Genomic DNA, 55,166 nt, shown 5'->3' with positions numbered 1-55,166 from the left:
CAAGGTGAACTGCTGACGCCGTCGACGGGCGAACCGGTGCGGTTCATGGAGACGCTGCGGCCATAGTGGCGCTGCGCGTTAATTTGCTCCGTCATTGGGAGCGCGCGCTCTGACGCAGAGCGGGCGTCACGCTTCCCATGACCAGCGTCTGATCGTTGGCTGCGCTAATAGGGGCAGTTCACCCGAACAGCTTGTCGATGTCGTCCTGGGAGATCGCCACGCCCGGTCGCTTCGGGCCTTCCAGCAAGTCCGGCGTCGTGCTCTTTGGGGCAGCAAGCTCGGCGGCCACCCGCGCCAGTTCCTCTTTGCCCCAGATGCGGACCAGCTTGTTGATGTGGTCCTCCATGAACTTCAGCGACTTGACCACGCGCGTGATCCGCTGCCCGGTGAGGTCCTGAAACGCGCAAGCCTCGAACACCTTGTTGGTGCTGTCGACGATCTCGTCGCAGACCGCTGCGGTCTTCGGGTCCTTGACGTCCTGCAGCTTCCCGACGCTGGCGCTGATCGCCTCCATGCTCTCGAGGATCGCGTTGCCGGCGACTTCCGTATTTTCCACGATCGCGTCGAGGGTGTCGGTCATCGACGCGAAGCTGCCCTTGCCGTCGCCTTGAAGAGCCGCGAGTTCGCGCCGCATGCTGCTAATCTGGCCGAACATCTCGACCAGGTAAGTTTTCAGCAACCTTTCTTCTTCCGGCGCAATCATCAGAAATCCCCGACTATTCTTTCAACGTTTCCTTGATGGAGGCTTCACGAGACAGTTGCAAACTCCGGCCTGCTCGTCTGCGATGGATATTCCGATTTCGATGCGGCGGTGACCAGGTCGCAGCACGGTGATCGAGATCGAGCGGGACCTCGAAACAGTGCTTCGTCATCGTAGCTGAACATTACCTAATTATTTGTCTGTGACGGTGCCCGTTCCGGGCAATTGTCGTTAGCTCGATGGTTCCGCCTTCGAAGGGGACGTGAAGGCCGTTCCTATATTTTGCGCCGCGAAATGAGTTGATCGGCTCCGCCCAGCCCGTCGGACGAATCAGCGTGCGATTTGTTTGTCAGGCGGACGCTCTCGGCCGCGGCAACGCCAGAAGGCGAAGCCGGCCTGGATCAGCGCGTTTGAGACGTGGGGTGGGCAAGGCAGCCGCCCGCAGGGCGGTCGCGGGCCCACCGTCGAGAGGCAGGCTCGGAGCACGATGGTGGGCACGGCGCGCGCGACAGCGTCGCATCAAACCATCAACATGGGCGCGCCTTTGCCCAGCCGACGCATCGCGACTCATGATGAGCGCTGAGGCCGGGGCTCGCAGATGTTGCCTCAGCCACTGCTGTTATCACCGCGAAAGCAGGGATCCCGTACTCACAGGCAGTCGTGATGAACCGAGAGGTCACGGCGTACCGGATGCCGGCTTTCGCTGGCATGACGGCTGTTTTGGAGCCGTCTTACTGCGTTGCCCGCGACAGCGAGAATTCGCCGTTGCGGACGCGCTCCGGCATGCCTTCGACGAAGGTCGCCACGGCGTCCTCGCCATAGGTGCTGACGAGCTCGGCGAGCGCGGCAAACAGGCTGGCCTGCGCCAGGCAGTCGCCATCGACGCCGTCATGGCGCGCTTCCGCCCAGGCTTCGTTGAGGTAGCTGAGCGCGGCCTGCTTCTGCTCATGGTCGGGCAAGGCGGCGGGAAGGACGCTGAAGGTGACGGGATAGCTCATTGAATTCAGTCTGGCGGGGCCGCAAGGCGCGTGGAATTCCGAGCGCGGGCGCGCCGGACGAATGAGGTTTACCACGCAGGGCGCGGACGCCTAGGCCAGTTCTTTAGGAAAGGTTAACAAGGTTAACACAATCGTGGATAACGCGATCGGCTCAGTTGGCGTAGCGCGCCGTGAGATCGCGCGAAATCTTCGAGCCTTCGTCGATATAGCGCCGGATCGCGACCATCGCCGCCGGCGTGCAGGTCCGGTAGGTCTGCTGGAAGCCGTTATAGCCGCGGTTGAAGCCGGCGATCATGCGGGCGCGGCGGTCCCCCGCCGGCGTCTCCGCGTCGATCAGCGCCTGCATCTGGTTGCGCCATTTGGCGCCTTCATTGCTGCCGCAGATGCCGCGAAGGTAATGCAGGGTGCCGAGGATCTCGGCCAGACGCTGCAGATCGCCATCGAACGGCGCAGCCGCGTCCTGTGCGCGCGCCGGGACGGCGGCGCAAGCCGCGGCGAGCATCAGGAGGGCGAACAGGCGCTTGGCGAAGATCGGAAACACCGGGGTCATATGCCTCTGTGCGATGGCGGACGCAAGGCGGGCCTGGAGCATGATCCGGAGACGGGGAAACCGGTTTTCCGAAACGACCATGCTCCGACAAAGAGGAAAGATCATGATGCGTTTCCGTCGAAACGCATCATGATCTAGAGCAGCGCCCGGGCGGCGGCAATGACCTCGGGCAGTCCGTCGGTGAGCTGCAGGCCGTCCAGGGCCGTGGGAACGCGCCACTGGGCGTCGTCCAGCTCATGGTTGAGCCGGGGCTCGCCTTCCTCCCAGTGCGCGGCGAATGGCAGGATGACGTAATGGCCGCCGCTCCCCGCAGGCGGCAACACCTCGCGCCAGCCGGCGAGGCCGATGACGGCGATCCTGAGCCCTGTCTCCTCCAGGACCTCGCGCGCGACAGCCTCGTGCAGGCTTTCGCCGAATTCCACCCGGCCCCCCGGCAAGGTATAGACGCCCCGGGCGGGGGACCGTGCCCGGCGCACCAGCAGGATCTTGCCCTGCCGGAAGATTGCGGCGCTGACGGCGAGCTGGGGATGGCGCGGAGGTGCTGGGTCGTTCATCGCAAGGCGGCTCCAGGAGGGGGCACCGTAACGTGAAGACCGTCGCTCCGCAGCTCCGTTCTGCGGATCAGAAGCTCGCCATGATGGCGTCGACGGCGTCGACCTCATCGACTTCCGCCACCGGTTCCGGATCGAACTCGATGTCGCCATTGATGATGCCGCCGGCCTGCGACACCAACGGCTTGACCCAGCCTGCGGCCTGCTCGGCAAGCTTGGCCTTGGTGGCGTCCTGCTTGGCCTCGCGCATGGCGCTGCCGACCGCCAGCAGGATGTCGGTCATGGTCTTCGTGATATGGTCGAATTTGTCGCGAATTGACGGATCGGCCTGCTCATAGGCCTCGATGACGAGATCTCGGGCCTTGAAATTGGTGTGCGTGAAGTGTTCTGGATAGGTCAGCGGCGACCACGCCAGAAAATCCTCGGCGCATTCCGGAATGTCGGGAATCATTTCGAGCAGCATCACGGCTTCGTTGAAATGATTCAGATAGTCGGTGGCGAGGCCGGTGCGTGGGTTGATGTTGGCAGCACGCAGGATCGCGGCGCGCGCCGGATCAATGGCGCTGCCCGCCGGTCGTTGGGTCGTGCGATCGGAAGGCACGGATTGGGTCGCCGCTGCAGTCATCGGCTGCAGTGTTCGCAACCGGAGTTAAAAGGTGCTGAACACACGACGATTTGAGTGAGATTATGTGTGGACGTTTCGTGATCACTTCACCTCCGGCAGCGCTCCGGCAAATCTTCGGCTACGAGGAGCAACCGAACTTTCCGCCGCGCCACAACATCGCGCCAACGCAGCCGATTCCCGTAATTTTGCTGGATCAGGACATCAGGCATTTTCGCCTGATGCGCTGGGGCTTCATGCCGGCGTGGGTCAAGGATCCCCGTAGTTTCACGCTCCTGATCAATGCGCGTTCGGAGACCGTACGCGAGAAGCCCGCGTTCAAGAATGCGATACGGCGGCGGCGCGTTCTTGTGCCCGCCGATGGATATTACGAGTGGCAACTGATCGATGGTCGCAAGCGGCCATTCTTCATTCATCGTCGTGATCGCGCGCCGCTGGGGTTTGCGGCGCTCGCGGAAACCTGGATGGGACCCAATGGCGAGGAGGTCGATACGGTCGCGATCGTCACCGCGGCGGCAAGTTCCGATCTCGCGGCGTTGCATCACCGTGTTCCCGTGACGATCAGGCCGAACGATTTCTCGCTCTGGCTCGACTGCCGCGCGGATGATGCCGACGACGTGATGCATCTGATGGTCGCGCCCGAATTGGGCGAGTTCGCCTGGTACGAGGTGTCGACGCGCGTCAACGCGGTCGCCAACGACGATGAGCAATTATTGCTGCCGATGACCGACGAGATGCGCGCCGCTGAAGACGCGCAGCGCAAACCGGCAAAGAAGGTTGTGTCTAGAAAAAATACAACCTCTGCCGCCGATGATGGGCAGGGGAGCCTGTTCTGAGGCGGATGCATTGTGGACCACTGGGTCCTCCGCTGTCGCGGAGGAGCAGAGCGTAGACCATCACGTCCAGACCGGGATGCGGCCTATGTGAAGATCCTCAGCGCCGCGTGCTGCAGCAGCATGATCGTCTTGGCGTCCTGGATGCGGCCATCGGTGATCATCGCCAGCGCGTCGTCGAGGGCAAGCTCCAGCACCTCGATCTCCTCGCCCTCATGCGCCAGCCCGCCGCCGGCGCTCACGCGCATCTGCGGCTCGTAGGCGGCGACGAAGAAGTGGATCTTCTCGGTGACGACGCCCGGACTCATGAACGCCTCGAACACGAATTGCACGTCGTGCAGCCGGAACCCGGTTTCCTCCTCGGCCTCGAGGCGGATGCGCTCCTCCGGCGAGGCATCATCGAGCAGCCCCGCGGCGGCCTCGATGAGGAGATCGTCGTAGCCGTTGACGAAGGCGGGGTAGCGGAACTGCTTGACCAGGATCACGCTGCGCTGGGCGAGATTGTAGGGCAGGATCGCCGCCGCATTGCCGCGGTCGAACACGTCGCGGCTCTGCATCTGCCAGCTGCCGTCGTCGCGTCGCCATTCGAACTTGGTTGAAGTCAGCGTACCATAGTGATCGGAGAGCACGCGCGTCTCGTGCACGCGGATGCGGTTCGAGATGCTCATGCTGAACCTCTATTTCATTCCGGGAGTCGGCGGGCGGCCGTCGAGCCATTTCGAGAACACCACGCTGTCCTGCACCGCATAATCGAGCGTCTGGTAGAACGCCTGCACCTTCGTATTGTCGCCGCGCACCATCAGCATCAGCTTGGCGATGCCGCGGGCGCGCAGCCAGTCCTCAGCGGCAGCCATGATGGCGCGGCCCAGGTCGCGGCCGCGATGATCGGGATCGACGCTGACGTAATAGACCCAGCCGCGATGGCCGTCATGGCCGACCATCGCGGACGCCGCGATGGCGCCGCCGACGCGGCCGACCAGGACGGTGGCATTGTCGCCGCGGCGGGCGAGCGCGATGTCGGCAGCCGGATCGTTCCACGGCCGCGTCAGCCCGCAGCGCTGCCACAGCGCGATGATGGCGGGCACGTCGGCATCGGTGATGTCGGAGATCACGAGAAGAGGGGCGGTGTCCATGAGTGCGCTGAGACCCTAGAGAACCTTGCCGGGGTTCATGATCCCCAGCGGATCGAACTGCGCCTTGATGGCGCGCATCAGCGCGATCGCAGTCGGATCCTTGACGTCCGGCAACTCGTCGCGCTTGAGCACGCCGATGCCGTGCTCGGCGGAGATCGAGCCGCCCATCCGCAGCACGATTTCGAACACGACCGCATTCACCTCGTGCCAGCGCGCGAGATAATCGGCGGTGTCGGCGCCGATCGGCTGGCTGACATTGTAGTGGATGTTGCCGTCGCCGAGATGGCCGAACGGCACCGGACGCGCGCCGGGCACCGTCTTGACGACAGCCTCATTAGCCTCGGCGATGAAGGCCGGCACCGCCGCGACGGGGACCGAGATGTCGTGCTTGATCGAGCCGCCCTCCGGCTTCTGCGCCCAGGAGATGTCCTCGCGCAGCTTCCAGAACGCCATGCGTTGGGCGAGGTTGTCGGCGATGACGGCGTCGTCGACGATGCCGGATTCGAAGCCCTGCTCGAGGATGCTCTCGAGCGTCGCGCGGGCATCGTCACGCGACGACGATAGTTCCATCAGGACGAACCATGGATGCGGGCTGGACAGCGGCGCACGGTTGCCCGCGACATGGCGAATCGAGAAGTCGAGCGCGATCTGGGCGATCAGCTCGAAGCTGGTCAGGCTGCCCGCGGCCTCGGCTTGCGCGATCGCAAGCAGCTTGAGCGCATCCTCCGGCGATTTCAGCCCGACAAACGCGGTCTCGATCGCGCGCGGCTTCGGAAACAGCTTCAGGCTCGCCGCGGTGATGATGCCGAGCGTGCCCTCGGCGCCGATGAAGAGGTTGCGCAGGTCGTAGCCGGTGTTGTCCTTCTTGAGCTTGGAGAGCGCGTTGAGCACGCGCCCGTCCGCCAGCACGACCTCCAGCCCGAGCGCCATCTCGCGCGCCACGCCATAGGCGAGCGCGGCGGTGCCGCCGGCATTGGTGGAGAGATTGCCGCCGATGGTGCAGCTGCCCTCGGCGCCGAGCGACAGCGGGAACAGCCGGTCCACCTCCGCGGCCTTCTGCTGCGCCACCTGCAGCACGACGCCGGCCTCGGCGATCATCGTGTTCGACGCGGTGTCGACATCGCGAATCTTGTCCATGCGCTTCAAGGACACCACGACCTCGCCATTGTGTGGCGTCTGGCCGCCGACCAGACCGGTGTTGCCGCCCTGCGGCACCAGCGCGATGCGATGTTCGCTGGCGAGCCGGCAGATCGCCGCGACCTCGGCGGTCGAGCCCGGGCGCAGCACCAACGGCGAGCGGCCGTGGAACAGGTTGCGCTCCTCGGTGACGTAAGGCGCGACGTCGGTCTCCGTTGTCAGCGCCTGGCGCTCGCCGACGATGGCGGCGAATTGCGCGATCAGTTCGGGGGACAGCGGCGGCAAAGCTGGCTGGCTGATGTTCATCGTGGGTCGTTTCCAGTGTTATCGCGGCGCGGCGGCGCGGCGCAGCCGGTCGTTGATGGCCTCGCCCAGCCCGTCATCCGGGATCGGCATCACGGCGATGCTGCGCGCCCCCTTGGCGTCGAGGCTGCGAAGATAGCCGAAAAGATGCGTCGCCGCCTCCGCCGGATCGCCGGACGGCGACAGGTTCAGCATGGCCGCGGCGTCGGCCGCCCCGGGGATCGCCACCGGGCCGAACGCGAGCAGCGCTTCGTCCGGCGCGACCTCCGTCGCGGCGAGGCGCACCGCAGCGCGCGGGGCGTAATGCGAGGCGAGCATGCCCGGCGCCAGCGGCTGCTCGGAGGCCTGCGCCTCGGCGGCGGCAGCTCGGGCCAAAGGGCGGCCGAGCACCGCCTCGATCGCCTCGCGCGGGACGCCGCCCGGGCGCAGCAAAGTGGGTTCGTCAAAGCAGCCGATGATGGTCGATTCGACGCCGACCTCGACCGCGCCGCCATCCAGGATCAGGTCGATCCGGCCGTCCAGGTCCGCCGCGACATGCGCCGCCATGGTCGGTGACACATGTCCGGAGATGTTGGCCGAGGGCGCCACCACGGCGCCGCCGAAGGCCGCGAGCAGCGCGCGCGCAACCGGATGCGCGGGCACGCGAATCGCAACTGTATCGAGCCCGGCCGTGGCGAGATCGGCCACCGGACACCCCTCCGCCTGCGGCAGCACCAGGGTCAGCGGTCCGGGCCAGAACGCCTGGGCGAGGCGTTCCGCAACGGCATCGAAGCGGCCGATCCGGCGCGCCGCGGCGACGTCGGCCACATGGGCGATCAAAGGATTGAAGGCCGGCCGGCCCTTGGCCTGGTAGAGCCGGGTGACCGCCGCGGCGTTGCTCGCATCGGCGCCGAGCCCATAGACGGTCTCGGTCGGGAACGCCACCAGCCCGCCACGCGCGAACACGGCCGCGGCGGCGGCGATTCCGGTCGCGTCGGCGGGCAGGATCCTGGTCTCGATCGCGATGGTCTCGGGCGCGGGCATCAAGGGAGCTGGATGATGGTGATTTTGCTGTCCGGCTATAGCGGGCGGAGCGGTTCGAATGAAGCGCGCAAATGCGGCGCTGGGCTGCGCCCGCGCCAGGTCCTTCCCTCAAAGTCTCGACGCCTCAAGCAGTTAACCCATCGTCCTGACATCGGCAATTTCGATGCGATTTCCTGCCTCGTGTGCCTTGCGGAGATGGAAACCCGAGGCTATAAGCCGGCTTCCCAAGTCGGAGCGTGGCTCAGCCCGGTAGAGCACTGCGTTCGGGACGCAGGGGTCGCAGGTTCGAATCCTGCCGCTCCGACCATTCTTTCAGGCACAAGCGTTTTGCTATCCCGGTGCCTCGATCTTTCCCGCGATCAGATCGGTTCTCGTCCAGCGCCGCGGCGACGTGCCTGTGCGCGCGGATTGCGGAATTTGCCAAGTCCTGGTCCGAGCTTGATGTGCGAGGCCGGTCCGGCGCGGCCGTATGATTCTCGCGGATTTTCCGACCGTATGATCTTTCGCTGCTACGCTGAACCCGCGCGGCGATGAAACAAGGTGATCCCGAGATGACGGCGCGACATTCACCGAAGGCACGTCCGGCCAAGCCGACGGCGGCCGCATGGCGTCACGCCAATGTCGGCCGGCTGCTCAACAATGCGGTGCGCCGGTTCGAGTCGCGGGTTCTCGAACTCATGGCGGCCAGCGGTCACGGCGCGACGCGCATCGCCCATGTCAGCCTCACCCGCAATCTCGACGTCGACGGCACGCGGCTGACCGAGCTTGCGCGCCGCGCCTCGATGAGCAAGCAGGCGATGGGCGAGCTGGTCGACCAATGCGCGGAGCTCGGGCTGGTCGCGCGCGAGGTCGATCCGCAGGACGGGCGTGCGCGCATCGTGCGCTTCACGCCGGCCGGCATGAAATGGCTTCAGGCATTCGGCGATGCCGTCGACGTGGCCGAGGCGGAGATGCGCAAGGAGCTCGGCAAGGCAGCGATGGAAGCGATCGTCGAGGGCCTGTCGGCCTATGGTGCGCGCTTCGATACGCTGGGTCCGTCAGATAGTCAGGTTACTTGACTATTTGACCGGACGCTGTAGCGTCCCTTGAACACCAGGGGAACAGCGCCGTGGCGCCACGATCGACCACCTCCGTCCTGATCGTGGGCGGCGGGCCCTGCGGGTTGATGCTCGCCAACGAGCTCGGCCGCCGCGGCGTGTCCACCATTCTGATCGATGAGAAGCCGGGCACGGCTTTCAACCCCCAGGCCAATGCGACCCAGGCGCGAACGATGGAGCACTACCGCCGGCTCGGTTTCGCCGACGAGATCCGACGCGCCGGCCTGCCGTCCGGCTATCCGACCGACGTTGCCTATTTCACCCGCTACGCGACCTATGAGCTCGCGCGATTCCAGCTGCCGTCGGCCGCGCGCGCCACCAAGTTGGTCAAGGAGCTGTCCGGGTCGTGGAGCGCGGCCGAGTTGCCACATCGCGTGTCGCAGAAATTTGTCGAGGCGATCCTGCGCAGGCACGCGGCGCAGCTCCCGGGCGTTCAGCTGCATTACGGTCATCGATTGATCGGCTATCGGGCCGACGAGGACGGCATCGTAGCGGAGGTCGAACGCCTCGGTGACCGCGCGCGCTTCGAGATCTGCGCATCCTTCGTGGTGGGAGCCGACGGTCCGCGTTCGACGGTCCGTCAATCCCTGGGCATCTCCTATGGCGGCACCACCGGCGTGTAACGTGATTTCATGGGCGGCCGCATGCTCGCGGTCTATGTCCGCTCGCCCGAATTCTACGCAAGCGTTCCGCATGCCCGCGCCTGGATGTATGTCTGCTTCAACGGCGATCGCCGGGCGTTCATGGCTGCCGTGAACGGGCACGACGAGTTCGCCTTCCATACCCAGTTGCGGCCGGGCGAGGATGAGAGCGCAATCACTTCGGCCGATGCGCGAGCGGCGTTTCAGCGCGCATGCGGCGCGGCCATTCCGTGCGAGGTGCTCTCGCATCTGACCTGGACCGCAGGCCACGCGCTCGTTGCCGAGAGCATGCAGCGCGGCCGGGTGTTTCTCGGTGGCGACGCCGCGCACCTGTTCACGCCGACCGGCGGGCTCGGCTACAACACTGCGATCGAGGACGCGGTCAATCTCGGCTGGAAGCTCGCCAGCGTCGTCAAGGGCGTCAGTCCGCTGCGGCTGCTCGACAGCTACCAAGCCGAGCGCCGTCCGCTGGCGTTGCGGAACACTGACTACGCGCGACGCTTCGCCGACTCGCTCGGCCTGTTCGCGGCCGCGCCCGAGATCGAAGACGCGACGGATGCGGGAGCCGAGGCGCGCCGCAGCGCCGGCGTCTATCTTGATCAGCATGCGCGCGCCGAGTTCAACATCCCCGGTATCACCTTCGGCGGCCGCTACGATGGCTCGCCGATCATTGTCTCCGACGGCTCTGTGCCGCCCCCCGATGCAGCCAATGTCTATGTGCCGAGCGCCTGTCCAGGGGGCCGCGCACCGCACGTCTGGCTGCAGCACGACGTGTCGCTGTACGATCGCTTCGGCTTTGAATGGACGCTGCTGAGGTTCGAAGGCTGCGACGTCGACGAGGATCGGCTGCATGACGACGCGAGGTCGCTTCGCGCTGAGTTGACGATCGTGACCTTGCCGCGCGCCTTGCGCGAGCTCTATGAAGCCGATCTCGCCTTGATCCGTCCCGATCAGGTCGTGGCTTGGCGTGGCAGCGCGGCGCAGGCCGATCAGTTCGGGCGCGTGCTGGCGCTGGCCCTCGGGCAAGATGTGACCGCTCGCTGAAGCGCCCGCGGTCGCCGCGCGCTGCCCGCCGACGCGAGCAAGGCAGAACGTCCCAGCCACGCTGTTCGGCGGGAACCCGAGTGCCGCCGGGCTCGCCGACCCCCCTGGAGAGCGGCGGCCGACACGATCCTAGGAACCATCGCAGGCTCCGACTCTTGCCGTGGCGACGATACGGCTCTCAACCCTCGGAGATCGACGATGACCAGACTGATCGGCGCTCATCAGAAGCGAATCATCCAGACCGCACTGGCCGCCTGCGCCACGACCCTGCTCGTGGCTTCGGGCGCGACCGCTGCGCCGAAAGGACAATCGGCCGCCAAGGACCAGCACTTCATGACCGAAGCGATCGAAGGCGATCTCGCCGAGGTGAACATGGGCAAGCTGGCGCAGCAGAAGGGCCAGAGCGACCAGGTCAAGCAGTTCGGGCAGGCGCTGCAGCAGGACCATGGGGATCATCTGCAGAAGGCGCAGCAATTGGCGCAACAGAACGGCATCACGGTGCCGTCGGAACCGAACAAGCAGCAATTGGCGATCTATAACCGGCTGGACGCGCTCCAGGGCAACCGTTTCGACCAGGCCTTTGCCAAGGCCATGGTTCGCGATCACGAGAAGGACATCGCGAAATACAAGAAGGAAGCTGCAGCGAAATCGCCGCTGTCGGATTTCGCCCAGCAGACCGTGCCGGTTCTGCAGAAGCATCTGGACATGGCGAGATCGCTGGCCTCCGGCAAGAGCAGCGGCAGCTGACGCCGCGTTGTCGCGAGAGCCCAATTGTCGCTGCTCGGCGGAAGCTGCGGACGCCAGCCGAGCAGCATGAAGCTGCGCGTCTGGCTGCCGGAGCCGTCGTAGACGGTATGGCCCGTCGCTGTTGAAGATGCGGGCGACCATGATGTCGAGGTGATACCCGCCAAGGGAGTCGACCATCCGCGTCTCTGCAGGCGCGCTGGCCCGCGTCATAGCAGGCGCGTGGGCGATCGTGTCAACATGGCCGCTTGCTGCAACTCGAGCGGGGGATCGGACGCCTGCCGCGGAGCCGAATGCGTCTCCAGCACCGGCAGCCGGCGGAGCATGAGATAATCGGCGTTGAAGTCCGCCAGCCGCACGAGGCCCGCCCAGTCGGTCACCGCGATCGTGCGTGAATGCCAATGCAGCAGCGCGCGGCGCCGCAGCTCCTGAATGGTGCGATTGGCATGAACCGGTGAGATGCCGCAGATTGCGGCCAGATCGGGTTGGGTGAAGGGAGATGGAAAGCGCAGATCGCGGCCGAGGCCGACGGCGCGCAGCCGCACTGTGATCTCGCAGATCAGATGTGCGACGCGGCTCAGGGAATCCCGGCTGCCGAGGTTGGTGAGCCATGTTCGCAGCGTCGCGGTCTCCGCAAGCGACGTCAGCGTCAAGGCATGGGCGAGGCGCGCCGACTGTGCCTTCGCTTCGCGAAAGAACGCATGCGGCACGAACGCGGCCACGACCGGGCTCAGCGTGCACAGCGTGGCCGTCACGGCAGGCGAGACCATGGTGTACAGGTTCGGCACATCGCCGGGAACGTAGATGGAGGTGATCTGGCCGGCCCCGGCGTCGGTGTCCTTCCAGCACACATAGCCCTGCAGGAGAACACAGCAGACGGAGGGTTCGTCGTTCTTGCGCCAAATGTCATGATGCGAGGCGAAGCTCCGGATCGAGCTGGGCATTCGCGCCAGCAATTCCAGATCGTCGCCCGACAGTTCTATCAGGCTCGTCAGCCGGTCGGCCAACTTGGTCAACGCAAAACCTGCCTGCATCCCGCGCCCATCCTCGGTCCATCGGTTGCGGAGAATCTTGCGCCCGGAATTGATCTCAACATTCGCAAGTTCATATTGTTCCTCTGCGCGGGACGGGCAGGACGTTCCTTCACCGGAAACCTTCGCGGCCGCGCGCGCGTCGGACGCTGCTGTATTCCAGGCCACGCGAGATCAAGCCGGATCAGGTTCACGACCCATCATGGGATCGCGGCCGCTGTGTCTGGTGGAAGCATTGGGAGGTTGCGACAAGAGTCATGTCAGGTCCCATCTAAGCAGGTCGTGACCCAGCTTGCCGAGCGCCGCCACCACCACGAGGCCGCCGAGGAGGACATGCCGGTGCCGGGCCGGGCTGACCGCGTTGCGGAGCGGTCTTCAGCTTGCTAACGTCGCGTGGTTTGGGCCGAATGAGAGGCGCTGGTGACGGAGACGGAAAAGGCCGAGCAGGTGGTGGCGGCGCTGAGGTCGGCGCAGGCTGCGGCTCCGGATGCTGCATTGCAGATGTTGAATGGGTTGATGGGGCTGGTGCGGAGCCCCAGCGACGCGCAGCCGTTCGAGACCGAAGAGGCCCGGTCGTCGGCCTTCCTGTCGATCTGCGAGGTCGGCAAGGCGCTGCACCGGGGATTGCCGACCGATGCGCTTTGGCCGGCGGCGGTGTCGGCCAGCGAGCGATGGCTGTCGCTCGCCAGATGAGCGCACGTCAAGCCAACGTGGCTGGCTCGAACTGGCGTGCCATGACTGTCGACGACCTCGCCAGTGTCGATGTGATTGCAGCCCGGGTGCATCCCTCTTATCCCGAAGACCACGCCGTGTTTGCTGAGCGTTTGCGTCTGCATGCTACGGGATGCCGCGTGCTGATGACGGGCGGCGAGATCGCCGGCTATGTGATCAGCCATCCGTGGCATCTGGGCGAGCCACCGGCATTGAACGCCTTGCTCGGCGGTCTCCCCGAAGCGGCTGCGACCTATTACGTCCACGATCTGGCGCTGCTGCCGGATGCCCGCGGCAGCGGTGCCGCGTCCTGGATCGTTGCGCAGCTGGTTCGGCATGCACGCGATCTCAACCTGCCGTCGCTCTCGCTGGTCGCGGTCAACGGCTCGACGCCGTTCTGGACGAAGCAGGGGTTTGCGGCGATGGCAGCCGAGAACTGCGACAGCAAGCTCGCGAGCTATGGCGCGGATGCGCATCTGATGCGACGTCTGCTCAGTTGAGCAGCTCGCCCTCCATGCGCGAATAACGGCCCGGTCATCGACCGGGCCGTTATCGTCGAGGCTTATTCCGGCATCGACGCCGGGCGACGCCACATGTCGCGCCGCCGGCTGAAGCGGTTGGCGTGCAGCATCCAGCCGGTGACCGGCTTGCCGTCGCGATGCCGCCCGCCGCTTTCCGCGCCCATCCATGCCGCCACCACGCCCAGCAGCAGCGCGGTTGCCACGGAGAAGGCGAGGATGGTCGTGCTCGCGCGTGAACGTGACAGCGCCGATTTCGCGTTCGCGATCGTCGTGTCGACGCGACGATCGGCGTCAGGACCGGCAAGCCCGGTCGTCGCGCCGACGAGTTGGACCAGATAGTTGCGATCGTCGGCGCTGACGCCGCTGTGGCTCGACGCCGTCAACAGGATCCGGCCGGCTTCGCTGCGCGCCAGCGCGAGGTCAGGGCTCGGTGCTCGCCGTGCGGCCCGGAACAGATGGTCGATCTCGTAGCTCAGCACCGACGGCTCATTGACCGTCTGCGGCGAGCTCAACGGATTCGGCCTGCTGGCCGCCGAGGCAACCATGGCCGCCAGCACGGTGCCGAGCACGACCGCCAGCGCCCAGGACGCGACGCCATGCAGTCCGTCACGCTTCTCGGTCTCGTCGCTCTCGGCGAGATCATAGGGCGCGCGCACGCGTCCGGCGACGTAGCCGCCACAGCCGAAGCTGACGAGGGCCTGCAGCACGAGGTAGAGGCCGGAGAGCAGCCACAGCGCCACGGAGGCGTCGCGCCAGGTCGGCGCCGTGGAGCTGACCCCGAGCCCCACCGTCATCGCGAAGCTGACCAGGATCGACGAGACGGCACCGGCGGTGAGAGCGCCTGCAATGACCGGGGTCCATTGCAGCGTCCAGCGGTCGGCAGCCGCGCGCCCGATGGGTGCCGCGGCGATCGGCGTGGTTTCCATGCTCATGGCCTTGGTCTCAGCGCAGGCCGAAGAACGACAGAATGGCCATGATGACCACGATCAAGCCGACGAGGTAAATCAGTCCGTCCATGGTGTCCTCCTCCGTTTGGATCCGTTGCCCTATAAGCTGTGGCGACGGGCAATGTTCCGATTGCGATGGCCGGCGAACGGAGGAGGGGATGCGGCCATGCAGCATCGACCTGCGCCTGAGCAGAGAGCCTTTGTCCGAACGTCGAGGAGGTCGGTGGTCCTGCCGCAATGCGGCGGACGGAGCTTCACGATCGCTTCAGTCGGTGCGATCAAAGGGGCATCCGAGGAGCGGCGACCCAGCCGCCGCACCCCTACACATCAAGCGAGTCCTAGAAGCGGTGCCGGAGGCCGGGGAGCCGCGTTCAATAGCGGGGATAGTAGCCGCCACGCTGGCGGGCGTAGGCATAGGCCGGGTTGATCCCGCAGCCGGCACTGGTGCCGGACGCGGCCGCCTGGCACTGCTGATAGGTGGCGAACTGACAATTGCCGGGATAGCCCCAGCTTCGACCCTGCAGACAATAGCGGTCCTGCGCGGCGGACGCGGGCGAGATCGCGGCGAAACCCGCCAGGACGGCGGCGGACAGCGAAGCAAATAGCAGGCGGCGCATCGAATTATCCTTGCGTTGAAAGGTGCATTTGCAACGCGGGGCTGTGCAAGCGCGTTCCTCACGCACAACATTAACTGTTATCGCCAGCTCACGTCCACACTTAACGCATCAAGCGTGCGGGCGCTCCGGCTCCGCTCCGGAACAATCGCGGACTCGCTCGGTTGCTTCCCGGCAACAGCGGATGCTCTCCCATGTTCGGTCGATCGAAGAAGTCTAAGGACGCACATCAGGAGACGCCGAATGTGCTCGGCATGCGCAGCATGCGCGGACCGAGCACCGGGGGCATGCTGGCGCTGCTCGGCCTGGCGTTTCTGATCCAGTATTTCGAGCAGCGTTCCGAAGAGATGCGTGGCCAGAGATCAAGCACCGCATTGGGGGATGACCGAGGCCGGCTCGCCAACGCGCCGTCCGAGATTCCGGCGCGAGGGTGGAAGGACGTCCTGTATCGGGTCTATCAGAACATCACCGAGCACAGGATCGTGGCGCTGGCGGCGGGGATGACGTTCTATACGCTGCTGGCCATCTTTCCGGCGCTGGCGGCGCTGGTCGCGATCTATGGCCTGTTTTCCGATCCGGCCAGGATCACCGGGCATCTGGAGCAGCTGCAGGGGCTGCTGCCGGGCGGCGCCATCGATATTGCGCGCGATCAGCTCACGCGGGTCTCCGCCAAAGGCAGCCAGGCCCTCGGTCTGACATTCGGGATCAGCCTGGCGATTTCATTGTGGAGCGCCAATGCCGCCATGAAGTCGCTGTTCGACACGCTCAACGTGGTCTATCGCGAGCCGGAGACGCGCGGCTTCTTCAAGCTCAACGCGATCTCGCTGCTGTTCACCGGCGGCGCGATCCTGTTCGCGCTGGTGGCGATCGGCGCCATCGTCGTGGTCCCGGTGGTGCTGCATTCTATGGGCCTGTCGGATGCCGCCGATCTCCTGCTGCGCATCGGCCGCTGGCCCGCGATCTTCGTCTGCGTGTCGCTCGGGCTCGCGCTGATCTACCGCTACGGGCCGGATCGCGAGGAGCCGAAATGGCGCTGGATCAGCTGGGGCAGTGCGCTGGCGGCGGCGCTGTGGCTCGGAGGATCGGCGCTGTTCTCCTGGTATGCGGCGAATTTCGGCAGCTTCAACGCCACCTACGGCTCGCTCGGCGCGGCGATCGGCTTCATGACCTGGATCTGGATCTCGGCCATCGTGATCCTGATCGGCGGTGAGCTCGACGCCGAACTGGAGCATCAGACCCTGCGCGACACCACCACCGGCCCGGAGAAGCCGCTCGGCGCGCGCGGCGCCACCATGGCCGACACGGTCGGCCATTCCACCTGATCTATCCGAGCCCCCCACATGCGACCCGGCTGCTCCCGCCGACGGTCGTGGATGCGCGACGGCCGTGTCAGCGGGACGCGGTTCCTTCGGAACCTGACACGGATCGGCCGTGTTCCTTGTGCGGAGGAGCCGCGGGCGTCGCGTGGGGCGATCTCCGCAGCGGCGACCGATGGCGCGTCTCGCGCTGACGACGGAGTGTTCGAATGACGAAGGAGCTGCCAGGCAGCCAACAGAGCGGCGAGGCCAAGATGAGCGCGCGCGTCTCGACCGGGAGTGAGGGTCTGGACGACATTCTCGGCGGCGGCTTGGACGCCAATCGGCTCTATCTCTACGAGGGGCGGCCGGGCACCGGCAAGACCACCATCGCTTTGCAATTCCTGCTCAAGGGCCAGAGCCTGGGCGAACGCGTGCTGTACATCACCCTGTCCGAGACCAAGCGTGAGCTGGAGGTCGTGGCCCAGCGTCACGGCTGGTCGCTCGACGGCGTCGACATGTTCGAGCTGGTGCCGCCGGAGACCACGCTCGATCCGGAGCGGGAGCTCACCGTGTTCCATCCCGCCGAGGTCGAGCTCAGCGAAACTACCGGCCTGATGTTCAGAGAGGTCGAGCGCATCAACCCCGCCCGCATCGTGATCGACAGCCTGTCCGAGCTCCGCCTCCTGGCGCAGAGCCCGCTGCGCTACCGTCGCCAGGTGCTGGCGCTGAAACACTTCTTCGCCAAGCGCAACTGCACGGTCATCCTGCTCGACGATCTGTCGTCGTCGCAGGACGATCTGCAGCTGCATTCGGTGGCGCATGGTGTCGTCATCCTGGAGCAGCTTGCGATCGAATATGGCTCCGAACGCCGCCGCCTGCGCGTGATCAAGATGCGCGGCATCTCGTTCCGTGGCGGCTTCCACGATTTCACGATCAGCCAAGGCGGCCTGCGGATCTTTCCGCGCCTCGTCGCCTCGGAGCATCACCGCTCGTTCGAGGGCGAATTCACCTCCAGCGGCAATGCAGAGCTCGATCAGCTGCTGGGCGGAGGGCTGGAACGCGGCACCAATGCGTTGCTGATCGGCGCGGCCGGTGTCGGCAAATCGTCGGTCGCGCTGAGCTATGCGATCGCGGCGGCCGAGCGTGGCGAGCATGCGGTGTTCTTCGCGTTCGACGAGGGCCGCGGCACCGTGGAAGCGCGCGCGCGCACGCTCGGCCTGCCGCTGCAGCGGCACCTGGATTCGGGCCTGATCCGTTTCCAGCAGGTCGATCCGGCCGAGCTGTCGCCGGGCGAGTTCGGCGCGATCGTCCGGCGCAGCGTCGAGCACGACAATGCGCGTATCATCATCATCGACAGCCTCAACGGCTATCTCAACGCGATGCCGGATGAGCGCTTCCTGATCCTGCAGATGCACGAGCTGCTGAGCTATCTCGCCCAGCAGGGCGTGTTGACCATCCTCGTGCTCGCGCAACACGGCCTGGTCGGGCCGATGGATACACCGCTGGACATCAGCTATCTCAGCGACGCCGTGCTGATGCTGCGCTATTTCGAGGTGGCGGGGACGGTCCGCCGCGCGTTGTCCGTCGTCAAGAAGCGGAGCGGGCATCACGAGCATACGATCCGCGAGTTCCGCTTGAGCGGCGCGGGCCTCTCGCTCGGGCCGCCGCTCACCGAGTTCAGCGGGATCTTCACGGGCAACCCGCATTATGCGGGCAGCGTCCTCCCTGAGCGGGGCACGCCAGATGAGCACTGAGCTGGATCAGCGTGTGCTCGTCTTCGCTCCGATCGGACGCGACGGTCCGGCGTCCGCGGAGCTGCTTCGGAGCACGAAGCTCGCAACCCGGGTCTGCGCCTCGCTCGCCGAGCTGGTCGATGAATTGAGCGCCGGGGTCGGCGCGGTCGTGGTGGCGGAAGAGGGACTGTTTGCCAAGGACACGGCCGGGCTCACGCAATGGGTCGCGCGGCAGGCGGCCTGGTCGGACCTGCCCTTCATCGTGCTGACGAGCCACCGCGAGCAACCCGCGGTCGCCGCGTGGCGGCGCAACCTGGTGGCCGCGCTGCGCAACGTTTCGCTGCTCGAGCGGCCGATCCAGCCGATCACGCTGATGAGCGCCGTGCAGTCGGCATTGCGGGCGCGGCGCCGCCAATACGAGATCCGCACGCTGATCGAGGCGCGCGAGCAGACGGCGCAGCAGCTCGAACGGCTGGTGGTGGAGCGGACCCGCGCGCTGGCCGAATCCAACGAGCAGCTCCGCGTCGAGATGGCGGAACGGGCGCGCGTCGAGGAGACGCTGCGCCAGGCGCAGAAGATCGAGGCGATCGGCCGGCTGACGGGCGGCGTGGCGCATGATTTCAACAATCTTCTGATGGTGATCTCCGGCGGGCTCGACATGCTGGACCGCCAGGCCGATCCCGCGCGGCGTCGGCGTCTGATGGACGGCATGATCCAGGCGGCGCAGCGCGGCGCCAGCCTGACCCGGCAATTGCTGGCGTTCTCGCGCCGGCAGGAGCTGCGGCCCGAACCGGTCGACATCGCCCGCCAGATCGGCGGCATGCGCGAACTGCTCGATCGCAGCCTGCGCGGTGACGTCCATGTGATGTTCGATTTTCCCGACACGCTCTGGCCGGTCGAGGTCGATCCCGGCGAGCTCGAGCTGGTGGTGCTCAATCTCGCCGTCAACGCGCGCGATGCGATGCCGACCGGCGGCACGATCGTGGTCCGCGGCGAGAACCTGCCGAATTGGAAGGATGACGAGGTCGCGGGCGACTATGTCCGCCTGTCGGTGGTCGACACCGGCACCGGCATGACCGACGATGTCCGCCTTCGCGTCTTCGAGCCGTTCTTCACGACCAAGGATATTGGCAAGGGCAGCGGGCTGGGGCTGGCCCAGGTCTATGGCTTTGCCAAGCAGTCGCGAGGCTCGGTGTGCATCGACTCGGAGGTCGGCCGGGGGACCGCGATCGCCCTGTACCTTCCGCGCTCCGAGCACGCCGCATCCGGCCGTCAGCACCATCTCGTCGACCTGCACCGGCCGCGACTCCGGCATCGCGATGAGGGCCGGATCCTGCTGGTCGAGGACGATGACGAGGTCGCCGCGCTGGTCAGCGAGATGCTGCGCCAGCTGGGCTATGAGGTGACCCGCGCAGCCAGCGCGGCCGCCGCGCTCGGCGCGCTCGCCGATGGACGCGCGGTCGATCTGGTGTTCTCCGACGTCATGATGCCCGGCGGCATGAATGGCGTCGAGCTCGCCCGCGAGATCCAGAAGCGGCGCAGCGATGTGCCGATCCTGCTGACCAGCGGCTATTCGGGGGCCGCCGTGCACGCCGCCAAGGAGGCGGGCGTCAGGATCCTGTCGAAGCCCTACCGGATCGACGAGCTGGCTGCGGCCCTCGATGCCGCCAAGGCCGAGACCGTCTGGTCCGGCACGGGCAGCTGAGCCTGCGGCTCACGACGACAGCAGGGGCGGCGCCTCGGCGGCGGCGTGTTCGACCGCGGCGGCGGCATCCAGCACGAGGTCCTCGCGGAAGCGCGGACCGACGATCTGGACTCCGATCGGAATGCCCTCATGCACGCCGGTCGGCACGCTGATCGAGGGCAGCCCGAGATAGGCGGTCGCGAACAGGAAGACATGCGAGCGATACAGCCGGTCGACGCTGGCCTCGCTTTCGATGTCGACTCCGTAGGGCAGGGCGGTCTCCATCGCCACCGGACACAGCACCAGCGGATGCTCCTGCATGAACGCCTGCCAGCGCCGCAGATAGGTCGCGCGCGCCGCTGACAGCTGCATCAGTGAGGGGACGTCGAGCTCCGGCGTGCGAGCCATCATCAATGCGAAGGCGCGCCGCGCCAGTGCGTCGCCATGCTGCTCGATCTGCGCCGACAGCGTCAGGCGCGCCTCGCCTTGGGCGAAATCATTCCACGCCTTGGCGGCCGCGGCGACGTCCGGCGGATCGCGCCAGCTGACCTCGTAACCGGCGCGATGCAGGATCGCCGCCGCCTTGCGCACGGCGGCCTCCACCTCCGGGGCGATGCCGACCCCGGCCGGATCGAGACAGACGGCGACCCCGGGATGATCGCGGCGCGGCCCTTCCAGCGGCATCGCCACGTGCCAGGGATCGCGCGGATCGGGGGCAGCCATCGCCGCGAGCGCGAGCCGCGCGTCAGCGACGTTGCGCGTGATCGCGCCCTGCACCGAGATCAGCTGCAGCGACAATTGCCGCTCGCTCGGCGCGGTGCCGTTGAAGGCGGGCACGCGGCCGAAGGACGGGCGCAGGCCGACGGTGCCGGTGCAGTAGGCCGGATAGCGGATCGAGCCGCCGCCGTCATTGCCATGGGCGATGGCGCACATGCCGGTGGCCGCAGCTACCGCCGCGCCGCCGCTCGAGCCGCCCGGGGTGCGGTCGGGCCGCCATGGATTGAGCGTGCGCCCATGCAGCTCATTGTCGGTGAACCAGCGCATCGAGAACGCCGGCGTGTTGGTGCGCCCGATGATGACCGCGCCGGCGCGGCGCAGATTGGCCACCACGGGCGCGTCGTCCTTGGCGATATTGTCCTTGAACGCGACGATGCCATTGGTGGTCGGCAGCCCCGCTTGGTCGACATTGATCTTGGTCGTCACCGGCACGCCGTGCAGCGGGCCGAGCGTGGTCCCCGCCGCCACCATGTGGTCGGCGAGGTCGGCGGCCGCGAGCGCATCGTCGGCCTGCACCGACACCACGGCATTCAGTTCGGGGTTGATCGAAGCGATCCGGTCGAGACACGCCGTCACCGCCTCGCGGCTCGTGATCTCCTTGTTGCGGATGGCGGAAGCGAGTTGCGTGGCCGACCAGCGCCACAGCGGCATATCCATGTGAAAACGAACCTCTGCAATCAGACGAAGCGATGTCCTGCGGCATCAGCCGCGGAGCGTCTCACATTAAGTCCGAGTCGCCGTCATGAATAGGGAATCTGCTCTCCGCGGCGGCGTGTCGCTGACCGCTTGGGTCTGCTTTGCGGCTGCTCGCGCGCTTCGCCTCGCGTGCTGCAAATCAGTCCTGCATGAAACGCGGAGCGATTTTGATATGCCGCAACAACAGCAGCTCTCCGTTCTGGAACATTGCCTTCATCAGAAAGGAGATGAGTCATGTGGCTCACCAAGGACGACTTCCGTATCAAGGCGGATAATTTTGATTTAACGAATGGCATGAACATTCTTCGCATTATGTGCGGGCTGTTTTTGTTTCCGCATGTTGCCGGGAAATTCGCCGGCGGTGCGGTGTCGGCGGCGACCGCCGGCTTCTTTGCCAAGGCTGGTTTTCATCCGCCGGAAGTCTGGGTGGTGCTCGCCGCAGCCTCCGAATGCGCCGCGGGGGTGGCATTGGTGCTCGGGATCTGCACGCGCTTTGCTGCGCTGGGGGCCACTGTGCTGCTGTTGTTCGCGGTCTATGCGTTGCAGGTGGTCAAGGGCTTCGGCTGGACCTGGAACACCGGCGGCTACGAATATCCTGTGTTCTGGGCGATCACCTCGTTCGTGGTCGCGATCGAAGCCTGGAAGGTGCATCTGGCACAGGCCAAGCCCCGCGTGCCCGCAATCCAGGCCAGCGCTGCGGCGTGACGCTGCGCTTCGCGATGACGAACTGACGTGGACAACATCGGGCAGAACGGCCGCCTCACGGGCGGCCGTTTCGTTTGTCATCGCCACTCGAGATCGGAGGTCTGCCGACGCTGTCGATCGAGCGGCACGCGACCATCACGGCACGCCGCACCGGCAACAGCAGCGGTCACGATGGTCCGCGAGCACGTGGTCCGGAATAATTGACAGCTTGAACTCGGACACACTTGCTCGCATTGTCTCCGCCGTCACCGCGGAGGAAACCCGCATGGAACGCTATATCCGCGACGAGAATATTCGTCGTTTCCGTCAGCTGCTCGAGGCTGAAACGGATCAGCAGAAGCGCAGAATCCTACAAGAGTTACTCGCGGCCGAGGAGGACCGGCAGGTTCCCTCGGTTCCAGGCGGTCCGATCGACTGAGACGATCAGCGACCGGGTGCCAGCCAGTTGAGAGTTCCGCACGCGGAACATTCGAACATGCGCTCGGCCTCCCCGGTACGGGGATTGAGGATGCTGCGGATGGACCCCGCAGGGTGACCGCAACTGCGGCAAGGCGGCAGATCAGTCTGATTGCCGCGTGAAGTACTGTGGTTGGTGCTCGACGCGTCTGACATCACGATCCCAAAACTGTCGAGATCAATCGACGGATCAGTCCGACAATACAATTCGGGACAATACGGAGCTCATTCGGCCAAACCGTGCCGACACGACGGCGGTCCTTGGCCTCGTCATTGGCATCGCTGCCAGACCAACGTTATCACGGCGACATCTGTTGCTGCCATGGTCGGGGACATGACAAGCTGTCGTATTCACATCACGGGGGCGTCGGGCTCGGGCACGACCACTCTTGGCCGGGCCGTGGCTTCGGCGCTGGCCGTCCCGCATCATGACACGGACGACTACATCTGGGTGCCGACCGAACCACCTTACGCCGAATTGCGTCCCGCCGCCGAGCGGTTGCGTCTGATGATGGCGATGTTCCTGCCGCGGGGGCGCTGGGTGCTGAGCGGATCCTTGCAGGGCTGGGGCGATCCGCTGATCGCGCATTTCGATCTCGTCGTCTTCATCACCATCGCGAAAGAGCTTCGGCTGCAGCGTTTGCGGGTCCGCGAGGTCACCCGCTACGGCGCGGAAGCGGTGGCGCCGGGCGGTGCGCGTCATCGCGAAACCGAAGAGTTCGTCGCCTGGGCAGCGGCCTATGACGAGGCCGACATTGGCACGAGCCGCACCCTGGCGAAACATGAGACGTGGCTAAGCGATCTTCCTTGTCCTGTGCTGCGCCTGGACGGGGCCAAGCCGCTGGAGGAACTGACGGCGCAGGTCTTGTCCTCGACGTCACGCGCGCCCCGTGTCGATGGCTGACGGCCTGTGCGTCAGCGCAGTCTCATGATGTCGCGTCGAGCGGCGTTGCTCCGGACGACATCGGCTTGTGCGGACAATTCGTCAGCCGGGCCGGCGCGCCCACCGCGGTGCAGCCGGCCGGAACATCGGCGGTGACGAGGGCGCCAGCGCCGATCTTGGCAAAGTCGCCGATCGCGACGTTGCCGAGGATCGTCGCGCCCGACGAGATCAGCACGCCATGGCCGACCCGCGGGCTGCGGCCGGGCAGCGCATCCTGGCGTCCGATCGTGACGTTCTGCAGGATCGTCACGTCGTCGCCGATGGCAGCGAAGGCGCCGATGACGATGCCGGTGGCATGATCGAGAAACACCGACGTCCCGATCGTCGCCGAGGGATGGATGCTCACCTGCAACGACGTCGAGGACTCGGCCTGGAGCAGCAGCGCGAGGTCGAACCGTTCGTGGCGCCAGAGCCAGTGCGCGACACGAAACGCCTGCAACGCGACGTAGCCCTTGTAGTTCAGCAGCGGCGGCAGCAGCGCCGTGGTCGCCGGATCATGGGCCGCGATCGCGCCGAGATCACGGCTCGCGGCCTCGACAAGCGCTGGCGCCGCGGCATGGGCCTCGCGTGCGACTGCCGCAAACCGGGCGCGCTCGGATGCCGTCTTGCCCAGGCGAACCCCGATCTGATGCGCCACCACGCTGCCGAGATCGGGATGATCGAGGATCGCAGCCGCCAAGGCCTGGCCGAAGACCGGATCGCGCGCCGCCGCCAGCTGAGCCTCGTGACGGAGCGATGACCAGAGTTCGGTGAGGATTGCGCGCGTGTCGGCCATGGTCCCGGTGCCTCGTTGCGGAGCGGCCGGCAGCCTAGCAGATCGGGCCGCGGTTCGCGCCCCGGCTCACGACCAGCCCTCGCTGAAATATGTGCCACGCGACGGCCCGATCCCGATCAGGCACTGGATGGCAACGCCGATGTACCCCGCCAATCCCTGCGGAAGGCAATCGAGCGGAAAGAACTGCAGGCCGTCGCTCTTGTCGGGCTCGCAGATGCGCGGCTCGCCGCTGAATCCATCCGTGGTGAAGAAGAGGTCGACAATGCTGCGGTCGGTCCGCCGGTGCATGGCGCAGACGAATCGCCAGGCGTCCTCGGCGACGATCAGGCCGGTCTCCTCGAACAGCTCACGTGATGCCGCCGCAACGGCGTCTTCGCCCTCATTGACGTGCCCGGAGGGCAGGGCCCATTGGCCATCCAAATAGCCGGTGTTGAAGCGCCGCTGCAGCAGGATTGCGTCGTCGGCGCGCACCAGGCAATAGGATGCGAGATACGGGCGCTGATGTTGAACGATCATATGCAAATGTCCTGATGCGCGGGATTTCGGTGCAAGCTGAGATCTCGGTGACAGCACATTCACGTCTGCTGGTCCCGACATGCTGCTGATCGCCAGTGGTCGCATCCCGCAACAACGTTCCGTCGGATGGAGACATCTCCTGGAATTCAGTGTTCGGCCCCTTGCGCCCAGTCTGGCCTTCGCCAGGGACAACAGCGCCAGCACGCGAAGGTCAGACATCGGCCGCTTCCCTTGCGCTGCAGCGCATGCGACATCTCGGCCGACTCTTGGCATTCGTCATCGCCGTTCGCAAGCCTTAGCCTTCGGGCTCTTCCACGAGTTGTGGTGACGGGGGTGAATGGAGATGCCTGGTTGTAAGATGTCGCCATCCACCGACGGAGCACCGACCGATGGGCCATCGCATCGAGATCATGAGCGGCGAGCACGGCAGGCAGCGCGCGCGCCACCTGTTGGATACTGTCTGGTCTGCGGAGGTGCTGGCTGCTCTGCCATGGAAGGAAGTGGTCTGGGCCAATGCGCATAGCCGCATCCTCGTCTTCGACGGCCGTGATGACGTCATCGCCCATGCAGCACTGCATCTGCGCGATGCAACGCTCGACGCCGGCCCCGTCAGGATCTGCGGCGTCGGCGACGTGGCGACACATCCGGACTGTCGGGGGCAGGGCCTCGCGGGTGAACTGATGCGCCGTGCCGTGACCGAGATGCGGGACACGCATGGCGTCGATTTCGGCCTGCTGTTCTGCGAGCCACGCTATGCGCCTCTCTACAAAAAGCTCGGCTGGCGCGCGTTCGACGGCGAGGTGCATGCCGAGCAGCCGCGGCAGGGACGCATCCGGTTCGGTGTCATCGACCCCTTCGTGTTCGACCTCATGATGGCGCCGCGCGTCGGCATGCTCGATCTGTGCGGGTTGCCGTGGTGATCGCGCCGCCGGTTCGTCTCGATACGAGCCGCAAGTCCCGATCATCCGCCGGGCAATGGGCCAAGTCGAATGGAGTGCTGTCAGCGTATCTCTCGTCTGCTAGCAATGCGTCTGCTATCAATGCAGCATTGTTCGGGTCATGCGGGATCTTCCGATCGTGCCAAATCGTCGTCAGCTTCTGTCAGGATTGGGAGCCATGGCCGTCTCGTCGCAGATGTTGCCCGTCGCGGGACAGCAGCCGTGGGACTTTGCTTCGGCCGCGGATGGCGATGCCTTCGCCGCAGGCGTTGCCCGGCGGCTCGATCAGGCGCTTGCTGAGCGGCGCCTTTGGAATATCCATGGGCTGATCGTGCTCCGGGACGGCAAGCGCGTCATCGAGCGCTATTTCGAAGGCCCGGATCGTGCGCGCGGCGTCGGCGACATCGGCACGGTGACGTTCACGGCGGAGACGCCGCACGATCTGCGCTCCTGCTCGAAGAGCATCGTGGCTCTGCTCTATGGGATTGCGCACGCGCAAGGCAAGGTGCCGGCGCCCGAGGCGCCGCTGCTGGCGGCCTTTCCGGAGTATGCCGATCTCGCCAGTCCGGAGCGCGCGCGGCTCACCGTTGCCCATGCGCTGACGATGACGATGGGCACCGACTGGGACGAGAGCAGCCTGCCTTACAGTGATCCGCGCAACAGCGAGATCGCCATGGACGAGGCGGCCGATCGCTATCGTTATATCCTGGCGCGCCCGGTCGTCGAGACGCCGGGGGCGCACTGGACCTATTGCGGCGGAGCAACGGCTGTGCTCGCCCGTCTGATCGCGAAAGGATCAGGCCAGTCGCTGCACGATTTCGCCCGCGCGCATCTGTTCGATCCGCTCGGCCTCGGACCGACGCAATGGGCCGCCGGCGCCGACGGCGAGCCGTTCGCCGCGTCGGGCGCCCGCATGACGCTGCGCGACTTCGCCCGGATCGGCGCGCTGATGCTGTCCGGCGGCCGATGGGATGGCAGGGAGCTCATTCCGGCCGATTGGATCCGCCGCTGCACGACGCCGGCCGTCAGCGCCGACGAGCTTCGCCGCTACGGCTATCAATGGTTTCTCCTCGATGTCGCCTTCGGCAAGCCCAAGGGATGGGCCGCCGGCCGGCTGGAACGGATGTGGATGGCGCAAGGCGAAGGCGGCCAGCGCCTGTACATCATTCCCGCCCTGCAGCTGGTCATCGCCGTGACCGCCGGCAACTACGAGCGCGACGATCAGAGCATTCCGCCGACGCGCATCCTGCGCGAGATCGTGCTGGCGAGCGTGGAGTAGGGATGGAGCCTTGTTGATCGTCCGCCAATGTTGTTGGACACGACGTGGAGGAGAATTGCCCGTAGTCCTTGATCGTCATATGCGAGTCGCCGGCCGTGGCCGATGAGCCCCGATCCAATCGGCTTCCCTGCTCAAGATTGTTCTTTCGTTTTTCCAGAAATTATGCTCTACTCCGTCCATCCTGCTTCGCCACGAGGGGCGTATCGCGATCGTCACGACACGTGAGGCGGGAAGGCGATGGTCGCCTGTTGCCGCAGCGTGCTTGCACGCGGACGAACGGCAATCGGCGGACAGGAAGCCGTGTGGTCCTGGCGCCGCGATGCTGGCGTCAAGTCCAGGTGGATGATGATCTCCTGGACGACGGTGGCTAGACAGCCGTACACCGGGGAGAGCACGTTATAACTGTGAAAACCATCGCGCAGGGAATGCCGGAGTTCGGCTGAACCTGTGGTGACTGCCGCCTGCTTTTTTTGCTGCAGGCGGGCCATGGGTTGCGGCCAGCGCCCGGCATTCCCTGCGCCCTCGTCATCCTGCGAGGGACCATCGACCTCTCCAGCCCGGACGCATCGGCGTCGCGGGACTGCTCCGATGCGCGCCAGAACAGCACCCGCGGAACAGCACGCTGAGTGAAGCTGGGCCGCAAGGCAAACCGCAGCAGCTTTTCGCGACAGGCCCGACCGGACGCCAGGACACCGCCCGCGGAGATGGCCGAGTGGCCGATTCGCCAGCTGCCTTGTGCTCGCGCCGCAGCCGAATTTGATCTACAGGGGTGGCGATCCCGACGGACCATGACTAATCCTTACGCGCACCGGCGCGGCAGGCAAATTCGGAGTTGTAAATGTCCACCAGTCCAGCATCCTCCCTCTCGCTCGCTGTGGAAACCGCCGACATCCTGAGCGCGCTCGGCGTGGCGCCGGAGCGGCTGCGCGGCGGAGCGCGCGCGGCGCGCTCGCCGATCACCGGCGAGGTGCTGGCGCAGGTGCATGACGAGACCCAGGCCGGTGCGACCGAGGTCATCGCGCAGGCGCATGCCGCGTTCTTGCAGTGGCGGCTGGTGCCCGCGCCGAAGCGCGGCGAACTGGTGCGCCTGCTCGGCGAGGAGCTCCGCGCCAACAAGGCGGCGCTCGGTCGCCTGGTCTCGATCGAGGCCGGCAAGATCGTCTCCGAGGGCCTCGGCGAGGTCCAGGAGATGATCGACATCTGCGACTTCGCGGTCGGGCTGTCGCGCCAGCTCTATGGCCTGACGATTGCGACCGAGCGGGCCGAGCACCGCATGATGGAAACGTGGCATCCCCTGGGCGTCACCGGCATCATTTCGGCCTTCAACTTCCCCGTGGCGGTATGGGCGTGGAACGCGGCGATTGCGCTGGTGTGCGGCAACAGCGTGGTCTGGAAGCCCTCCGAGAAGACGCCGCTGACGGCGCTGGCGACCGACGCCCTGCTGGCGCGCGCGCTGGCCCGTTTCCGGCGCGAGGGCGGGGAGGCTCCGGAGGGGCTTGCTGGCCTGCTGATCGGCGGCCGTGCGGTCGGCGAGATGCTGGTCGACGATGTCAGGGTGCCGCTGGTGTCGGCAACCGGCTCGACGGCGATGGGCCGCGTCGTCGGGGCCTGCCTCGCCAGCCGCTTTGCGCGGGCCATTCTTGAACTCGGCGGCAACAATGCTGCGATCGTCGCTCCCTCGGCCGATCTCGATCTCACGCTCCGCGCGGTGGCCTTCGCGGCGATGGGCACCGCCGGCCAGCGCTGCACCAGCCTGCGCCGGCTGTTCGTGCATGCCGATATCTATGAGCAGCTGGTGCCGCGGCTGAAGCAGGCCTATGCCTCGGTTGCGATCGGCAATCCGCTGCAGCCGGGCACGTTGATCGGTCCGCTGATCGACCGTGGCGCCTATGACGCCATGCAGGATGCCCTGAGCGCGGCCCGGGATCAAAGCGGGCGCGTGTTCGGCGGCGAGCGCGTCGCGGTCGGGGGCTGCGAGGGCGCCTATTACGTGCGGCCCGCGCTGGTCGAAATCAGCTCGCAGGCCGGTCCGGTCGAGCGTGAGACCTTCGCGCCGATCCTCTACGTCATGCCGTATCGCGATCTCGACGCCGCGATCGCGTTGCATAATGCTGTGCCGCAAGGGCTGTCGTCATCGATCTTCACCAATGACCTGCGCGAGGCCGAATTGTTCGTGTCGTCGCGAGGCTCTGATTGCGGCATCGCCAACGTCAATATCGGTCCGTCCGGCGCCGAGATCGGCGGCGCGTTTGGCGGCGAGAAGGAGACTGGCGGCGGCCGCGAATCCGGCTCGGATTCCTGGAAGGCCTATATGCGCCGCACCACCAACACCGTGAACTATGGACGCAGCCTGCCGCTCGCCCAAGGCGTCAAGTTCGACATCGGGTGATCGGCATGACGCTTCTCTTCGGCCACGCGAGACCCTGATGGTGAGGAGCCCGCCGCTGCCGCTCCGCGGAACTGCCCTGCGGGGTCGTGCGTTGCGCGCTGGCAAGGAGATGCATCATGGCAGCCAAGAAGAAGACCTCGACGGCAACATCCAGCCGCGGACGCAAGCAGGACCGTGCCCGCGTTGCGGGCGGCCAGGACCACGAAGTGCGCTACGAAGCCAAGAAGAGCGGACGTTCGGCCTCCGCCGTGAAGAAGGCGGTCAAGAAGGTGGGCAACAGTCGCAAAAAGGTCGAGCGCAAGCTCGCGCGCTAGGTCTCCTGCGGCCGCTTCGGCGGCCGCAGCGATCCCTTGGCCCAGCCGAGCGCCTTCGGCGAATGCAGCGGGTCGGGGCCGTCGCACGCGGGACAGATCAGCTTGCAGCGCTCGCCGCTGCCCTCCCGCACGGCCAACGGGCGCCCGCAGGTCGGGCACGGCTTGCGCAGCGGGGGAGCGGGACGCCTCGACACGGTGATGTCTCCCGGTGGAGGCGTCAGGCTAGAGCAGGCGCGTGTGCAGGGAAATCACTTATTTTATTTGCGGCAAGTCCTGTCGCGGCAATTCTTCCAGTTCGCCTGGCTGCGAACAATCAGGGCAGGTATCGCCGATCCCGCCGAGGACATCCTCGATCGCCGCCACGGCTTCCGAGCTGCCAACGCCGCGGGGCGGATCGTCGCGGGCCGCGCCGAGCGCGCGCGCCAGCGCATGCGGGTCGCCGCGCTCGCGGATCCAGCCATGCGCCTCGCATGCGACGATTGCTCCGGCCTCGCGCAGGGTGGCGATGGCCCAGCGCGCGAGGCTGTCGCTGGCGGCGCGGCGTGTCATGGTCGTGGGCATCGGGAAAACCCTCCAGCCGGGAGAATCCACGATTGGCCCGACGTTTCCAGCGCCGCCCTGCAGGGCAGGGATTCCGAAATGGTGGGGCTGCCCCTCGGCGGGCGCCGCAGAATCTTGGGCCGGTCGGCTTGAGATCGCCGCGGGCCGAGGCCATCCTCGTGAAAGTCTGGTGAAACGGGTGCAGGATGCAGATCAAGACCAATGAGGATTTGCTGCTCATCATCGATGTGCAGAACGATTTTTGTCCCGGCGGCGCGCTCGCCGTGAGCGATGGCGACGCTGTCGTCCCGGTGATCAACCGGCTCAGCGGGCTGTTCGATCACGTCGTTCTCACCCAGGATTGGCACCCCGCCCGACACAGCTCCTTCGCTTCCAGCCATCCGGGCAAGGCGCCGTTCGAGAGCGTGCCGATGGCCTACGGTCCGCAGACGCTGTGGCCGGATCACTGCATCCAGGGCACGCCGGGCGCGGCCTTTCATGCCGATCTGGCGACCGACAAGGCGCAATTGATCATCCGCAAGGGCTTTCGTCCGGCGATCGACTCCTATTCGGCGTTTTTCGAGAACGACAAGACGACGCCGACCGGCCTTGCCGGCTATCTGCGCGAACGCGGCTTGCGCCGGGCGTTTCTGGTCGGGCTCGCGACCGATTTCTGCGTGCATTATTCGGCGGTCGATGCACGCCGGCTCGGCTTCGAGGCCGTCGTGATCGAGAGCGCCTGCCGCGGGATCGATCTCGGCGGATCGATGGCGGCCGCGAAGGCGCAGGGCGCCGAGGCGGGCGTGACCAGGATCGCCGAACTGGCTTGAGACGAGGCTACGCCGCCGCGCCGATGTTCGGCTCGGCAATGGCGCCGGCAACGCGGACGCGCACACGCAGCGCGTTGCCGGGGAGATAGGCGATCGGCATGTCCTCGACGTCGACCATTTTGAGCGCGTCGCGGTCGGCCCCGGCCTGGACGGCGCGCGCTTCGGCGATGCCGCGCGCCGCCGCGATGGCCTCGTCGCGGGTCATGTCGCGGAACACCTGGTCGGCCTCGCCGGAGACCTGGGCGATGGCCGCGCCGACGGCGTTGGCGCAGTCGCCATGGTCGACGCGGACGATCTCCGAGATGCCGGAGAGGCGCTCCGGCACCAGGAAGGCGCCGCCGCCGACCGCGAGCAGCGGTACGTCGCCGGCCTCGGTCTTCATCCGGTCGATGTCGCTTTCGAGCTTGCGATGGGCATCCGCGAGCGCAGCCTCGATCAGGCGCCGCGGCAGATGCGCGACACGGGCGCGGTCGCCGAGATCGATCAGTCCGGCCGCGACCGCGATGTCGGTCGCCGTCAGGCGGTCGCCGCCGAACACCAGGGCCTCGGATGTCAGCCGGTATCCGACGCTGAGCGGGCCGACGCGGACGGGATCCTGTTCGACATGGCTGCCGCCGCCCAGTCCGATCGAGAGCAGATCGGGCATGCGAAAGAGGGTGCGGACGCCGCCGACTTCGACGACCGCGTTGGCCTCGCGCGGAAAGCCGTGGCGCAGCTGGCCGATGTCGCTGGTGGTGCCGCCGACATCGACGACCATCGCGTCGTCGAGGCCGGACAGATAGGCGGCGCCGCGCATGGAATTGGTGGCGCCGGAGGCGAAGCTCATGACCGGGAAAGCGGTCGCGGTCTCCGCCTGCATCACGGTGCCGTCGTTCTGGGTCAGGAACAGCGGCGCATCCAGACCGGCCTCGGCGATCGCCTTGCGGAAGGCGGTGACGGTGGTGACGGCAAGGTCGTGGAGCGCAGCGTTGAGAAGGGCGGCGTTCTCGCGCTCCAACAGGCCGATGCGGCCGAGGTCGTGCGACAGCGTGACCGCGACGTCGGGGCAGATCTCGGCGAAGATCTCCCGCGCGGTGATCTCGCAACTCGGGTCGAGCGGCGAGAACGACGAGGCGATCGCGACCGCGCGCAGGCCCTTGGCCTTGATGGCGCGCGCGGCGGCCTTCAGGCCGTCGGTGTCGAGCGGCATGAACGGGCGGCCATCATAGTCATGGCCGCCCTCGAGCATGAAGATCTCGTCGTTGACCAGCGCGGCGAGATCGGCGGGCCAGTCGCAGAACGGCGGCAGCGAGGCGGAGGCCGGCATGCCGATCCTGACCGCACCGATCCGCTGCAGGTGCCGCCGCTGCACCACCGCATTGATGAAATGCGTGGTGCCGATGACGACCGCATCGACCGGCACGGCTGCTGCGGGATTGGCCCGCAGCGCTTTCAGCGCGGCGAGAATGCCGGAGGTGACGTCGGCGGTGGTGGCGCTTTTGACGGAGTGGATGACCCTGTCGTCGGCAATCAGAACCGCGTCGGTATTGGTGCCGCCGACGTCAATGCCAATGCGCTTCATTCATGGAGCTCCAGCGGTCGCGAACAGCGACCGGAAATCGAGGTCGTAGCCGAAGGCGCGGGGGCCGACGAAGGCGAGGCCGCGCGGGCTGGTCAGCACGGCGGGCGCGGGCAGCGCGATCACGGTCACGCGCTGGCCGTAGCGCACCGTCTCGGTGCCGATGCCATGGCCGTTGACGCTGTCGAGCACGCAGATCAGGTCGGGCGACATCGCGATCGCCTCGCCATCGCGCCAGGCGACGATCCATTCGTTCTGGAACGACAGCTTGAGCCGCGTGCCGCGATCATCATCGCTGCCCTCCACGACGGCAGAGCCGCGCAGAAAACCTTCGGTGGTGCGGCGTTCGACATCGACGATCTTGCCGGTAAACAGGCGCAGTCCGCCCTCGCAGGCGAGGATCGCCGCGATCGGGTCCTGGTGGCTCCTGTTGGCGGCCTCGACCGCACGGCCGATCGCAATCGCCTTGGTGGTGGTGAAATGGATGCCCCAGTCCTTGACCTCGCGTCCTGTACGCGGCGCCTTGCTGGTCGAGGCGATCGAGCCCATCTCGACGCAGATCTTGCGGCTGGCGCGCTCCATCCACTTCCAGGAGGGCACCTTGGTCACGACAGCCTCGATGCCGCGCGGATCGTACAGCGTGCAGGGATAGGGCTTGAGGTCGCCGATCGCCACCGACGTCATCTGCGCCTCCGGGAAGGCGCGGCCCATGCAGTCGGCGTCGACGACGGGAATGCCGAGATGCGCCGCCGCCATCAGCGCCTGCATGCCATTGCCGCCGCCGATCTCGACCGACATCACGGCGTGGAAGGTGATGCCGTTGATCTCCTCCTGCATCCGCACCGCGCGCGCGATGCTGCGGCTGTCGGCGAGGCGCTCCTGGCCCACCAAGGGAGCGCCCATGTTGGACACGACGGCCACCCAGTCGTCGTCCGCCAGATCGAGCGGCGACATCAGCTGCACGCGATGTCCCTCGGCATAGAGACGGCGCAGATTGAGCAGGCCGAGATAGGGGCTGCCGCCGCCGCCGGTGCCGAGAATCCAGGCGCCGACCGCGAGCGCCTCGATGTCGTCGAGGTTGATCGTTTTCATCGCGCTCCCGGTCATGACAAGGGCTCCGCGATCGGAAAATACGGGCTTGGTTCGCGGTTGGACGCTGACGCGCAGATGACGTTCACAATATCAATCCTCGAGAATGACGAGATCGCCGGGCTGCCAGCTGAGCGTGACCGCCTGACCGGGCGCATGAAATGGACCCGCCCCCGAATTCGGCTGCTGCGCGAGCACGCGCTGGCCGTCTTCGAGCACGATGCGGTAGAGCACGGCGCCGCCGAGGAAGTTGGTGCTTTCGACCGTGCCGCGCGCCGACCGGCCCGCGCTCCCGCCATCGGCGCCGCTGCTCGGCGACACCACGATTTTCTCGGGCCTCAGCGCAACCGACAGGCCGGCTTCATTGCCGGCCGTCGCGACCGCTTTTGGCAGCGTCAGCACGAGGCCGCTGCCGACCGCGAGCCCGGCGCCCCGATCCATCATGGCGCGCTGGCCACGAAAGATGTTGGTGTCGCCGATGAAGTCAGCCACGAAACGAGTTCGCGGCTGGTCGTAGATCTCGGTGGGGGTGCCGATCTGCTCGACCCGGCCGGCGTTCATCACGGCGATGCGATCGGACATCGCCAGTGCCTCTTCCTGGTCATGGGTGACGAAGACGAGGGTGACGCCCAAATTCTTCTGCAACTGCTTCAGTTCGAATTGCATCTGCTGGCGCAGCTTCTTGTCGAGCGCGCCGAGCGGCTCGTCGCACAGCAATACGCGCGGCGAGATCACGATCGCGCGGGCCAGCGCGACGCGCTGCTGCTGACCGCCCGAGAGCTGCGCCGGCCTGCGATCCTCCATGCCCGACAGCTCGACCATGGCCAGCGCGGCCTTGACCTTGGCGGCGATCGTCGCCTTGTCGACCTTGCGCATGCGCAGGCCGAAGGCGACGTTCTCGGCCACCGTTCGATGCGGAAACAGCGCGTAGTTCTGGAACACCATCGCCATGTCGCGCTTATGCGCCGGCACATGGGTGATGTCGGCGCCGTCGAGGCAGATCTTGCCGGTGCTCGGGCTGTCGAAGCCCGCGATCATGCGCAATGTCGTGGTCTTGCCGCAGCCGGATGGGCCGAGCAGGGAAAAGAACTCGCCCGGCCGGATGTCCATCGCCACGGCATCGACGGCGCGGACGCCGCCGTCATAGACCTTGCTGACGCCGGCAATCTCGATGGCAGCGCTCATGCGCGGAAGATCCGGTTGACCCGGCTGTCGATCTCGTCCTTCTGCGCGTTGTACCACTTCCAATCGACCTGGATCAGCTTGCTGACCTTCTCCGGCGTGGTCAGCAGCTTCGCATCATACTTCGCGTCGAGCTTCACCTGTTTGTTGGCCGGGGAATACCAGACCGTCTCGGCGAGGCGCTTTTGAACCTCGGGCCGCAGCATGTAGTTGATATAGGCGTTGGCGAGCTCCTTCACCTTGCTGCCGGGAGTGATGCTGAGCACCTGTTCCAGCGACAGCACGCCCTCTCTCGGCGTGACGAAGTCGACCGGCTGGTTCTGGCCGTCGTAGCGATAGATGCCGGAATCGTGGAGAATGCCGATGCCGGCCTCGCCGGACAGGATCAGCTTCTCCATCGCTCCGGTGAAGTCGACGAGCTTGATCGGCTTCAGCTTCTCCAGCGCCGCATAGGCGGCATCGAGATCGGTCTGGCCCTTGCCGAAGAGCGTGCCGCACATCATCACGAACGCCTGTCCGAGGCTGTTCGCGGGGATGACATAGCCGCCGCGCGCGCCGTTGAATTTCGCGTCCCAGAACTCCTTCCACGACGTGATGCTGCCATAGCCCTTGTCGGTGCGCATGCCCAAGCCAATGGCGCTGGTGAAGATGCAGACGCCGACGATCTTGTCGCTGACGGCGTAGGGGTAGACGTCGGCGATGTTCGGCACCAGCCTGGGGTCGACCTTGGGCTCGACGAGGCCCATTTCGACGGCCGCCCACTGCTCGTTGGAGTTGGTGTGCAGCACGTCATAGACCGGCGCAGAGCGCGAACTGGCCTGCAGCTTCGGCAGGAAGGGCAGGGCGGTATCGGTCTTGAGTCTGCACTTGAACTCGGTCTCGAAGGTCGGGCCGATCTCCGCCTTCATCACCTCGCCCCATTTGCCGCCCCAGCCCGTCACGTTCAGCACCGCCTCATCGGCGCGCGCGACGTAAGGCGCCGCGATCACGCCGGCGCCGAGCGAGGCCGCCGCAGTCAGCAAGCGCCGGCGGCTCAGGGAAAAGCGACGCGATGAGGCGGTCATCTCAAGGATCTCCGTTAGAGTTTGACGTAGGAGCGCAGGCCCACGGTGCGGTCGAGCGCGATGACCACGAGGAAGGCAAGCAGGATGGAGACGATCGAGGCGGCTCCGATGGTGCCGTCGAGATCGAACTTCAGATAGTTGAACAGCGTGATCGGCAGGGTCTCGCGGCCAGGGGCAACGAGAAACAGCGACACGGGAAACTGGTCGAACGACACGATGAAGGCGAAGATCGCGCCGGCCAGCACGCCAGGCTTCACCAGCGGCAAGGTCACTTCGAAGAAGGTCCGGGTCGGGCTGGCGCCAAGATTTTGCGCCGCTTCCTCAAGCCTGACATCGAAATTGTGCAGCACCGCGAGCGTGGTGCGGACGACGTAGGGAATGGTCACCAGCGTGTGGCCGGCGACGAGGCCCCACAATGGACGGCCGACGTCGAGCAGGACGTAGGACTGGAACAGTGCAAGCCCGGTCAGGATGGCCGGCAGCATCAGCGGCGACAGCATGGTCGCCACGATCAGCCGCGAGCCCGGCAGATTGCCCCGCGAAATGGCAAGCGCGGCAGATGCGCCGAGCACGGTCGCGGCGAGCGTGGTCATCGCGGCGACTTCGAGGCTGAACACGAGCGCCTGCATGAAGTCGCGCGAGGCAAAGAACTTCTCGAACCAGCGCAAGGAGAGTCCGACCGGCGGAAACTGGATGAACGGCGTCGGATTGAGTGCGAAGACGATCACGATCGCGATCGGCGCCAGGAGGAAGACCAGAACCGCGATGTTGGCCGCCAGATAAAGCCTGCGGCCCCAGCCCCGAGGCGCTGCCCGGCGGCGAAGGCCGGTCGAGATCGCAAGCTCGATCGAGGCCGTCAGCTGCGATGGTGGTGGGGACGCGGGGCTCGGCATCGCCGCCCTTCATTGCAGCTCGCGCTGGCCGGAGAAGAGGCCGAGCACATGGTTGTAGGCGATGACGAGCATGAGCGAGATCGCAAGCAGCACCATGCCCAGCGCCGCAGCGAAGCCGACGTTGAAGTTCGCGGAGATCTGCTGATAGATCAGGATCGGCAGGGTCATGATCTGAAAGCCGCCGAGCAGGATCGGCGTGACATAGGCGCTGATCGCAAGTGCGAACACCAGCAGCGAGCCGGCGAGGATGCCCGGCAGGCTGAGCGGCAGGGTGACTTCAAGAAAGGCGCGCCACGGGCTGGCACCGAGATTCTCGGCCGCCTGCTCGAGCCGCTCGTCGATGCGGCCGATCACGCCCGTCAGGGTGAGCACCATGAACGGCACGTAGATGTGGACCAGCCCGATGATGATGCCGCTCTCATTATACATCAGCTGCAGCGGGGTCGAGATCAGGCCGAGTGCGGCGAGGACCTGGTTGATGACGCCCTTGTCGGACAGCAAGGTCATCCAGGCGAAGGTGCGCACGACGATCCCGGTCAGCATCGGCGCCAGCACGGCCATCAGCAGCAGCGCATGGCCGCTGCGACTCCTGATGCGTGCCATCCAATGCGCGAGCGGATAGCCGATCACGAGCGCCACGATAGTTGTCCAGAGGCCGATCCGGAGCGTGGTCCAGATCACCTCGAGATAATAGCTGTCGTTGCCGATGCGGGCATAGTGCTTTGCAGTGAAGCTGACATGCGGCATGACGACCGGATTGCCGGTCAGCACGCTCATGACGGCCATCAGCCCGATGGGCAAAAAGAAGAACAGAGCAAACAGCAGCGCGCTGGGCAGGATCAACAGCGCGAGGCTGTTGACGCGCGGCGCGCCGGTGGCTGGCATCAGGAAGCCAGTCCGGCGAGCTGCTCGATGGTCTGTCCGAGCGGATCGCCGGTGATGCGGCGCAGTCGCGCGGCCATCGCGCCGAGCTCGCGGCGGACATTGGCGCGTTCGATCTCGGTCGTGGCCTGCACCGAATAGGAGACGGCGATGCCGATCAGTTCACCGCTCTCGCCGCTCGCCAGTGCAAAACCCTGCGATCCAACGCCTTCGATGGCCTCGTCCGCTGCGTCCGAGATGCCGGTGCGGCGGATTTCGTTCAGCCGCGCCATCAACTCGGTGAAGTTTTGCGGCGAATTGGCGGGCACCTTCGGATAGTCGAGCGGGACACGCGCCCGGATCTCCTGGTCCGACAGCCGCGCCAGCATCGCGCGTCCGTTCGAGGTGATGATCGCGGGCGTACGCTGGCCCGGCGGATTGACGACGCGCAGCGGGTTCGAGCCCGTCACGATGCGCAGCACGACCTGCTGATAGCCGTCGAGCACGGCGATGTAGCCGGTATGGCCGGTCCGCGCGCATACGTCGCGCAGCTCGCGCTCGGCGGTCGCGATCAGATCGTCATGGGCGCGATGCAGGCGTCCAAGTTCGAAGGTGAGCAGGCCGGGGCGGTAACGGCGGCTGTGTGGATCCTGCTCGAGCAGGCCGCAATCGCGCAGCGAGCGGAGCAGGCGGGAGGTGGAGCTCTTCGGCTTGCCGGTCAGGACTTGCACGTCGGCAAAGGAGAGGTCGGGCCGCGAGGTCGAAAAGCAGCGCAGAATGTCGATGGCGTTGGTCAGGGCGCTCATGATGATACCGTTTGTTCCATTTTTTGGAACGTAGTCCCGAATTCTAGAAGCGGCAGAGTGCCTGCCGCAAGGCGAAATTAGGGGCAAAGCGATGCCCGAATGCGCGTCATGGTGGTGGTCGTGGTGCCCTGGGCAGCTGGAGCATCGCCGGTCCTAATGCGGTGTGGCCGACCGGATTCGGCTGACAGCGGCCTCCACATTCGTCCAGCCGGGCTTGTCCGGCGCGAACTGCCCGCGCAGGTAGCTGACGAGCTCCGCAAGTTGTGTGTCGCTCAGCTGGTCCCTGAATGCCGGCATGTAGCCGAGGTCGGACGAGGCCGGCTTCATGATGCCATGCAGGATCACCTGGATCAGGTTGTCGGGCGTCGCGCTGTGCAGGTTGCTGTTGAGCGCGAGCGAGGGGCGGCTGCCGAACAGCGGCAGGCCGCCGACCTCGTGGCAGACAGCGCAGGCGCCGAGGTAAAGCCGCGCGGCTGGAGACGATGCCGAGGTCACCTGGGTGCGCGCTTCGAGCTCCGCGGCCATCGCCTCCAATGTCGCTGGCTCGGGCGCAGCCTCCTGGAAGGAGGCAAGATAGGTCGCCATGGCCCGGATATCTGCGTCGGCGAGCGTCGCGAGATCCTTGACGATCGGCGCCATGGGACCTGCGGCCACGCCGTGAAAGCGCGACTGGCCGGAGCGCAGATAGGTGTAGAGCTCGTCTTCCGTCCACGGGATCGGCGCTGACGAGAGCGAGGTGAGCGCCGGCGCTTCCCAGCCATCGGCAAATCCACCTGCGAGATAGGCCTTGCGCTGTTCGGCGCCGAGCGCATTGCGCGGCGAGTGGCAGGCGCTGCAATGGCCGAGACTCTCGACCAGATAGAAGCCGCGATTCCACTGCTCCGATTTCGTTGGATCGGATTTGAACGGCTGGTTATCGTGGAACAGGGCATTCCATCCGGCCACAAGTGGCCGCAGGTTGAACGGAAAGCGAAGCTGATTGTCCGGCGCCTGCTGCCGCACCGGAGGCTGCGCCATCAGATAGGCGTAGAGCGCCTGCAGGTCGGCGTCGCTGGTCCGTGCGAAATGCGTGTAAGGGAATGCCGGATACAGCTGCCGGCCGTCGCGATGCACGCCCTCCCGCATGGCGCGCTCGAAGGCGGGATAGGACCAGGCCCCGATGCCGGTGTCCAGGTCGGGCGTGATGTTGGTGCTGAAGAGGGTGCCGAATGGCGTCTCCAATGCGCGGCCACCGGCATTGGTCAGGCCGCCGTCCGCGGTATGGCAGACCGCGCAATTGCCGAGCGCGGCGAGCGCCTCGCCGCGCGCGATCGTCGCGGCGGAATAGACGGCGGGATCGGGCGGCGCGATCGGCGCGATCGCGCGCCATGGCAGCACGGCGGCGGCAACTCCGATCGCTGCGGCGCAGGCGGCCACCGCGCCGGCGATCAGGCCGCCTTGTTTGGCGAACGGCTTGAGCCATGTCTTGGCCGGCTTGTCGGGCGTGGGGAGGTGCGGCGGTGACGGCCTCTCGGCCTGCTCGCCGCGCAATCCCTCGAGAATGCGCTCCGGCGTGAATGGCGGCTCGCGGAAGCGCACGCCGGTGGCGTCATAGATCGCGTTGGCAATCGCGGCCGCGCTCGGGACCGAAGCGGACTCGCCGACGCCGAGCGGCGGCTGGTCCGGTCGCGGCAGCATCAAGACGTCGATGTCAGGCACGTCGGGGAAGGTGATGATCGGATAGGCGCCCCATTCCCGCGCCGCGACCTTGCCGCGTGTGAATGGGACCTCCTCCATCAGCGCCCGGCTGGTCGACTGGATGACGTTGCCCTCGATCTGGTGACGCACCCCGTCCGGGTTGATCATCAGGCCGGAATCCTGCCCGGCGACCACGCGGGTGACGCTGACATCGCCGGTCGTCGTGTTCACGGCGACATCGGCGATCCACGCCGACCATGCCGCGCCATAACCGGGAAACTTGCTGTGGACATAGAGCGCATAGGCAAAGCCGCGGCCATGCATGACGCCATCCACCGGCGTCTTCTCCTGCCGCACCGGGCGCGGCGTCCAGCCGGCGCGCTCGGCGACCGCGTTGACGAGATCGCGGGCGCGCTCGTCCTTCAGATAGCGCAGCCGGTATTCGATCGGATCGACTTCGGCCTCGGCGGCGAGTTCGTCGATATAGGACTCATGGGCAAAGGTATTGGGCAGGGCGGATACGCCGCGAAGCCATGATGCGCGCACGATCGGCGGCATATCGTGCGCCGTCACGCGCATGTGGTCGTAATCGTAAGGCGGGATCGCGGTGCGGTCGCCCATCTCGAACACGACCGGCTCCGGCGCGACGCGGCCGGTGAGCAGCAAGGCCAAGGTCGGCGCGCCATTCGAGGGATAGCGCGTGGCGAACTCATAGGCCGCGACCGACCCGTCGGCGTTGAGGCCGCCATTGACGTCCATCAGCTGCGCGGTGCCCTTGGGCTCCCACAGGTGCTCCTGCTCGCGCGTCAGCTGCACGCGCACCGGGCGGCCGACGGCGCGCGACAGCAGCAGGGCATCGGCGGTCACGTCGTCGGCGCAGTTGCGGCCGTAGCAGCCGGCGGCCTCGAGCCGGATCAGCTCGATCTGGTGCTCGGGGCAGTCGATCAGCTTGGCGAGATCGGCGCGCAGGATGTGCGGGTTCTGCGTCCCCGAATAGATGCGGATCTGGCCGTCGCGAACATCGGCCACCGCGCAGGACGGCCCGATCGAGCCGTGCATCTGATACGGCCAGACATAGGTCTGCCGTATCGGCTTCGCGGCGCCCGCGATCGCGGCGTCGACATCGCCCTTGTCGAGCAGCCGGCGTGGGCTCGATGGGTTGGCGCGCAGCGCGTTCGCGACATCGTCGAGATTGCGCAAGTCCGGCACCGGTTTCCAGCTGACCTGCAGGCGCTCGGCGGCGAGGATGGCGTGCTCCTCGCGCTCGGCAACGACGCCGACAAAATCGCCGATGACGACGACATCGACCAGGCCGGGAACGTCACGCACCGAGTCCTTGTCGACGCCGATCAGGCTGGTGCCGATGAACGGGCCGGCATCGATACCGGCATAGGGCGGACGCACGACGCGGCCGTGCAGCATGCCGGGGACGCGAACGTCGTGCACGTAAGTGAGTTCGCCGGTCGCCTTCGCCGGAAGATCGACGCGCGGCACCGAGCGGCCGACGACCTGATAATTGTCGACCGGTTTGACGGCCACGTCGTCAGCCAGCGCGAGACGGATGGTCTCGTCGCCGATCAGCTCGCCATAGCTGAGCGCGCGATTATTGGCGCCACGGACCAGTCCATCCTCGACGGCCAGATCCTCAATGGCGGCACCCAGTTGCGCTGCCGCCCGGACCAGCAGAAAGGCGCGCGCCTGCGCGGCCGCTTTGCGCAGCGGCACCGCGGTGATCTGGATGGTCTCGCTGGCGATCGTCGCGCCCTGGTTGGGCACGATGGCGGTGTCGCCGAGCACGACCACGACGCGGGCGAAGGAGACGTCGAGCTCTTCTGCGACGATCTGTCCCAGCGCGGTCCGGATGCCGGTGCCGAGATCGACATGCCCGTTGAAGGCCGAGACCTCGCCGGACGCGGTGATCCGAATGAAGGTCTCGAATTGTCCATCGGCGCCCGCGACGGGGCGTTCGACGACCAGCCAGCCGCGCGGTGCGTCGGTTTCGGTGGGCGTGCCAGCGCTCATCAGTCCAACGCCTCGAGCGCGTGTCCGGCGGCCCGCATCGCGGCGCGGAGGATTTCGATATGGGCGCCGCAGCGACAAAGATTGTAGCGCAGCGCCTGCTTGATCTCGTCGAGCGACGGATCGGGCTTGATCGCGAGCAGCGCCTTGGTGGTCATGATCATGCCATTCAGGCAATAGCCGCATTGCGCGGCCTGCTCGGCGATGAAGGCCTGCTGCACCGGATCCGGCGCCTCGCGCGAGCCGAGGCCTTCCAGCGTCGTGACGGTGCGACCGACGCAGCCCTCGATCGGAATGACGCAGGAGCGTGCGGCGCGGCCGTCGATCAGCACAGTGCACGCGCCGCACTCGCCGAGGCCGCAGCCATATTTCGGGCCGTTCAAACCGAGGTCGTTGCGCAGCGCATGGAGCAGGGGCGTGTCGGGCGCGGCGGTGACGTCATGCGTCTGTCCGTTCACGGTCAGCCGAATCGTTGCTGGCGTCATGCCCTTCTGTCGTCCGCTATGCTATCGTTAACGAGAATGCGATCGCGATCGCCCCGGAGCCTATCGTTTGTGTACTAACATGCAAGTACCGCGTTTCGCGGTGCAGCGTATGCACGATTTGTCGTCATTGTGCAGGGCAAACTGATCGTTTATCCGGCAAACCTGCTTTTCGCCTGCGGGAGCGCTTGACAGTCGGCGGAGGGGCGCGACATCATTCGTATACGAACGAATTGCCGCGGCGCGCCGGCTGTTATCGTCGCCTCCGCTTCAAGATGGGCTCCTCTGCATGGTGACTGAGACGGCGAGCGACGGTGCAGGGGACAAGATCCGCTGCGATGCCTGCCCGGTGATGTGCTACATCAAGCCGGGCGCGGCCGGTGCCTGCGATCGCTACGCCAATCAGGATGGCGTGCTGGTGCGCGTCGATCCGCACATCCTGCTCGAGCGCACCGTGTCGCATGGCGGCAAGCTGGTTCCGTTCCAGGCCAGCGGCGACTGGGACGGCAAAATCGTGCATCAGCCGGAACTGTTCGTCACCGCGATCGGAGCCGGCACCACCTATCCCGATTACAAGCCGGCGCCATTCATCGTCTCGTCGCAGGTCGAAGGCGTTGACATGGTCACGGTCGTGACCGAGGGCATCTTCAGCTATTGCGGTGTCAAGGTGAAGATCGACACCGACCGCTATCTCGGGCCCGAGGCCGCGACGGTGCGCGTCGACGGCGAGGCGGTCGGTCACGTCACGACCAGCGAATATGGCTCGCAGATGCTGTCGCTCGGCGGCGTGCATCATCTGACCGGCGGCTCCAAGAAGGAGGGGCGTGTCACCTGCGATGCGCTGATGGATCTCAGTAACCGCAAGGCCGTCGAACTCACGATTGATGGCGGCGCCAGCGTGATCGTGCAGGCGGGGCAGCCGCCGGTGGTCAACGGCGTCAAGGAAGAGCGCATGCGCGTCGGTTGCGGCTCGGCCACGATCGGCATGTTCGCCAAGCAGTGGCAGGGCAAGGTCGACGAGGTCGTCGTCGTCGACGACCACATCACCGGCGTGCTGTCCGAGCACCAGGCCGGCAAGCTGCTCGACATTCCGGCCACCGGCATCAAGATGAAGGGGCGACGCTCCACGCCGGGGCGGTACTTCCAGGTGGCGCAGCCCGGCACCGGCTGGGGTGGCACCGACATCTCCGATCCGCTCTCCATTCTCGGGCCGTTCGATCCGAAGACGGCGAAGCCCGGCACGACGCTGCTGATGGTGTCGACCACCGGCGAGCATGCCGGCTACTATGTGCTCGACGAGGCGCTGAAGCCGGTCCAGCGCGACATGCCGCCGGAGCTGCAGTTCTCGGTCGAGCGCATCCAGGAAAATTGCGAGCCGGCGCTGTGCACCGTGCTGTTCATGGCCGGTGCCGGCGGCTCTTTGCGCGCCGGTGTCACCGACAATCCGGTGCGGCTGACGCGTTCGGTCAAGGATGCGCTGACGCGCGTCACGTCAGGCGGGGCGCCGGTCTATGTCTGGCCGGGTGGCGGCATCACCTACATGGTGGACGTGACGCAGATGCCGGCCGGCGCCTTCGGCTACGTGCCGACTCCGGCGCTGGTGGCGCCGATCGAGTTCACCATGACGCTGTCCGACTATGAGGCGCTGGGCGGCCACATGGATTACGTGCAGCCGCTCGCGTCGCTCAGGGATGTCAGCAAGGATATTCGGCAGTTGCCGTGGCCGGGGCAGGGCATATGAGCCGTCAGCCCCAGATCGCGCTATTGCCGGACCGGCGGCTGCATCTGCAGGATGGACCGATCGATCTGATCATCGGCGCCGAGGGGGCGGAGGCTGATATCCGCGCCGCCTATCAGGCGGCCGCGGAACGCTTCACCGGTCTGCTCGATGAGCTCTGCTCGGAACTGTCCGAACTGCGCAAGGCCGCGGATCAGGATCGTTGTGTTGTGAATGGCGTCGTCGCCCGTCGCATGCATGCGGCCGTGGCGCCGTTCGCGGCCGAGATGTTCATCACGCCGATGGCCGCGGTGGCCGGAGCGGTGGCCGAGGAGATTCTCGGCGCGATGCGCGGCGCGGCGACGCTTGCGCGGGCCTATGTCAACAATGGCGGCGATATCGCGCTGCATCTGGAAGACGCCGCGACCTTCACGGTCGGATTGATGGACCGGCCGGATGCGGCCGGCGTCATGCGTCGGATCACGCTCCATGCTGCGGACGCGGTCCGCGGCGTCGCCACGTCGGGACGGCATGGCCGCAGTTTTTCGCTCGGCATCGCCGATGCAGTGACGGTGCTTGCGGCAAGCGCGGCGCAGGCGGACGCGGCGGCGACGGTGATCGCCAATGCGGTCGACCTGCCCGGACATTCCGCCGTGGTCCGCCGTCCCGCCTGCGAGCTGCAGCCCGACAATGATCTCGGTCATCGGCTTGTCACATGCGATGTCGGCGCGCTGAGCGAGACCGACATGGCAACGGCGCTGGCCGCGGGGGAGCATTGCGCGCAGGCGTTGTTGTCGGATGGCCGGATCGAAGGCGCCGTGCTGCAGCTCCACGGCGCCATCCGCGCCGTCGGCGCGCGTCTGATCGAGATCGTTCGTCCGTCCCGGTTGCGGCCGGCAGCGGCGTGAGGTTTGATACATGATGGGCTGGAACATGAGGGACTGTCGTCGATGAGCGCCGTCATCCGCAAGATCGTGACCGTGGTCGAGGAAGTTCATCAGGAGATGGGCAGGCTGATCTCGCCGCCGACGCGGCGTGCCGCCGCGGTGGCCGTGATCGAGAACCCGTTTGCCGGCCGCTATGTCGAGGACCTGTCGCCGCTGATTGCGATCGGCGAGGAGCTTGGCGAGATGCTGGCCAAGCGCGCGGTGGCTGCGCTCGGCATCGAGGGGCCGGCCGCGCACAGTTATGGCAAGGCCGCGGCGGTCGGCAGCGACGGCGAACTGGAGCACGCCGCGGCGATTCTGCATCCGAAAATGGGCGCGCCGGTGCGCAAGGTGCTCGGCAAGGGCGCGGCGCTGATCCCGTCGTCTAAGAAGCGAGGCGGCGTCGGCTGCACGCTCGACATTCCGCTCGGGCACAAGGACGCCGCCTTCGTGCGCAGTCATTTCGACGGCATGGAGGTGCAGATCAACGATGCGCCGCGTGCCAACGAGATCATGGTGGCGCTCGCTGTCACCGATAGCGGCCGTCCCTTGCCGAGGGTCGGTGGGCTCACGGTCGCCGAGATCAAGGGTGACGACGGTTTAAGATAGTTCGAGTCAACATTGGAGGCTGAAGGGATGCGACGGAGAACGATGCTTGCGGCAGGCCTGGGCCTTGCCGTCGCGGGACTTGCGGGCGCGGCGCGCGCCGAGGACGTCATCAAGATCGGCGAGATCAACAGCTACTCGCTGCTGCCGGCTTTCACCGAGCCCTATCGCAAGGGCTGGCAGCTGGCGGTCGAGGAGGTCAATGCGGCCGGCGGCATCAACGGCAAGAAGCTCGTCGTCGTCTCCAAGGACGACAGCGGCAAGCCGGCCGATGCGCAGACCGCCGCCAACGAGCTGGTGTCGAGCGAGAATGTCGCGATGCTCGCCGGTACCTTCCTGTCGAATATCGGCCTCGCCGTCAGCGATTTCGCCAACCAGAAGAAGGTATTCTTCCTGGCGGCCGAACCGCTGACCGACGCCATCACCTGGGCAAAGGGCAACAAATACACCTTCCGTCTGCGTCCGTCGAACTACATGCAGGCGGCGATGCTGGTGGAAGAAGCCGCCAAGCTGCCGGCCAAGCGCTGGGCGACGATCGCGCCGAACTACGAATATGGCCAGTCGGCCGTCGCGGTGTTCAAGAAGCTGCTCTCCGAGAAGCGCCCGGATATCCAGTGGGTCGACGAGCAGTGGCCGCCGCAGGGCAAGATCGATGCGGGTCCGGTGGTGCAGGCCGTCGCCGCCGCCAATCCGGAAGCGATCCTCAACGTCACCTTCGGCGCCGATCTCGTCAAGCTGGTCCGCGAGGGCAACACGCGCGGCCTGTTCAAGGACCGCAAGGTCGTGAGCTTCCTCACCGGCGAGCCGGAATATCTCGATCCGCTCAAGGAGGAGACGCCGGAGGGCTGGATCGTCACCGGCTATCCCTGGTACTCGATCAAGACGCCCGAGCATGATGCGTTCCTGAAGGCCTACCAGGCCAAGTACAACGACTATCCCCGGCTCGGCTCGATCGTCGGCTACCAGACCATCAAGTCGGCGGCCGCCATTCTCGCCAAGGCCGGCTCGACCGATGCAGACAAGCTGATCGCTGCCGCCGAGGGCCTGTCCGTGCCATCGCCGTTCGGCGAGATCACCTTCCGCAAGATCGACCACCAGTCGACGCTCGGCGCCTACGTCGGCAAGACCGCGCTGAAGGACGGCAAGGGCATCATGGTCGACACCGTCTATCGCAAGGGCTCGGACTATCTGCCCAGCGATGAAGAGGTCGGCAAGCTCCGGCCGAAGGACTGATCCACACGATCCTGCCTCCTCCTCCCGCGGAGGAGAGCGGGCGGGGTGAGGGAGCACGACGCCTGATCTACAGGTTCAGGCCGAGATCCCTCACCCCACGCCGGCTCGCTGGCTCTCCGCGAGGAGAGTAGTCCGGGTTCGAATGCGGCTCATCAAGACAGACGACCTCCTGACGCGGACCGCCCATGGCCTTCTATTTCGTCCAGTTCCTGACCGGCCTTGCCAGTGCAGCCTCGCTGTTTCTGGTGGCGTCGGGACTGTCGATCATCTTCGGCGTCACCCGCATCGTGAATTTCGCCCATGGCGCGTTCTACATGCTCGGCGCCTATATCGCGTTCTCGCTCACGGAACGTCTGTCGGGGGCTCTGGGCTTCTGGGGCGGCATCGTCGTCGCAGCACTCGCGGTGGCTGTGATCGGCGTGATCGTCGAGATCGTGCTGCTGCGCCGGATCTATCACGCGCCCGAGCTGTTCCAGCTGCTCGCCACCTTCGGCCTGACGCTGATGGTCGAGGATCTCGTCGTGCTGATCTGGGGCCCGGACGATCTGGTCGGCCGCCGCGCGCCCGGCTTCAAGGGCGCGGTGGATTTCTTCGGCCAGAATATCCCGAGCTATGACCTGTTCCTGATCGTGCTCGGTCCCGTCGTGCTCGGTGCGCTCTGGCTGCTGTTCCAGCGGACACGTTGGGGCATCCTGGTGCGCGCGGCGACGCAGGATCGCGACATGGTCGCGGCGCTCGGCGTCAATCAGAAATGGCTGTTCACCTCGGTGTTCGCGGTCGGCGTCTTCCTCGCCGCGCTCGGCGGCGCGCTGCAGATCCCGCGCGACGCGGTCCATCACGCGATGGACCTGCGCATCATCGTCGAGGTGTTCGTCGTCGTCGTGATCGGCGGGCTCGGCAGCATCCTCGGCGCCTTCGTGGCGGCGGTGCTGGTGTCCGAGCTCAACGCCTTTGGCATCCTCATCTTCCCGACGATCTCGCTGATCCTGGTCTTCCTGGTGATGGCCGTGGTGCTGGTGATCCGGCCCTGGGGCCTGTTCGGCAAGAAGGAGGCGCCGGCGCGCCGCACGCCGGGCCTCACCGTCATCCCCTGGCGCCCGCTGACCTCGGTCGAGCGGCTGGCCTCTGTGGTCGCGCTGGCGCTGGTGGCGATGCTGCCCTTCATCGCCGGCAACTACGCGCTGACCGTCGGCGCCGAGATCGCGATCTTCGTGATCTTCGCGGCCTCCTTGCATTTCCTGATGGCGGTCGGCGGGCTCGCCTCGTTCGGCCACGCTGCCTATTTCGGCCTCGGCGCCTATGGCGTCGCCTTCCTCGCCAAGATGGCGGGACTGCCGATGATCGTCTGCATTTTGCTGGGCCCGCTGCTCGGCGCGCTCGGCGCAGCCGTGTTTGGTGCTTTCGCGGTCCAGCTCTCCGGCGTCTACTTCGCGATGCTGACGCTGGCCTTCGCCCAGATCGTCTGGTCGATCGCGTTCCAATGGGTGGCCGTGACCGGCGGCGACAATGGCATTCTCGGTCTCTGGCCGGAAAAGTGGGCGGCCTCGCCGTCGCACTTCTATTGGCTCGCATTGGGCGTGTCGGCGTTCGTGGTCAGCGTGCTCCGGCTGATCACCTTCTCACCCTTTGGCTACGCGCTGCGCGGCATGCGCGACTCGCCGCTGCGCAGCGAGTCGATCGGCATCAACGGCAAGCGCATCCAGTGGACCGCTTTCATCATCGCCGGCACCACGGCCGGCATCGGCGGCGCGCTGTTCGCTTACCTGAAAGGCAGCGTCTTCCCCGATAATATGGGTATCTCGCTGTCGGTGGATGCGCTGGTGATGGTGCTGCTCGGCGGTGTCGAGACGGTGCCCGGCGCGATCTTCGGCGCCATCGTCTACAAGGCGCTCAACATCTGGCTGGTCAGCCAGACCGATTGGTCAAAGCTCGTGCTCGGCATCTTCATCGTGCTGATCGTCGTCGTCTTCCCCAAAGGCATCGTCGGCGTGGTCGAGAGCGTCATGCAGCGTCGGCGTGCGGCGGCGCCCAAGGCGGCCGCATTGTCGGCCAAGATGGAGGGCGCCCAATGAGCCTCGGCGTGTCGCTGCTCTCGGTCGAGGGCCTGTCGAAATCCTATGGCGGCATTCACGCCGTGCGCAGCGTGTCGTTCATGCTGCAGGCCGGCGAGATCCTCGCGTTGATCGGCCCGAACGGCGCCGGCAAGAGCACCTGCTTCGACATGCTCAACGGCCAGAACGTGCCGGACAGCGGCCGCATCACTGTCATGGGCGAGGAGACCACCGGACGCAAGCCCCGCGAGGTCTGGCGGCTCGGGGTCGGCCGCACCTTCCAGATCACCGCCACCTATCCGACGATGACCGTGCGCGAGAACATCCAGGTCGCGCTGGTGTCGCATCACCGCCGGCTCTACGATTTCTGGACGCCGATGATGTCGATCGAGCGCGGCGAAGCGGATCGTCTGCTCGATCTCGTCGGCATGGCCGGCTATGCCGAGCGCCCTTGCGGCGAGCTCGCCTATGGCGATCTGAAGCGGCTGGAGCTCGCGATCGCGCTCGCCAACCAGCCGAAGCTGCTGTTGATGGATGAGCCGACCGCCGGCATGGCGCCGCGCGAGCGCGTCGAGCTGATGCGGCTGACCGCCAAGATCGCGCGCGAGCAGTCGATCGGCGTTCTCTTCACCGAGCACGACATGGATGTCGTGTTCGAACATGCCGATCGCATTCTGGTGCTCAATCGCGGCAGCCTGATCGCGCAGGGCTCGCCGGCCGAGGTGCGCGCCAACCGCGAGGTGCAGGCGATCTATCTCGGCGAAGGCCTGCTGTATGACGCTGTCCATCGCGAGGGAGCCTCGGCATGAAGCTGTCCGTCTCCAATCTCAACAGTCATTACGGTCCGGCGCATATCCTGTTCGACATCGGCCTCGAGGTCGGCGAGGGCGAAGTGGTGGCGCTGCTCGGCCGCAACGGCGCCGGCAAGTCGACGACGTTCCGCTCGATCGTCGGCCTCGTCGCGCTGCGCGAGGGCCAGATCCTGTTCGAGGGCAAGGACATCTCCACGGCGCCGACCCATGAGATCGTCCGTGCCGGCCTCGGCTACGTGCCGGAGGAGCGGCGGATCTTTACCGATCTGACGGTCGAGGAAAATCTCGAAGTCGGCCGGCAGAAGCCGCGGCCGGGCGCACCGCAATGGACGCGCGAGAAGCTATACAAGCTGTTTCCCAATCTCGGCGAGATGAAGAACCGGCCGGGCGGGCGCATGAGCGGCGGCGAGCAGCAGATGCTGACGATCGCCCGCACCCTGATGGGCAATCCGTCCCTGGTGCTGCTCGATGAGCCCTCCGAAGGTCTGTCGCCGAAGATTGTCGAGCAGATGGTCGACGCCATCCTGACGATGAAGAAGGAGGGCGTGTCGCTGGTGGTGTCCGAGCAGAACCTGCATTTCGCCAGGCTGATTTCGGATCGCGCCTATATCATCGAGCGCGGCCGCATCTGCTTTGCCGGCACCATGGCCGAGCTCGACGCGCGGCCCGATATCCGCGACGCGCATCTGTCGATCTGAGGCAAGGACGATCATGGCAAAGACCGCCACGTTGAAGCGGCCGGCAAAGGCAGCGAGCAAGGTCGCGCTGAAGCCGGCCAAGGCTGCTGCGAAGATGGCCGCGAAGGCTGCGGCCAAGCCGGCGAAATCGAACTACGTGCTGGACGATCAGATCGGCTTCGTCCTCCGCCAGGTCTGGCAGCGCCATACCATGATCTTCGCGCGCGACATCGGCAGCAACCTGACGCCGACGCAATGGGCGGCGCTGTCGAAGCTGGTCGAGACGGGTCCGTGCTCGCAAAATCAGCTCGGCCGTCTCACGGCGATGGATGTCGCGACCATCAAGGGCGTGATCGACCGGCTGACTGCGCGCGGCCTGACGGAGACCAGCGCTGACCCGCAGGACGGACGGAGGTTGCTCGTGAGCCTGACCCGTGCCGGCCAGCAGCTCGCGGAGAAGACCGCGCCGCTGGCGCTCGCCATCTCCAAGGAAACGCTGGCCCCACTCGATGCCAAGGAGCGCGAGACGTTGCTGGGGTTGTTGAGCAGGCTGCGATAGTTGCCGCGAGCGCTGATCTCGTAGGGCGGGCAAGACGCATTCGCGCAGCGAATGCGACGTGCCCACCATCCATGTTGCGACGAGATGGTGGGCACATCGCGCACGACGCTGGCGCGTCGCGTGCGCCTTTGCCCACCCGACGCGATCTTCATCGAACTTCGGCGTCGTTGCGAGCGCAGCGAAGCAATCCAGAGTCACGCGTGACGCCCTGGATTGCTTCGCTGCGCTCGCAATGACGGAGCTTGTGGCAACTACTTCGCCACGATCTCCGGGATCTTCGTCGCCGGCGGTGTGTTGCGGCTGCGCTGGGTGCGGACGATGCCGTCGATGATGGTCATGCCGATGCCCGGAAGGTCGCCGAGCTGGACGCTGTCGAGCAGCGTCTTGGCCGGCGAGTGCTGCGCCTTGTCCATGATGACGAAATCGGCGGAGCGTCCGACCTCGATCAGGCCGCAATCGAGCTCCCGCATCCGCGCGGTGTTGCCGGTGGCGAAGCAGAACGCGATCTCGGCCGGGACGTCACCGAGCGAGGACAGCAGCGACACCATGCGGAGGATGCCGAGCGGCTGCACACCGGAGCCGGCCGGCGCGTCGGTGCCGAGGATGACGCGGTGGAGATCGTTCATCTCGCGCGCGGTGCGCAAGGTGAACAGGGCCGAGCGCTCATTGCCATTGTGCACCAGTTCGAGGCCGGCCTTGCAGCCTTCGCAGATGCAGCGGATCTGATCGTCCGGCAAAGCGGTGTGGCCACCATTGATGTGTCCGATCACATCGGTGCCGGCCTCCAGCACCACGTCCTTGTCGATCAGGCCGGAACCGGGAATCGAGGGGCCGCCGGTGTGGATGGTGCTCTGGATGCCGTATTTGCGCGCCCAGCCGACCATCTTGCGTGCGGTCGGGCCGTCCTTGACGCCGCCGAGGCCGACCTCGCCGAGCAGTTTGACGCCGGCGGCGGCGAGCTCCTTGAAGTCGTCCTCGACCATCTCGCATTCGATGACAGGGGCGCCAGCATGCACCTTCACGCCGCCGGGGCGGAGCGTCCAGAACGCGCGCTGCGCGAAGATCGCCATCGCCTTCAGGCCGACGACGTCGCGTGGACGGCCCGGCATGTGCACCTCGCCGGCAGAGATCATCGTGGTGACGCCGCCGTGGAGATAGGAGTCGATCCAGTTGCTCTGGTTCTGCCGCGGCGTCCAGTCGCCGGCGACGGGATGGACGTGGCTGTCGATCAGGCCCGGAGCGACCGTCGTGCCGTGCGCGTCGACGATGGTGGTCGCGCCTTCGGTGTCGACATCCTTATAGCGGCCGATGGCAGTGATCTTGCCGTTCTCGGCGACGATCGTATCGGCATCCAGGATCGGCCGTTCCAGCGCGCCGGACAGCATCAGGCCGATGTTGCGGATGACCAGCTTGCTGGGACCGGTCGCTTGCGGCGCGTCATGGGCCATCGGAATGTCCTTCTCTCCAGACGAAGCATTTGGCGGCAGTTTGCGCCGGCACGCGGCGCAGCATCAAGCCGGTTGTGGTCATTCGTACACGAATGAACTCGGCCGGCAAGCGGCGGTGTTGCACGAAGATTCGGCGCGATTTGCCTGTATCAGGTTCACGGGCCTCGGGGGTCGAGACGCGCCGCAAGGCGGCGCTCCTCGCCATGAGGGTTGAGGTCTCGTCGCGAACTGATCCCTCGTCCTGAGGCGCCCGCCACAGGCGGGGGTCTCGAAGGACGGCCAAGCAGGAGCTGTAGCTCCAGCGGTGTCGAAAGACCTGTCTACCGCAGCGTCGGAATGTAAAATGCCTGGCGGAAATAGGAGCGGAACACCTCCATGGCCGGCGTGAACTCGATATTGCGCCGCCAGGCGAGGCCGACATCCATCGCGGGCACCGGATCGCTCAGCACGATGGTCTCGATCCGCCGGCCCTCCAGCGACCAGGGCCGCAGCACCATGTCGGAGAGGATCGCGACGCCCTGGCCGTTGGCGACCATCGACCGCACGGCTTCGACCGAGGACGTCCGGAGGACGACGTTCGGTTGGAACGCCGTCTTGTTCCAGTATTTGAGCGATGTGTGCGCAGCCTCGTCGACTGTCAGCATGATGTAGGGCTCGGCGGCCACGTCCTTCAGCGAGACGGATTCCCGCTGCAGCAGCGGGTGTTTCGACGGCACCCACAGCCGCCGCCGCGAGCCGATCAAGGTCTCCATCGTGAGATCCGGGTTCTGCACGTTCGACGTCAGCAGCACCGCAACGTCGTAGCGGTTCGACAGCAGGCCTTCCTCGATCGCCTCGCGCGTCAGCTCGAACAGCTGGATGTTGAGCCGCGGATAATGCCGCTTCAGCCGCTCGAGATGGTTCGGCAGGAAGTAGCCGATCACCGTGTAGGTTGCCGCCAGCGTGAGGCTGCCTTCGACGTCGCCGGCGGGGACCCGCAGCGATGTCGCCTCCTCGACCTTGTTGAGGATGTCGTAGGCGTGAAACAGGAATTGCCGCCCGATCGGCGTCAGCTCCATGCCCTGTGGCGATCGGCTGAACAGCTCGGCGCCGACGATCTCCTCGAGCTCCTTGATCGAGGTGGTGATCGCCGATTGCGAGATCGACAGGGCCGAGGCGGCCTGGGTGATCTGGCCCTGTTCGGCGGTCGCGACGAAATAGCGGATCTGACGCAGGCTGATCGCCACGCAAAACTCCATTGAAAAATCAGAACCGTAATACATTAATATTCTTAAAAACGAAATCGAACAAAGCTTGTGCATCCTGCACTGCAAACGGGCGGCAGTATTTACGATGCAAAAACAGAGGCTTGTTCTGACACGGCGCGTAATCGCTATTCAATGGGAGATCAAAAAAACTGAAAATGGGTTTCCAACAATAATAATTTTCAATGGGAGATTGGACCCCTAACGTCCGGCTCATCGCCCGTCGCGGTTTCGCGTGATGCGGCGATGCCAGTGAGGGGAGCAGCCGTGCCGCTGAAGACTGTCGATATCAATTGCGATCTGGGCGAGGCGTTCGGCTCCTGGCGGCTGAGCGACGCCGAGGACGCCAAGCTGATGGAGCTGATCAGCTCGGCGAACATCGCTGCCGGCTTTCACGCCGGCGACCCCAACCTGATGGACACCACGGTGCGGCTCGCCACCCAGCATGGCGTCGGCATCGGGGCGCATCCCGGCTATCGCGATCTCCAGGGTTTCGGCCGCCGTCGCATCGATGGTTCGGCCGACGAGCTGATCAACGACATCGTCTACCAGGTCGGCGCTATCCGCGAATTCGCCCGCCGGCACGGCGGCACCTTGCAGCACGTCAAGCCGCATGGCGCGCTCTACATGGAGCTCGCCGCCAATGAGCAGCTGTCGCGCTCCTTCATCAAGCTGATGCGCACGGTGGCGCCGAATTCCTTCGTGTTCTGCATGGACATCTCGGTGACCTATCGCGTCGCCGTCGAAGCCGGTCAGCCCGTCATCCGCGAGTTCTATGCCGACCGCGACTACGACCGCTCCGGCTCGATCGTGTTCACCCGCCACGGCAAGAAGCTCGATCCGCAGGGCGTCGCCGACAAGGTGCTGCGCGCCTGCCAGACCGGCAAGGTCCGCACCATCGACGGCGACGATATCGACATCGCCTTCGAGTCGATCTGCTTCCACTCGGATACGCCAGGCGCCTTCGAGATCGCCAGCGCGATGCGCCAGACGCTGATCGCCAACGGCATCCGCATCGCGCCCGTCTCCGACATCGTTCCCCAGAAACCGCAGAGCGAATCCTGACCCATGAGCATCGAGATCAAGTCCCCGCTGCCTGGCGTGTTCTATCGCAAGCCCTCGCCGGAGAGCGCGCCGTTCAAGAATGATGGCGACGCGGTCGCGGCCGACGACGTGATCGGCCTCGTCG

At 66.2% G+C, this 55,166-nt stretch carries 57 protein-coding genes, 1 tRNA gene and 1 pseudogene (2 of these 59 running past the window's edge); 29 read left to right on the top strand and 30 right to left on the bottom strand.

Features of this window, described 5'->3' with window-relative positions:
- On the top strand, positions 1-66 hold the 3' end of the coding sequence (locus HL671_RS23710; RefSeq protein ID WP_172239293.1) for a dihydroorotase. 1,269 nt of this gene lie to the left of the window's left edge; only the last 66 of its 1,335 coding nucleotides appear in the window; its start codon lies beyond the left edge, outside the window; the stop codon is at positions 64-66.
- A 112-nt stretch (positions 67-178) separates the two neighbouring features.
- On the opposite strand, the gene HL671_RS23705 is transcribed toward HL671_RS23710, so the two are convergent.
- The 5 genes from HL671_RS23705 to HL671_RS23685 all read right to left on the bottom strand — a co-directional run bounded on the left by HL671_RS23705 (position 179) and on the right by HL671_RS23685 (position 3,424).
- Positions 179-703: a protein phosphatase CheZ gene (locus tag HL671_RS23705; RefSeq protein ID WP_012042575.1), complete on the bottom strand. Its 525-nt coding sequence runs from the start codon at positions 701-703 to the stop codon at positions 179-181.
- Between the two features lie 728 nt (positions 704-1,431).
- On the bottom strand, positions 1,432-1,698 hold the full coding sequence (locus tag HL671_RS23700; RefSeq protein WP_012042576.1) for a hypothetical protein: 267 nt from the start codon (positions 1,696-1,698) through the stop codon (positions 1,432-1,434).
- Between the two features lie 151 nt (positions 1,699-1,849).
- The gene (locus HL671_RS23695; protein ID WP_041751373.1) at positions 1,850-2,248 is read right to left on the bottom strand and encodes a TIGR02301 family protein; all 399 of its coding nucleotides are present in this window, start codon (positions 2,246-2,248) and stop codon (positions 1,850-1,852) included.
- Between the two features lie 134 nt (positions 2,249-2,382).
- Positions 2,383-2,802, bottom strand: coding sequence for an NUDIX hydrolase (locus HL671_RS23690; RefSeq protein WP_012042578.1), 420 nt, complete (start codon positions 2,800-2,802; stop codon positions 2,383-2,385).
- Positions 2,803-2,869: 67 nt separating this feature from the next.
- The gene (locus HL671_RS23685) at positions 2,870-3,424 is read right to left on the bottom strand and encodes a hypothetical protein (RefSeq protein WP_041750553.1); all 555 of its coding nucleotides are present in this window, start codon (positions 3,422-3,424) and stop codon (positions 2,870-2,872) included.
- A 62-nt stretch (positions 3,425-3,486) separates the two neighbouring features.
- Between HL671_RS23685 and HL671_RS23680 the strand changes: the two genes are divergently transcribed.
- Entirely contained in the window at positions 3,487-4,257 is a 771-nt protein-coding gene (locus HL671_RS23680; RefSeq protein ID WP_083780634.1) for an SOS response-associated peptidase, read from the top strand.
- An 83-nt stretch (positions 4,258-4,340) separates the two neighbouring features.
- Here the strand turns inward: HL671_RS23680 and HL671_RS23675 are convergent, their stop codons facing one another.
- From HL671_RS23675 to HL671_RS23660, 4 genes are read right to left on the bottom strand one after another with little or no spacing between them, the layout of a single operon-like run.
- Entirely contained in the window at positions 4,341-4,922 is a 582-nt protein-coding gene (locus HL671_RS23675) for an NUDIX hydrolase (RefSeq protein ID WP_012042581.1), read from the bottom strand.
- Positions 4,923-4,931: 9 nt separating this feature from the next.
- Entirely contained in the window at positions 4,932-5,387 is a 456-nt protein-coding gene (locus HL671_RS23670) for a GNAT family acetyltransferase (protein ID WP_012042582.1), read from the bottom strand.
- 15 nt (positions 5,388-5,402) lie between these two features.
- Positions 5,403-6,830: an FAD-binding oxidoreductase gene (locus tag HL671_RS23665; RefSeq protein WP_012042583.1), complete on the bottom strand. Its 1,428-nt coding sequence runs from the start codon at positions 6,828-6,830 to the stop codon at positions 5,403-5,405.
- 18 nt (positions 6,831-6,848) lie between these two features.
- Complete coding sequence (locus HL671_RS23660) at positions 6,849-7,850, bottom strand: L-threonylcarbamoyladenylate synthase (RefSeq protein WP_172239209.1); 1,002 nt, start codon at positions 7,848-7,850, stop codon at positions 6,849-6,851.
- A gap of 230 nt (positions 7,851-8,080) precedes the next feature.
- On the opposite strand from HL671_RS23660, the gene HL671_RS23655 reads away from it, so the two are divergent.
- The 4 genes and pseudogenes from HL671_RS23655 to HL671_RS23640 all read left to right on the top strand — a co-directional run bounded on the left by HL671_RS23655 (position 8,081) and on the right by HL671_RS23640 (position 11,379).
- Positions 8,081-8,157, top strand: a tRNA-Pro gene (locus tag HL671_RS23655).
- A gap of 244 nt (positions 8,158-8,401) precedes the next feature.
- On the top strand, positions 8,402-8,908 hold the full coding sequence (locus HL671_RS23650; RefSeq protein ID WP_012042585.1) for a MarR family winged helix-turn-helix transcriptional regulator: 507 nt from the start codon (positions 8,402-8,404) through the stop codon (positions 8,906-8,908).
- 50 nt (positions 8,909-8,958) lie between these two features.
- Positions 8,959-10,632 (top strand): annotated as a pseudogene (locus tag HL671_RS23645) (FAD-dependent oxidoreductase).
- 198 nt (positions 10,633-10,830) lie between these two features.
- The gene (locus HL671_RS23640; protein ID WP_012042587.1) at positions 10,831-11,379 is read left to right on the top strand and encodes a DUF4142 domain-containing protein; all 549 of its coding nucleotides are present in this window, start codon (positions 10,831-10,833) and stop codon (positions 11,377-11,379) included.
- A gap of 206 nt (positions 11,380-11,585) precedes the next feature.
- On the opposite strand, the gene HL671_RS23635 is transcribed toward HL671_RS23640, so the two are convergent.
- The gene (locus tag HL671_RS23635; protein WP_012042588.1) at positions 11,586-12,410 is read right to left on the bottom strand and encodes a Crp/Fnr family transcriptional regulator; all 825 of its coding nucleotides are present in this window, start codon (positions 12,408-12,410) and stop codon (positions 11,586-11,588) included.
- Positions 12,411-12,827: 417 nt separating this feature from the next.
- Between HL671_RS23635 and HL671_RS23630 the strand changes: the two genes are divergently transcribed.
- Positions 12,828-13,100, top strand: a complete 273-nt coding sequence (locus HL671_RS23630) for a hypothetical protein (protein ID WP_012042589.1) — start codon at positions 12,828-12,830, stop codon at positions 13,098-13,100.
- Positions 13,097-13,618: a GNAT family N-acetyltransferase gene (locus tag HL671_RS23625; RefSeq protein ID WP_012042590.1), complete on the top strand. Its 522-nt coding sequence runs from the start codon at positions 13,097-13,099 to the stop codon at positions 13,616-13,618. The genes HL671_RS23630 and HL671_RS23625 overlap by 4 nt, the downstream gene beginning before the upstream one ends.
- 62 nt (positions 13,619-13,680) lie before the next feature.
- Here HL671_RS23625 and HL671_RS23620 read toward each other — a convergent pair whose 3' ends face one another.
- From HL671_RS23620 to HL671_RS23610, 3 genes are all read right to left on the bottom strand, one after another.
- Positions 13,681-14,571, bottom strand: a complete 891-nt coding sequence (locus tag HL671_RS23620; RefSeq protein WP_172239206.1) for a hypothetical protein — start codon at positions 14,569-14,571, stop codon at positions 13,681-13,683.
- Between the two features lie 10 nt (positions 14,572-14,581).
- The gene (locus tag HL671_RS23615) at positions 14,582-14,761 is read right to left on the bottom strand and encodes a hypothetical protein (RefSeq protein ID WP_172239068.1); all 180 of its coding nucleotides are present in this window, start codon (positions 14,759-14,761) and stop codon (positions 14,582-14,584) included.
- Positions 14,762-14,957: 196 nt separating this feature from the next.
- The gene (locus HL671_RS23610) at positions 14,958-15,203 is read right to left on the bottom strand and encodes a DUF3551 domain-containing protein (RefSeq protein ID WP_012042593.1); all 246 of its coding nucleotides are present in this window, start codon (positions 15,201-15,203) and stop codon (positions 14,958-14,960) included.
- Between the two features lie 260 nt (positions 15,204-15,463).
- Here HL671_RS23610 and HL671_RS23605 point away from each other — a divergent pair, with 260 nt between their 5' ends.
- The 3 genes from HL671_RS23605 (at position 15,464) to HL671_RS23595 (ending at position 19,936) form a co-directional block, all read left to right on the top strand.
- Positions 15,464-16,522, top strand: coding sequence for a YihY/virulence factor BrkB family protein (locus HL671_RS23605; protein ID WP_012042594.1), 1,059 nt, complete (start codon positions 15,464-15,466; stop codon positions 16,520-16,522).
- 203 nt (positions 16,523-16,725) lie between these two features.
- Complete coding sequence (locus HL671_RS23600) at positions 16,726-18,252, top strand: ATPase domain-containing protein (protein WP_172239203.1); 1,527 nt, start codon at positions 16,726-16,728, stop codon at positions 18,250-18,252.
- Positions 18,242-19,936, top strand: a complete 1,695-nt coding sequence (locus tag HL671_RS23595; protein ID WP_172239200.1) for a response regulator — start codon at positions 18,242-18,244, stop codon at positions 19,934-19,936. Before HL671_RS23600 ends, HL671_RS23595 begins: the two co-directional genes overlap by 11 nt.
- 9 nt (positions 19,937-19,945) lie before the next feature.
- Here HL671_RS23595 and HL671_RS23590 read toward each other — a convergent pair whose 3' ends face one another.
- On the bottom strand, positions 19,946-21,349 hold the full coding sequence (locus HL671_RS23590) for an amidase (protein ID WP_012042597.1): 1,404 nt from the start codon (positions 21,347-21,349) through the stop codon (positions 19,946-19,948).
- 273 nt (positions 21,350-21,622) lie between these two features.
- Here HL671_RS23590 and HL671_RS23585 point away from each other — a divergent pair, with 273 nt between their 5' ends.
- From HL671_RS23585 to HL671_RS23575, 3 genes are all read left to right on the top strand, one after another.
- On the top strand, positions 21,623-22,093 hold the full coding sequence (locus HL671_RS23585) for a DoxX family protein (protein ID WP_012042598.1): 471 nt from the start codon (positions 21,623-21,625) through the stop codon (positions 22,091-22,093).
- A gap of 265 nt (positions 22,094-22,358) precedes the next feature.
- Positions 22,359-22,511, top strand: coding sequence for a hypothetical protein (locus tag HL671_RS23580; protein ID WP_168167883.1), 153 nt, complete (start codon positions 22,359-22,361; stop codon positions 22,509-22,511).
- A gap of 372 nt (positions 22,512-22,883) precedes the next feature.
- Entirely contained in the window at positions 22,884-23,453 is a 570-nt protein-coding gene (locus tag HL671_RS23575; protein WP_012042600.1) for an ATP-binding protein, read from the top strand.
- Between the two features lie 22 nt (positions 23,454-23,475).
- Here HL671_RS23575 and epsC read toward each other — a convergent pair whose 3' ends face one another.
- Positions 23,476-24,267, bottom strand: a complete 792-nt coding sequence (gene epsC / locus HL671_RS23570) for a serine O-acetyltransferase EpsC (protein ID WP_172239197.1) — start codon at positions 24,265-24,267, stop codon at positions 23,476-23,478.
- A gap of 66 nt (positions 24,268-24,333) precedes the next feature.
- A complete protein-coding gene (locus HL671_RS23565; protein ID WP_172239194.1) occupies positions 24,334-24,783 on the bottom strand; it encodes an NUDIX hydrolase in 450 nt (149 codons plus the stop codon).
- Positions 24,784-25,172: 389 nt separating this feature from the next.
- On the opposite strand from HL671_RS23565, the gene HL671_RS23560 reads away from it, so the two are divergent.
- Both HL671_RS23560 and HL671_RS23555 read left to right on the top strand, forming a co-directional pair.
- Positions 25,173-25,703: a GNAT family N-acetyltransferase gene (locus HL671_RS23560; protein WP_172239191.1), complete on the top strand. Its 531-nt coding sequence runs from the start codon at positions 25,173-25,175 to the stop codon at positions 25,701-25,703.
- A 196-nt stretch (positions 25,704-25,899) separates the two neighbouring features.
- Positions 25,900-27,000, top strand: a complete 1,101-nt coding sequence (locus tag HL671_RS23555) for a serine hydrolase domain-containing protein (protein ID WP_172239188.1) — start codon at positions 25,900-25,902, stop codon at positions 26,998-27,000.
- Between the two features lie 212 nt (positions 27,001-27,212).
- On the opposite strand, the gene HL671_RS23550 is transcribed toward HL671_RS23555, so the two are convergent.
- Positions 27,213-27,488, bottom strand: a complete 276-nt coding sequence (locus tag HL671_RS23550; protein ID WP_246579578.1) for a hypothetical protein — start codon at positions 27,486-27,488, stop codon at positions 27,213-27,215.
- A gap of 350 nt (positions 27,489-27,838) precedes the next feature.
- Between HL671_RS23550 and amaB the strand changes: the two genes are divergently transcribed.
- Together amaB and HL671_RS23540 are read left to right on the top strand one after the other, a co-directional pair.
- Positions 27,839-29,389, top strand: a complete 1,551-nt coding sequence (gene amaB / locus HL671_RS23545; RefSeq protein WP_172239185.1) for an L-piperidine-6-carboxylate dehydrogenase — start codon at positions 27,839-27,841, stop codon at positions 29,387-29,389.
- Positions 29,390-29,505: 116 nt separating this feature from the next.
- Entirely contained in the window at positions 29,506-29,703 is a 198-nt protein-coding gene (locus HL671_RS23540) for a DUF3606 domain-containing protein (RefSeq protein ID WP_012042607.1), read from the top strand.
- Here HL671_RS23540 and HL671_RS23535 read toward each other — a convergent pair.
- Together HL671_RS23535 and HL671_RS23530 are read right to left on the bottom strand one after the other, a co-directional pair.
- A complete protein-coding gene (locus HL671_RS23535) occupies positions 29,700-29,897 on the bottom strand; it encodes a hypothetical protein (RefSeq protein WP_041750556.1) in 198 nt (65 codons plus the stop codon). The genes HL671_RS23540 and HL671_RS23535 overlap by 4 nt on opposite strands.
- 58 nt (positions 29,898-29,955) lie before the next feature.
- A complete protein-coding gene (locus HL671_RS23530; protein ID WP_172239182.1) occupies positions 29,956-30,264 on the bottom strand; it encodes a hypothetical protein in 309 nt (102 codons plus the stop codon).
- A 185-nt stretch (positions 30,265-30,449) separates the two neighbouring features.
- Here HL671_RS23530 and pncA point away from each other — a divergent pair, with 185 nt between their 5' ends.
- Positions 30,450-31,073: a bifunctional nicotinamidase/pyrazinamidase gene (gene pncA / locus HL671_RS23525; RefSeq protein WP_172239179.1), complete on the top strand. Its 624-nt coding sequence runs from the start codon at positions 30,450-30,452 to the stop codon at positions 31,071-31,073.
- Between the two features lie 7 nt (positions 31,074-31,080).
- Here pncA and HL671_RS23520 read toward each other — a convergent pair whose 3' ends face one another.
- The 9 genes from HL671_RS23520 to HL671_RS23480 all read right to left on the bottom strand — a co-directional run bounded on the left by HL671_RS23520 (position 31,081) and on the right by HL671_RS23480 (position 42,707).
- Complete coding sequence (locus tag HL671_RS23520; RefSeq protein ID WP_012042611.1) at positions 31,081-32,634, bottom strand: hydantoinase/oxoprolinase N-terminal domain-containing protein; 1,554 nt, start codon at positions 32,632-32,634, stop codon at positions 31,081-31,083.
- Positions 32,635-33,738 carry a DUF917 domain-containing protein gene (locus HL671_RS23515; RefSeq protein WP_172239176.1) on the bottom strand — a complete coding sequence of 368 codons (1,104 nt, stop codon included), beginning with the start codon at positions 33,736-33,738 and terminating at the stop codon, positions 32,635-32,637.
- 75 nt (positions 33,739-33,813) lie between these two features.
- Positions 33,814-34,905, bottom strand: coding sequence for an ABC transporter ATP-binding protein (locus HL671_RS23510; protein ID WP_172239173.1), 1,092 nt, complete (start codon positions 34,903-34,905; stop codon positions 33,814-33,816).
- A complete protein-coding gene (locus HL671_RS23505) occupies positions 34,902-35,966 on the bottom strand; it encodes an extracellular solute-binding protein (protein WP_172239170.1) in 1,065 nt (354 codons plus the stop codon). The genes HL671_RS23510 and HL671_RS23505 overlap by 4 nt, the downstream gene beginning before the upstream one ends.
- Before the next feature lie 14 nt (positions 35,967-35,980).
- Positions 35,981-36,859 carry an ABC transporter permease gene (locus HL671_RS23500; RefSeq protein WP_172239167.1) on the bottom strand — a complete coding sequence of 293 codons (879 nt, stop codon included), beginning with the start codon at positions 36,857-36,859 and terminating at the stop codon, positions 35,981-35,983.
- Positions 36,860-36,868: 9 nt separating this feature from the next.
- Positions 36,869-37,744 carry an ABC transporter permease gene (locus HL671_RS23495; protein WP_172239164.1) on the bottom strand — a complete coding sequence of 292 codons (876 nt, stop codon included), beginning with the start codon at positions 37,742-37,744 and terminating at the stop codon, positions 36,869-36,871.
- Positions 37,744-38,526, bottom strand: a complete 783-nt coding sequence (locus HL671_RS23490) for an IclR family transcriptional regulator (protein ID WP_012042617.1) — start codon at positions 38,524-38,526, stop codon at positions 37,744-37,746. Before HL671_RS23490 ends, HL671_RS23495 begins: the two co-directional genes overlap by 1 nt.
- Before the next feature lie 153 nt (positions 38,527-38,679).
- Positions 38,680-42,225 (bottom strand): molybdopterin cofactor-binding domain-containing protein, encoded by a 3,546-nt coding sequence (locus HL671_RS23485; protein WP_172239161.1) that lies wholly within the window; start codon positions 42,223-42,225, stop codon positions 38,680-38,682.
- Positions 42,225-42,707: a (2Fe-2S)-binding protein gene (locus HL671_RS23480; RefSeq protein WP_012042619.1), complete on the bottom strand. Its 483-nt coding sequence runs from the start codon at positions 42,705-42,707 to the stop codon at positions 42,225-42,227. The genes HL671_RS23485 and HL671_RS23480 overlap by 1 nt, the downstream gene beginning before the upstream one ends.
- Positions 42,708-42,993: 286 nt before the next feature.
- Between HL671_RS23480 and HL671_RS23475 the strand changes: the two genes are divergently transcribed.
- From HL671_RS23475 to HL671_RS23440, 8 genes are all read left to right on the top strand, one after another.
- Positions 42,994-44,445: a 6-hydroxynicotinate reductase gene (locus HL671_RS23475; protein ID WP_085972600.1), complete on the top strand. Its 1,452-nt coding sequence runs from the start codon at positions 42,994-42,996 to the stop codon at positions 44,443-44,445.
- Positions 44,442-45,329, top strand: coding sequence for a UPF0280 family protein (locus HL671_RS23470; RefSeq protein ID WP_172239158.1), 888 nt, complete (start codon positions 44,442-44,444; stop codon positions 45,327-45,329). The genes HL671_RS23475 and HL671_RS23470 overlap by 4 nt, the downstream gene beginning before the upstream one ends.
- Positions 45,330-45,371: 42 nt before the next feature.
- Positions 45,372-45,956, top strand: a complete 585-nt coding sequence (locus tag HL671_RS23465; RefSeq protein ID WP_172239155.1) for an amino acid synthesis family protein — start codon at positions 45,372-45,374, stop codon at positions 45,954-45,956.
- A gap of 42 nt (positions 45,957-45,998) precedes the next feature.
- Positions 45,999-47,186: an ABC transporter substrate-binding protein gene (locus HL671_RS23460; RefSeq protein ID WP_012042623.1), complete on the top strand. Its 1,188-nt coding sequence runs from the start codon at positions 45,999-46,001 to the stop codon at positions 47,184-47,186.
- A gap of 185 nt (positions 47,187-47,371) precedes the next feature.
- On the top strand, positions 47,372-49,258 hold the full coding sequence (locus tag HL671_RS23455) for an ABC transporter permease (RefSeq protein WP_012042624.1): 1,887 nt from the start codon (positions 47,372-47,374) through the stop codon (positions 49,256-49,258).
- Positions 49,255-50,046 (top strand): ABC transporter ATP-binding protein, encoded by a 792-nt coding sequence (locus HL671_RS23450; RefSeq protein ID WP_172239152.1) that lies wholly within the window; start codon positions 49,255-49,257, stop codon positions 50,044-50,046. The genes HL671_RS23455 and HL671_RS23450 overlap by 4 nt, the downstream gene beginning before the upstream one ends.
- On the top strand, positions 50,043-50,747 hold the full coding sequence (locus HL671_RS23445; RefSeq protein ID WP_172239149.1) for an ABC transporter ATP-binding protein: 705 nt from the start codon (positions 50,043-50,045) through the stop codon (positions 50,745-50,747). Before HL671_RS23450 ends, HL671_RS23445 begins: the two co-directional genes overlap by 4 nt.
- A 13-nt stretch (positions 50,748-50,760) precedes the next feature.
- Positions 50,761-51,285, top strand: a complete 525-nt coding sequence (locus tag HL671_RS23440) for a MarR family winged helix-turn-helix transcriptional regulator (RefSeq protein WP_172239146.1) — start codon at positions 50,761-50,763, stop codon at positions 51,283-51,285.
- Positions 51,286-51,536: 251 nt separating this feature from the next.
- On the opposite strand, the gene HL671_RS23435 is transcribed toward HL671_RS23440, so the two are convergent.
- Together HL671_RS23435 and HL671_RS23430 are read right to left on the bottom strand one after the other, a co-directional pair.
- Entirely contained in the window at positions 51,537-52,733 is a 1,197-nt protein-coding gene (locus HL671_RS23435; RefSeq protein WP_172239143.1) for an amidohydrolase family protein, read from the bottom strand.
- Between the two features lie 320 nt (positions 52,734-53,053).
- On the bottom strand, positions 53,054-53,959 hold the full coding sequence (locus tag HL671_RS23430; protein ID WP_012042629.1) for a LysR family transcriptional regulator: 906 nt from the start codon (positions 53,957-53,959) through the stop codon (positions 53,054-53,056).
- A gap of 264 nt (positions 53,960-54,223) precedes the next feature.
- Between HL671_RS23430 and HL671_RS23425 the strand changes: the two genes are divergently transcribed.
- Complete coding sequence (locus tag HL671_RS23425) at positions 54,224-55,042, top strand: 5-oxoprolinase subunit PxpA (protein WP_012042630.1); 819 nt, start codon at positions 54,224-54,226, stop codon at positions 55,040-55,042.
- Between the two features lie 3 nt (positions 55,043-55,045).
- Positions 55,046-55,166, top strand: the 5' portion of a protein-coding gene (locus HL671_RS23420) for an acetyl-CoA carboxylase (RefSeq protein WP_012042631.1). 119 nt of this gene lie beyond the right edge of the window; the window shows 121 of its 240 coding nt (coding positions 1-121); its start codon is at positions 55,046-55,048; the stop codon falls past the right edge of the window.

Origin of the sequence: Bradyrhizobium denitrificans, from assembly GCF_013179005.1 — a bacterium.
Lineage (GTDB): Bacteria > Pseudomonadota > Alphaproteobacteria > Rhizobiales > Xanthobacteraceae > Bradyrhizobium > Bradyrhizobium denitrificans.
Note: the sequence above shows the minus strand (reverse complement) of the source record. Positions and strands in the feature narration are given on the sequence as shown.

Coding starts and splice junctions, on each gene's coding strand:
- pncA (WP_172239179.1), top strand. CDS start 30,450: ATGCAGATCAAGACCAATGAGGATTTGCTGCTCATCATCGATGTGCAG.
- epsC (WP_172239197.1), bottom strand. CDS start 24,267: ATGGCCGACACGCGCGCAATCCTCACCGAACTCTGGTCATCGCTCCGT.
- HL671_RS23685 (WP_041750553.1), bottom strand. CDS start 3,424: ATGACTGCAGCGGCGACCCAATCCGTGCCTTCCGATCGCACGACCCAA.
- amaB (WP_172239185.1), top strand. CDS start 27,839: ATGTCCACCAGTCCAGCATCCTCCCTCTCGCTCGCTGTGGAAACCGCC.
- HL671_RS23615 (WP_172239068.1), bottom strand. CDS start 14,761: ATGCTGCATGGCCGCATCCCCTCCTCCGTTCGCCGGCCATCGCAATCG.
- HL671_RS23605 (WP_012042594.1), top strand. CDS start 15,464: ATGCGCGGACCGAGCACCGGGGGCATGCTGGCGCTGCTCGGCCTGGCG.
- HL671_RS23640 (WP_012042587.1), top strand. CDS start 10,831: ATGACCAGACTGATCGGCGCTCATCAGAAGCGAATCATCCAGACCGCA.
- HL671_RS23440 (WP_172239146.1), top strand. CDS start 50,761: ATGGCAAAGACCGCCACGTTGAAGCGGCCGGCAAAGGCAGCGAGCAAG.
- HL671_RS23530 (WP_172239182.1), bottom strand. CDS start 30,264: ATGCCCACGACCATGACACGCCGCGCCGCCAGCGACAGCCTCGCGCGC.
- HL671_RS23550 (WP_246579578.1), bottom strand. CDS start 27,488: ATGGCCCGCCTGCAGCAAAAAAAGCAGGCGGCAGTCACCACAGGTTCA.
- HL671_RS23540 (WP_012042607.1), top strand. CDS start 29,506: ATGGCAGCCAAGAAGAAGACCTCGACGGCAACATCCAGCCGCGGACGC.
- HL671_RS23455 (WP_012042624.1), top strand. CDS start 47,372: ATGGCCTTCTATTTCGTCCAGTTCCTGACCGGCCTTGCCAGTGCAGCC.
- HL671_RS23575 (WP_012042600.1), top strand. CDS start 22,884: ATGACAAGCTGTCGTATTCACATCACGGGGGCGTCGGGCTCGGGCACG.
- HL671_RS23480 (WP_012042619.1), bottom strand. CDS start 42,707: ATGACGCCAGCAACGATTCGGCTGACCGTGAACGGACAGACGCATGAC.
- HL671_RS23520 (WP_012042611.1), bottom strand. CDS start 32,634: ATGAAGCGCATTGGCATTGACGTCGGCGGCACCAATACCGACGCGGTT.
- HL671_RS23580 (WP_168167883.1), top strand. CDS start 22,359: ATGGAACGCTATATCCGCGACGAGAATATTCGTCGTTTCCGTCAGCTG.
- HL671_RS23660 (WP_172239209.1), bottom strand. CDS start 7,850: ATGCCCGCGCCCGAGACCATCGCGATCGAGACCAGGATCCTGCCCGCC.
- HL671_RS23475 (WP_085972600.1), top strand. CDS start 42,994: ATGGTGACTGAGACGGCGAGCGACGGTGCAGGGGACAAGATCCGCTGC.
- HL671_RS23635 (WP_012042588.1), bottom strand. CDS start 12,410: ATGCAGGCAGGTTTTGCGTTGACCAAGTTGGCCGACCGGCTGACGAGC.
- HL671_RS23590 (WP_012042597.1), bottom strand. CDS start 21,349: ATGGATATGCCGCTGTGGCGCTGGTCGGCCACGCAACTCGCTTCCGCC.
- HL671_RS23670 (WP_012042582.1), bottom strand. CDS start 5,387: ATGGACACCGCCCCTCTTCTCGTGATCTCCGACATCACCGATGCCGAC.
- HL671_RS23585 (WP_012042598.1), top strand. CDS start 21,623: ATGTGGCTCACCAAGGACGACTTCCGTATCAAGGCGGATAATTTTGAT.
- HL671_RS23505 (WP_172239170.1), bottom strand. CDS start 35,966: ATGACCGCCTCATCGCGTCGCTTTTCCCTGAGCCGCCGGCGCTTGCTG.
- HL671_RS23555 (WP_172239188.1), top strand. CDS start 25,900: ATGGCCGTCTCGTCGCAGATGTTGCCCGTCGCGGGACAGCAGCCGTGG.
- HL671_RS23625 (WP_012042590.1), top strand. CDS start 13,097: ATGAGCGCACGTCAAGCCAACGTGGCTGGCTCGAACTGGCGTGCCATG.
- HL671_RS23450 (WP_172239152.1), top strand. CDS start 49,255: ATGAGCCTCGGCGTGTCGCTGCTCTCGGTCGAGGGCCTGTCGAAATCC.
- HL671_RS23700 (WP_012042576.1), bottom strand. CDS start 1,698: ATGAGCTATCCCGTCACCTTCAGCGTCCTTCCCGCCGCCTTGCCCGAC.
- HL671_RS23490 (WP_012042617.1), bottom strand. CDS start 38,526: ATGAGCGCCCTGACCAACGCCATCGACATTCTGCGCTGCTTTTCGACC.
- HL671_RS23435 (WP_172239143.1), bottom strand. CDS start 52,733: ATGGCCCATGACGCGCCGCAAGCGACCGGTCCCAGCAAGCTGGTCATC.
- HL671_RS23425 (WP_012042630.1), top strand. CDS start 54,224: ATGCCAGTGAGGGGAGCAGCCGTGCCGCTGAAGACTGTCGATATCAAT.
- HL671_RS23675 (WP_012042581.1), bottom strand. CDS start 4,922: ATGAGCATCTCGAACCGCATCCGCGTGCACGAGACGCGCGTGCTCTCC.
- HL671_RS23495 (WP_172239164.1), bottom strand. CDS start 37,744: ATGCCAGCCACCGGCGCGCCGCGCGTCAACAGCCTCGCGCTGTTGATC.
- HL671_RS23465 (WP_172239155.1), top strand. CDS start 45,372: ATGAGCGCCGTCATCCGCAAGATCGTGACCGTGGTCGAGGAAGTTCAT.
- HL671_RS23500 (WP_172239167.1), bottom strand. CDS start 36,859: ATGCCGAGCCCCGCGTCCCCACCACCATCGCAGCTGACGGCCTCGATC.
- HL671_RS23515 (WP_172239176.1), bottom strand. CDS start 33,738: ATGACCGGGAGCGCGATGAAAACGATCAACCTCGACGACATCGAGGCG.
- HL671_RS23650 (WP_012042585.1), top strand. CDS start 8,402: ATGACGGCGCGACATTCACCGAAGGCACGTCCGGCCAAGCCGACGGCG.
- HL671_RS23560 (WP_172239191.1), top strand. CDS start 25,173: ATGGGCCATCGCATCGAGATCATGAGCGGCGAGCACGGCAGGCAGCGC.
- HL671_RS23610 (WP_012042593.1), bottom strand. CDS start 15,203: ATGCGCCGCCTGCTATTTGCTTCGCTGTCCGCCGCCGTCCTGGCGGGT.
- HL671_RS23620 (WP_172239206.1), bottom strand. CDS start 14,571: ATGAGCATGGAAACCACGCCGATCGCCGCGGCACCCATCGGGCGCGCG.
- HL671_RS23445 (WP_172239149.1), top strand. CDS start 50,043: ATGAAGCTGTCCGTCTCCAATCTCAACAGTCATTACGGTCCGGCGCAT.
- HL671_RS23600 (WP_172239203.1), top strand. CDS start 16,726: ATGACGAAGGAGCTGCCAGGCAGCCAACAGAGCGGCGAGGCCAAGATG.
- HL671_RS23680 (WP_083780634.1), top strand. CDS start 3,487: ATGTGTGGACGTTTCGTGATCACTTCACCTCCGGCAGCGCTCCGGCAA.
- HL671_RS23690 (WP_012042578.1), bottom strand. CDS start 2,802: ATGAACGACCCAGCACCTCCGCGCCATCCCCAGCTCGCCGTCAGCGCC.
- HL671_RS23595 (WP_172239200.1), top strand. CDS start 18,242: ATGAGCACTGAGCTGGATCAGCGTGTGCTCGTCTTCGCTCCGATCGGA.
- HL671_RS23470 (WP_172239158.1), top strand. CDS start 44,442: ATGAGCCGTCAGCCCCAGATCGCGCTATTGCCGGACCGGCGGCTGCAT.
- HL671_RS23695 (WP_041751373.1), bottom strand. CDS start 2,248: ATGACCCCGGTGTTTCCGATCTTCGCCAAGCGCCTGTTCGCCCTCCTG.
- HL671_RS23485 (WP_172239161.1), bottom strand. CDS start 42,225: ATGAGCGCTGGCACGCCCACCGAAACCGACGCACCGCGCGGCTGGCTG.
- HL671_RS23665 (WP_012042583.1), bottom strand. CDS start 6,830: ATGAACATCAGCCAGCCAGCTTTGCCGCCGCTGTCCCCCGAACTGATC.
- HL671_RS23460 (WP_012042623.1), top strand. CDS start 45,999: ATGCTTGCGGCAGGCCTGGGCCTTGCCGTCGCGGGACTTGCGGGCGCG.
- HL671_RS23510 (WP_172239173.1), bottom strand. CDS start 34,905: ATGAGCGCTGCCATCGAGATTGCCGGCGTCAGCAAGGTCTATGACGGC.
- HL671_RS23565 (WP_172239194.1), bottom strand. CDS start 24,783: ATGATCGTTCAACATCAGCGCCCGTATCTCGCATCCTATTGCCTGGTG.
- HL671_RS23705 (WP_012042575.1), bottom strand. CDS start 703: ATGATTGCGCCGGAAGAAGAAAGGTTGCTGAAAACTTACCTGGTCGAG.